We start from the raw sequence: 50,736 nt of genomic DNA, 5'->3' as shown, positions 1-50,736 counted from the left end.
TCTCATTTTTGCCCGGGTAGTGGGTTTGTCCCGCCAGGTTGGGTGGGGGGTCGGTTGACACATCTTTACGCACCACACCACCTTTCCCGTCAGAGGCCGAAATCGAATTCGCCGGCCCGCACACCTGACATGAAAGCTCGCCACTCAGATTTCGTGAACCACAGTGTCGGACTGTGCCGATCCTTGGAATCACGCAATGCGATCCGGCCTTCGTGGTACGCGACCTCGACGCAATCGCCGCCACCGTAACTGAAACTGCTCTTGGCGAACCTCGGGCCGCGATGCTCCCCGCGAATCATATTGCGGTTCATGGCATTCATTCCTTCCCCCGGAGGGCCACTCCCCATGGCCCTTCGTCCGAATCACTTACGACAAACACAGTGCTATCCGAACCACCGGCCGCGCAACCGAATTCGTCCCGGCCTGCGCGCCGACACATCGAAATGCTCATGAACGCAACTCTACGGCGACCCACCGACAAACCACCGTGGCGCACGGATCGCAGGTACGAGATGCATCTGCTGCAGGCAGTCCACTACGGGGCTACCAGCCGCCAGTTCAGGCTGATATCAGCGGAAAGACGCAGTTCACAACCGTGTAGGTTCGAACCCACCAAGACCCAGCGCAGAACCGGCACCCGGCCACCCACACCCAGATACTGCATCGACAAGACCCCCACCCCGGTAACAGAGCAGACCGACGCGGGCAAACAGCAGGCACGATCGGCCCCGTGCACCAAACGCCGTTCCGACACCCTCAGCGAGTCGATCTCGCGCGGACACAGGCCCGCCGGTCGGTCAGCGGGGCAAGCGGCCCTTCCGTCCGCTGCCGACAACCCAGCACCCATCCGAGTTGCCCTCGGAGCATTGACCTTCCGACCGAACCACGTGGCCGATTCCACTGCGCGGCATGCGGCAAAATGGTGAGCTTCGTCGAATGAGGAACAGTTCCGGGAATACCGCGAGCGGGGACGGCCCGGACGCTGCGGAGGCGGCGTCCGGACCGTGGATGCCCTGGCACTGCATACGCTGCCCAGCGCTACCGCTGGGCACCGGAGGTCCTACGGAGAGTCACCGGGGTGACGGGCGTCTGAAGTCCGCCACCGGTGACGCGAGGGGTGTGTATTTCCTGCGCGGTGCCGCGCGCGGTGCGCCGCACAGTGCCCGGGTGTTCCCGGCAGCACCGAAGTACGGCCGGTGCCAACGAGTTTCACGTATCCGTTCCGGCCGTGCATTTCGGGAACCCTGGTAGGCACGGGAGGTCGCCGGTCTGGCACAACCGGTCGGCCTGTAATGCTGCAGCGCGCATCGCCCGCAATCGGAGGGTCTAGACGACCTTCGCGGCGATGAGCAGATTCCAGATTTCTGCTTGGTCGACGACCGCGACACCGAGTTTCTCCGCCTTGGCCAACTTGGCCTCACCGACTCCCCCACCGGTGATGAGCATGTCGGTGTTGGCCGAGACCGACGACGCGGCTGTCGCGCCGGCTTTCTCGCACAGGCGTTGGAATGTCGGGCGCGCGACTTTCTCACCGGAGCGCGGGTCGCTGATGGCGCCGGTGATCACGACCGTTTTGCCTTCGAGGGGCGCGCCGGCCGCGACGACCGGGGGAAGGTCTTCCTCCCGAACATCCAGGCTGACACCGGCTGCTCGGAGCCGCGCCAGTTCCGGGCGTAGGCGGGTGAGGTGCGCGGCCAGGGAGGCAGCGACTTTCGGGCCGATGTCCTCGACCGCCACGAGGCGTTCCTCGCCTGCGTCGGCGACCTCTTCCAGGGAGCCGAACCCGGCTCGGGCCAGGCGCGCGGCGGTGCCGTCGGAGGCCATGGGGATGGCCAGTCCGATCAGTGCGCGGCGCAGGCCGACCTGGCGGCTGGCGTCGATCGAGTCGATCATGCGCTGCGCCGAGATCTCGCCGACGCGGTCGAATTCGAGCAGGCGTTCCTTGGTCAGCGTGTAGAAGTCCGACGGTCGCTCCAGGATGCCGGCCTCGGCGAGGCGTTCGATCCACACCTGCCCGATGGCGTCGATGTCGGCGGCGGCGCGCGACGCCCAGTGGATGAGCCTGCGCACCGTCTGCGCGGGACAGGAAACGTTGGTGCAGAACAGTTCTCGGCTGTTGCCCTGCTCGGTCACCGGCTGCCCGCAGGACGGACACACGGTGGGCGGCACGATCTCGCGCTCGGTGCCCGTGCGCTGGGAGGCGTCGAGCACGCCCGCCACGAACGGGATCACGTCGCCCGCGCGGCGCACCAGCACCGTGTCACCGATCTTGATGTCGCGGGCGCGGATCACCTCCTGGTTGGCCAGCGTGGCCTTGGTGACCGTGGTGCCGCCCACGAACACCGGCTCGAGCCAGGCGACCGGGACGATCTTGCCCGTCTTGCCGACATCCCAGACCACGTCGTCGAGCACCGTGGTCTTCTCCTCGGCGGCGAACTTGAACGCCAGCGCACCACGCGGGGAGTTCGACCGAGTCCCAGCCGCCGCGTAGGCGCCGCGGTCGGCCAGCCGCAGCACCGCGCCGTCGAGGTCGTAGTCCAGCTCGTTGCGGCTCTGCTCGATCGCGGTGATCGCGGTCTGCGCCTGTTCGGCGTCGGCGCAGTGCCGCATCTGTGCGCCCGCGATTCCCAACGCCCGCAACCCCTCCTCCAGGTCGACCGCAGCACTGTCGGGCGAGGTGTCCAAGTCGAAGCCGAAGAACTGCAGGCGCCGCTCGGCGACCGTGGCCGGGTCCTTCGCCCGCAGCGTGCCCGCAGCGGCGTTACGCGGATTGATCAGCGGCTTGTCCGGATGCGCGGCGTTGTAGGCGGCGAAGGTCGACCGCAGCATCACCGCCTCGCCCCGCACCTCCACCCGCCCCGGGACATCGATGCGCTCGGGAACACCATCGACCAACGCGCGGACCAGCACGGTCACATCGTCACCGGTGGTGCCGTCACCCCGCGTCACCGCACGCACCAGCCGCCCGTCCTCGAAGACCAGGGCCAGCGACAACCCGTCGAGCTTCGGCATCACCACCACCGGCTGCCCTGGAAAACGGGCGAAGAACGCCGCGACCTGCTCGGGCTTGGTCGCCTTCTCCAGTGACAGCATCGGACGCGAGTGCCGGGTCGGGGCGTGCAGCACCGCGGGCGCGCCGACCTGCTCCAGCGGATTCGGATCGGGCGTGAGGTCAGGATGCGCCTCGATCAGGCCACGCAGCTCGTCCTCGACCGCGTCGTACTCGGCGTCCGCGACCAGCGGCGAGCCCTGGTAGTAGGCGTCACGCAGCGCCGCGATCCGGTCCGCGAGTTCTTGGATACGTTCCCCAGTTTCCACGGCCCCCGACGCTACCGACACTCACCGACACCAGGGACCCGCAGTAGGTCACCACCATGCGGACAGCCGTCGTGGCTGAGCACGATGTCTGCCTCAGAGGTTGGTTTCATGATGGCGATCTCGAAGACGAGCAGTACGGCGAAGGGCTCCCGGCTGAGCTTGTCCAGCTCGCTGGAGTCCGAGGGCTCTCCGGTGGTGACCCGGTACGGCGGCAGGGGGTTGTCTGCGGCGCGTGAACTGGCGCACCGTTGACAGGGGTCGCACCTGAGTACCGAGGAGGCTGAAATGTGGTACCTGACGTTGCACCGATGGCTTGGCGATCGAGACACGGCGACCGACAGCAGCCTCGACGATCACCTGGCCTGGATGCGCGAGCAACAACTGGCCGGCAAGGTGTTGTTTTCCGGCCCGAGCCTCGACGGCGAACTCGGAATCATCGTCTTCGGGCATATGTCCAGGGCCGAACTCGATGACCTGTGCCGCCGAGAACCGTTCGTCGCCCGCGGATATCGCGGTTTCGAAGTAATTCCATGGGAAGTCCACCAGATCCTTGGGATCGGCGGTTTCGACGTCAAGACGCTGACGGCGATGACCCGTTCCGAGCGAGCGTAGGGATAGACACCGAACCGTCCTGCTCTCGAGCCGAATCATTCGTCCGAACGATTTCGTTGAGGAGTGAACCATGAGCGATTCTCCACGTCTGGCCGGCAAGCGCGCACTGGTTACCGGTGGCGGGCGCGGCATCGGGGCCGCGATCGCGCGTCGGCTGGCCGCCGATGGTGCCGCGGTCGCGGTCAATTACGTCTCGAACCAGTCGTCCGCAGACACGCTCGTCGCCGAGCTGACCGACAAGGGCTACCAGGCAGTGGCATTGCGCGCCGACGTCAGCGACCCCGACCAGACCCGAGTGCTGGTCGATCAGGTGGTCGCGGCGTTCGGCGGGCTGGACATCTTGGCCAGCAACGCGGGCATCGAGCATTTCGGAGCGCTGGAGTCGATCACTCCCGCGGACTTCGAACGAGTGTTTCGCACCAATGTGGCCGGCCAGCTGTTTGCCACTCAGGCGGCAGCCGCGGTGATGACCGGCGGTGGGCGCATCCTGCTCACCTCGTCGATCAGCGCGCGCATCGGTGTCTACCAGCACACCTTGTATGCGGCCAGCAAGGCGGCGGTCTCGGCGATGGTACTCAACCTGGCGCCCGAACTCGCCGAGCGCGGCATCTCGATCAACGCGATCGCCCCGGGTGGCACCGCCACCGACATGGCTGCCGAAGTGGCGAGCCGCTACATCCCGCGGGCGCTGCGCGACGCGCCCGCCGAGGCGGTCATCAAATCGATGAGCGCGCTCGGGCGCCTAGCCGAACCCCATGAAATCGCCGCGGTCGCTGCGTTCTTACTCTCCCCCGACGCCTCCTACCTCACCGGCACCACGGTCGAGGCCGCCGGCGGCCAGAGATAATCGCGCTCGCCGGGAAGCGGCATTCGCAGCACCGCCGATCGGTAGCTCGCCTCCGGAGCAACGGAAGCCGTTGCGCCGGAAGCACATTCACCCGATCCGTTGAACCGAGACCACTCAGCCCGTTCGACGCCTTCTCGCTCGAATCGCCAAGGCGTGTCGGCCTTCTCGTCGTTTCATGCAGGTCCACCGCGGCCCCGGCAGAGGCAGCCGACCTGCCCATCAATTCGAGGAGAACCGATGATCCGGCCCATCACCGGATCTTGTGATGCGTCGAAGTCGATGAATCCGCCCCAGTGGCTGGTGTTCCGCCATTCGTCACCAGCCACCTAGCGCTCTTGTGGAGTGGTCACACCGTCGGCGCGCCTTACGCCCCGGCTTTGCAGCATTAATTACCTTTTCTGCATGGACTGGCTGAAACTGCTTGTTCCACCGGTTGCCGGTGCGTGTATAGCTGGCGTTGTTGGCCTTCTCGCTGCGTTAGTCGGCCCCGGAACTTACCGAGGCTGGCGGATCAAGAAACTACTGGACCTGGTGAAGGACCTTGATAGAGACCGATTTCCCGGACAGCGTGCGGTGCTTCTCGACCAGGTTGAGCGTCTGGCGACGCAGATGGCAGCGATCTATAAGGTCCCTCACGAGCGGGGCCTATTAATGGCCAGTTACCTGCTTTATGGCGCATTGACGGGCAGCGTTTTTGCCTTTATCTCCCGGGCGGCGTCGGCGTCAGGGATGTTTCTATTACTGGACTCTACTGTCGTCCTAGTTCTCATTTTCGTCACTGCCGTGGCAATGAAGCCGGCCCAAGAAGCCTTTGATTACGTAAAATTTCACCGTGCGGAATTTGTTCGGCGGGGGTCACCGGAATCGTACGAGCTTCCACCGCGACCAAGACCTTGGTGGTTCCGGAAATGGGGCGGAGGCGGAATCGCCGCGGACTAAGACTGACGATTTCCCCGCTGCGCCGGAGGAGTTCTCAACCTGCGCGCGGACAGCCACCGCCACACCGTGCGTTCGGTGACGCCCAGCGTCCCGGCGGCCAGCCGGACATGATCGCTGAACAAGCTGCCCTGCTCGGACAACTGGGCGAGCCGGTGCATAGCCGCCTGCCGCAGCGCACTTGCTCGCGTCGACCATCAGCACGGCCTTCCGAATCCCATGGGCTGCAACACGGCACCGCAGGCAACGGGCCGCATTCAATCACGCTCCGTAGGTCGCGTGCTGATCGGTGACATGGGGTTAGGAGCTCAGGCCCTCGTTCGCGAATACCCCACCTCCCGCGCACCTGGTTCCGGCCGCCGACGCCCCGCGCTGGCCGGTTCGGTCAGCGCGACATGTTCAGAACTTGCCGGTGTGGTGTTCGATTCGGTGCCCGAGTTGGCCGGCGAATTCGGTGATGAAATCCGCGGTGAGGGGCGGCCAACCCCAGAAGTCGAAGGCGAGGCTGCCTAGAGCGAAGTTGTCGGCCCATTGCCAGGTGGTGATGGGGCTCGGCGTGGTGCAGGAGGGGCAGATTGCTGCGCCGGTGCCTGTTTGTTTCCAAGCGTTGATGGCGTCCGAGAACGGCTGCCACACAGCGGGATCGGCTTCCCATTGCTGCGGGTAGTCGATGATCACGGTGGTGTCCTGGCAGCGTGGGCATACCGAGGAGGCCGGTTCGATGCCGCCCTGTCCGGCATAGTGGTCGTGGCGTCCGACGATGACGGCAACGGGGCCGGGGATCCAGTCGGCGCCCCATTCCTGGGTGATCTGCAGCCAGTCGGGGCCTGGCACATAGCCTTCGTCGACCTGGAGGCTGTACATCGCGTCGCGTGAAGTCTCCCGAAGCAGCCATCGCCTCGATACCATCCAGTCCACCATGCGCTCGGCCAACGTGCTCGCGTCCGCCGAGGTCACATCGAGGTCGACGATTCGTTCGAAATAGTCACCCACACCCGCATCCTGCCACCAGGGACCGACGCCCGTACCCGAGCCGGCCGCCGGTGGAGGCGCACTGTCGGTCCATGAGTGCCTACGACGTCATCAACGCCGCCATCGACGAGAAGGCCCGCGGCGCCGGGTGGCCCGAGCGCGGCCCTCTACCGGATACGGGGTGTAGACCAGGTTGGCTGGCAATATGGCCGAACTGGTTGATGTTTCAGGCCACCTGCGGTGCCGTGAGATGGACACGGATGTGGTCGAGCAATTCACCGCTTCTGAGCGGTTTGGGCAGGTAGTCACACGCACCGGCCGCGTAGGCGTCACCGATGGCATCGGGATCGCCATCGAGGGAGACCGCGATGATCGGAATCGGTGAACGCTTCCACAGCTGCCGGCACAGATGCGCGCCCGGCAAGTCCGGCAGGTCCAGCTCGAGCAGCACCAGGTCCGGATTCCATCGCCGAGCCAGGTTCAAAGCGCACTGCGCGTTGGGGGCAGAGATCACCTCATGACCGGCGTTGGCCAGCACGAGTACCTCGATCTCTGCCATCGCCGGGTTGCTCTCGACGACAAGGACCTTGCTGGGCCCAGCCGCAGCGGTCGGCGGCAGCGTTGATTCTGTTGCAGAGCGCGGGAATTGGCTAATGTTGGATCCTTCGCAGACGGGTCCCCGACCGTCGAATCCGCAGCGTCATGGAGCTGAATAGAGGCGATCCTGCGCTCGCAATGTCGGTACCGCGATCGACTGACTATGACACTATGTCAATCCGCAACCTCTCAGCAATGCATCTGTGAACTGTTTTCATAGCGTTCACATGACCAGGTCCATTCCCTGGCATTCCATTACCGCCGGCGCGCTCCGCCAATGTGCAACATTCGGCTAGCGGACTGTTAGAACACGAAACCCAACGCTCGTGTAGTGGACCGTATCGCTGCAGAACGCGCACTCGTAGGACTGCATCAATTGATCATCCCGTGCGCCTCAGCGCGGACACCGACCGCGGGGTGCCCGGCCTGAAGGCTCGAGTAGCGGCATTCAAGTGCGTTCGGCGGTTGGGGCCATGGAGGGCGTGACATATGATCTGATCATTGCGCAGGAGGGAGCCCGATGGACAGCCCGATCGAGGTAGTGCGCAGGTTCTGCGCGGCATGGTCCGACGATGCCGGGGTCAGTGACCTCGCCGCATTCTTCACAGACGACGCGGTCTACCACAACATCCCGATGGCACCGGTCACTGGCAGGGAAGCGATCGCCGACAACATCGCCTCGTTCATCCGCCCTGGCGCGCCAGGCATCATGGGCATCGACTTCCGCATCGTCAACATCGCAGCCAGTGGTCCGGTCGTGATGACCGAGCGGGTGGACGTCTTCACGCTCCCCGACAGGTCTTTCGAGCTCCCGGTCATGGGGACCTTCGAGGTCAGGGACGGCAGGATCAGCGCCTGGCGAGACTATTTCGACCTGAACCAGTTCACCAGCCGGATGGGATGACTCCGGTCGGCTGCCCGAACTTGGTCGGATTTTCGGCGATTACTACCGAATTCGTATTCGGCAATAGCGTGCACTGCTGGCGGCTGTATGGCGTTCTGCCAGTTGATCTTCCGACGCCCCGTGCTGGCTGGTTCGGTCAGCACGGTCAGCGGCAGAATAGTGCGTTCTGCCATGGGCGGTAATCAGATGGATACGCGATATCGCAGCCCACGGAATTCGGCCGAAGGGGCTGAACGTCACGCCCCGATCGTCGACTGCCACCTCGGGTGAGGGACGGACGATGCGGTCCAGTCCGACGAGAAGAGAAAGGATTCCCACGACGATCGGCGCCACCACGGGGAACGTCAGCCGCGAGCCGGGGGTCGTGGTCGTCACGAGTAGCAACCAGCCGCCCGCGATCCCTAACAGACCCAACGACAACATCTCTACCCAACGGACCCACGAAGATCGAAAGATCGCCGGTGGTGCTGATACTTCCCGAGGCTGGTCCACGACCGTGGACTGTAGCGGTCATCGTTCGGGCAGGCCGACGTGGAGTCGAAGCATACCGATGCAAATGCGGTATCCAGCAATGTAATTCGCGCAGCTCAACGAGGAAAACGATTGTCTCCCACCTAGGTCCACCTCGATCTTGCAGTGCGAACTCGAGCGAATGAAAACTTCGAATGTCGCATCGTAGAGCTCACCACCCGGTGAGCTGACCTCCACCATGATCGGAAGGAAGCCCGCGACGGCGAGCCGTTGATGGATACCGGCCGGTGAGACCGTCGTGGGTCACTCCGGCGGGGCGGCGAGCCGGGAGACGAAGACCCGTTCCAGTAGGGCGTACAGGCGGTCCTGGTCCTCGGCGCTGAGGCTGTTCAGGCCCTCTCGAGTGGTGTGCATCTTCGCTCGGATGGTGTCGGTGACCTGCTCGCCCTCGACCGTGATGACGAGGTTCGTGACGCGCCGGTCGGAGGCGCTGGCCTCGCGCCGCACGAGGGCGCGCTTCTCCAGCCGGTCGATGATCCCTGTCACGTTCGAGGCATCGCAGGCCATGATCTGGGCCAAGGCGCGCATCGCAATCGGGCCTCGGCGCAGCACGATCAGTGCCTTGCCCTGACTCGCGGTGAGGTTCTCGCTCGCCGCCGCGAGCGTGAAGTCTCCGTAGTAGGCGCCGAGCGACACCGAGAGCAGCTCCATGAGCTGAGCGGTGTCGACGCGGGGAGCTGCTGCCATATGAACCAGCCTATCCACAGAAACTTGACTACCTCAAATATTCACCACTAGCGTTTGCCATATTGCTTGAAGTTCTCAACCATCTAGGTTGGCAAGTAACCACGAGGAGTGTCCAGTGACCGTCACCGCGTCCGACGCCGCCCGCACGGCTCAGGTTCTGTCACGGCCCGTCACGCTGAACGGACTGACTGTTCCGAACCGCATTGTGATGGCGCCGATGACGCGCATGTTCTCCCCCGGCGGCGTTCCCGGAGAGGACGTCCGCGCCTACTACGCCCGCCGCGCTGCCGCCGGCGTAGGGCTGATCGTCACCGAGGGGACCTACGTCGGCCACGATTCGGCCGGGCAGAGTGATCGGGTGCCGCGATTCCACGGGGAAGAGCAGTTGGCGGGGTGGGCGAAGGTGGCTGCGGACGTGCACGCCGCAGGCGGCACGATCGTGCCGCAGCTGTGGCACATCGGCATGGTCCGCAAGCATGGCGAGGAGCCCTACGCCGATGCCCCCGCCGTCGGCCCCTCCGGCATTCGCGTCGACGGCACCGAGGGCACCGGCAAGGCGATGACCCAGCGTGACCTGGACGACGTCATCGGCGCCTTCGCGGATGCCGCCGCGGCCGCCGAGCGCATCGGCTTCGACGGCGTCGAAGTGCACGGCGCCCACGGCTATCTCCTCGACCAGTTCCTGTGGGAACGGACGAACCGCCGAACCGATGCCTACGGTGGCGATTCCGTGGCCCGGACGAAGTTCGCGGCCGAGATCGTGGCGGCGATCCGGGCGGTCGTTTCACCCGGGTTCCCGGTGATCTTCCGCTACTCGCAGTGGAAGCAGGAGGCCTACGACGCGCGGCTCGTCGAGACCCCGCAGCAGCTGGAAGCGATCCTGGCCCCGCTCGCCGCGGCCGGCGTAGATGCCTTCCATGCCTCCACCCGCCGCTATTGGCTCCCGGAATTCGAGGGCTCGGACCTGAACCTGGCCGGCTGGACCAAGAAGCTCACCGGCAAGCCCACCATCACCGTCGGTTCGGTCGGCCTCGACGGCGACTTCCTGCGTGCGTTCACCGGCGAGGGCGCCGAACTCGGCAGCCTCGACAACCTCCTCGATCGGCTGGAGCGTGACGAATTCGATTTGGTCGCCGTCGGCCGAGCCCTGCTCCAGGACCCGGAGTGGGCATCCAAGGTCCTGGCGGGGCGGATCGACGAGCTGAAGCCGTACGACGCGGCGGCACTGAAAACACTGCGCTAGCCGTCGGCGGTAGCGACGCGTCACGAGCTGGTGGGCGACTCCGTGTCGTCGGTTGGTGCATCCGCCACGGATGCGTCACGTCGGCGGTGCTCCACGTCGCCCTCTCCGCCCAGTCCTGAATCCTGGGCCTACTCGACGGCTGGAGCTGTGCCAGCCGAAGTTGTTGTCGGGCAGCAACTTACGGGCGTTACGAAGCGCGTGAACGCACTCAACTCGGCATGATCGTGCGTTCGGCCGGCTCGGAGGGCTACCGCCGGTTGATCTTCCGCCGCACTGCGTTGGCCGGTTCGGTGGGCGCGGTATGCGGCAGAAGCGGACGTTCTGCCGGTGGTCGCGGCGCTGATCGGCCGATATCGTCAGCTCTTCGTCAGTGCGACAACCGGGATAGCGCGGTCGACCTTGCGCCATTCCTCGGCAAGGGCAGGGTAAGTGCGCTCCAGCATCGCCCAGACTTGGTCGCGCTCATCGCCTTCGAGCGGCCGCGCCGTCGCGTCGTACGACCCGTCGGCCACCTCGACAGTCACCTTCGGCTCAGCAACCAAGTTCAGATACCAGTGTGGGTTCGTCGGGGCTCCGAGATTCCCGCCGATGCTGAGCAGCCGGTCGCCATCTCGATGGAACATCACCGGAACGGTATGCGGTCGACCGGACCTACGGCCGATGGTGGTGAGCAGCAAGATGGTGTTGCGATCCATGCCCGCGAGCGGGGCGCCTGCACGGAACTGCTTGATCAAGGCGCGATTCATTTCCTGGATGTCCATCGTGCTCCCCTAACGATCTTGTTGTTGTCGCCCGTGTCACTGTATTGGAAGCAAAGGGCCTGGCGTTGGACGTGACCACCAGCGCTGTATGTCGCACAAGCAATAGCGTCCCCAACTCGGCAGCAGCGGACGTTCCGCCGGCCTCGGATCGGCACGGCCAGTTGATCTTCCGATGCCCCGCGCTGGCCGGTTCGGTCAGCGCGCGGTATGCGGCATGTGCGGATATCCACGGAGGAGAAGCAATGCGTCCCTGTCGCACTGGTATGGCACTATCCGCGATGGATCGACAACCTGTGAAACACGGATAGGCCGAACTGGATGACGCTTACACGCAATGAGGCATTGGCGCTACTGAGCGACTCGATCTCGGCGCGACGGCGACGCGGCGCGAAACGGCTACGCGCGCTCGCGGACCCGACAACAGCGGCTCAGGTCCGCACCGCGCTCGAACGCGAACTGCTGGACAAACGCACCTGGGAAACGCAGTACCAATTGATCATGGCGCTGGGAATGACCGGCAGCCGCGGAGATGTCGAACTGTTGAAAGAACTGGCGCTGCAACCCCGCTCGGCAACGATGGTCAACACTGCCCTCGGCGACGCCATCGTCCGGCTGGGGTGCGACGTCGACAACGACCCGGCTCCCACCCTGTGGTGCCTGCGACAAGACGTCGAGCTCCTCGCTGACGGCGCGCTGCGCGCAGTCGCGATGCTGCGACTGAAATTCCCCGACACCGCCGTAGACGCCGTCCTCGACTACGCCGAGGCCAATTTCCACGATCTCAACCACAAGTCCCTGGCGTACTGGCCCGCGGTCGCAGCAGCCGGTTGGACCGGGCCTCGCGTACGGGCGTTTCTGACCCGATGCTCGCAAGACAGCCGCCAGTACATCGCCGAAGCCGCAACAGACGCCCTGAACGGTCGCTATCCAAAAGGCGTGAGCGTGCTGTAGCTGACATGGAGCCGAATGCACCGCAATGCCGGGCGGCGAGGACGGTAATCGGCAGTTGCGGACGTTCCGCCGGCGTCGGATCGGTACGGCCAGTTGATCTTCCGATGCCCCGCGCCGGCGCCTCACGGTGGCCGGTTCGGTCAGCGCGGCATGCGGCAGAAGAGCACGCTGCCATGCGCTCATGAACCGGACAACCCAGCCGTTCTAAACGCGCACTACAGCTGAGGAATTGGCGCGAAACTGCTGTTCTACAACGGATTGTGCGGGATTGCACCGGTTGTCCGAAACTCGGCAATATGGTGTGTTCGGCGAGGCTCAGATCGGTAGTCCCAGCTGATCTTCCAGGCCCCGGCCCGAACACTTCGGGGTTGCTGTTCGCCGGATGGCTCCTCGGTGCGGTCCGTACGCTCACCCCTCAGCACTGGACGCGCATATCTGCACCTTCGCGGACAAGGTCGAAACACTGCTCGGCAGAGTCCAATTCGCCGCTGAAGTGAGGATTCGGCCGGATGGCTACAATGCAAACCTGTGGACGGACTTCGTCCTGATCTCCGGCACCTATGTCGCTCGGTTGTCCTTGTCGGTGACCGACTGACAACCCACAGCCCGCATTGTCGAACCTTGCGCAGAGCCCACCGAACGCGACTCAACGCGGCATGAGCGGACACCGCGACGGGCCCGAGATGCCCTGGGGCCGTTGATCTTCAGCTAGGCCGCGCCGGGCGCCCGCGGTCAGCGCCCTCTGTTACGTCCGCAGCCCCGAGGACGTCATCGTTGGCCTGGCCGAGGAAATCGCCTGGCGGCCCGATCAGCGAATCCAGCTCCACACCCAGGTGTGCGCAGTGGCGGCAGCGCCATCTTCGCGGTTGAGCTGTTGTGGCTGTCGGCTTTTGGCGGCGGATACAGCCCGCCACGTCAATGCCACAAGTGCGGCCGCAATCACTACGAGCACAACGCCGGTGATCATTTCGTCTCCCCCCAGGGCAACCGGTTCGGCTGCCACATTCGCGGAACCGCGTCCACGATCCCCTTGCAATGATCACTCTCGATCGGCTCCGCCGCAACCATCTCCAGCACCGGGAGTGCTTACACCGCAGTGATTCTCACAACCGTAGCCTCGCCGCCGACTCGGCGTTCGAACGCAGCAATGCATGCTCGTCGCTGGATCGCCCTGCTGACTCCGCGCCAGCCGGTCAGCTCAACGCGGGTGCGGCATGACCGGACATCAGGCCTGCATCGAGTGGATGTACTCATCGGCAGTTCAGTGCGGTCACCGGCGGTGGCCGTGGCCGCATCGAACCGCGCGGCGTGGCATGAGCGCGCACTGCCGGCGGTCGTACCACGCTCTGCCCGTTGATCTTCCGATGCCTCGCGCTGGCCGGTTCGGTCAGCGCGGTATGCGGCAGAAGCGGATATTCGCTCGACTCTGGATCGCAGCGAGCAGCCTTGGCTGCAGCCAGGCAGTTGATGGAAGCAGTTCGGTTCGCGCCGTGGCCAATCGACCCGGCGATGTGGAAGGCAGCCGCCTGCTCGAACTTCAGCAGCGCGAACGCTAACAGGCCGACCCGGTACCGATCGGTTGAGTGCCACGTCTGTCGTCTCCGTTCCGCGAATCAGGAACGGGGACCGAAAAGTTCATAGGCACAAAGCTTTTCATAAGACAGTCGCAAGGAAGCTACGGTTCCATTCGTCAGGTGCCGAACATCTTCTACTCCAATGGAATTCAACTCCTGAAGAGTGCAGCCGAGGGGACCTCCATGAGAATCTCATTCACCGCCCGCGCCGGACTCGCTGGCGCCGCGATCGTTGGTCTCCTGCTCGCGGCCGCACCAGCCCACGCTACTGGCCCGGTTCAGAACGCATGCCTGGTGATCGAGAACGAGACGTCGGACGGTGTGACGGTCGTCGTGCAAAATCTTCTGTTCCAAGGAGCAAGCTGGAAGATCGGCCCGAACGTCACCACCATCCTGACACTCGACGACGGCAAGGCCATCGCAACCGCCGACGGCGATTGGAGCATCCAAGCTCCGTCTGGTACCTGGCGCTACGAATCCGATTGGGACCGGGACCGGGGATGTAACGGTTCCTGGGTCTACACAGTGTCGTGACGCCACGAGATCTGAACCCGGTACCTCCGTCGCACACCGAACTGCGCACCATCACCGGTTGCCGAGCTTACTGCGGTCGTCTCGAAGACGCGCACTGGAATCAGCAGCAGCGGACGTTCTGCACCGCACCAGGTTCCGACCGCCGGCGCCCTGCGCTGGCCGGTTCGGTTAATGACCCGAGACCAGCTTGACCCTTGTCCATCAAGCGCGCTGTGCATCGTGTAATCGGCAGTAGCGGACGTTCTACACCGCACTGAGCTCCGGCCGCCCGCGCCTCGCGCTGGCCGGTTCAGTCAGCCCGGTATGCGGCAATGTAGTGCGTTCTCGACCCCCTGCGGTTGGCGCGGGCACGCAGGGGGCGGACGTTGCGGTGGATCTGTTACTGCGAAGGTGGCGGTGCCGGCGTTAGGACACCACTCAGCGTGATCTCTACGAGTTAGCTGATGCGCGATATTCCCGGTACGTCGGAAAGCGGCGAACATGACGCCCACGAGACGGGCGGTGGTGGGCGTTCTGGTTTGCGAGGCCGGTTTCGGCGACAGACCTCGGGGACCGCAGGAGGTCAGTCCGGTGAGCCGGCGCGGGGGCGGGTCGCACGGGTGACCAGCTGGCTGCTGCTGGTGGTCGCTGTAGTACTCGGGATCGTGGTGCCGGTTGGGCAATTGCTCGTGCTCGTACCGATTTCCTGGACACATCCGCTGTTGAAGGTTTGGCGGTGCAGGGGATCGTCATCGTCGTCGGCAATTTGCGTGACCTGCTGCGCGTCAGTCCGGCAGCCAGTGCAGCTCGTGTGCCAGGGTTTTGGCGACGGTACGGATGCGGCGGTGTAGTGGTGACTGCACGCGCGGGAGGACCAGGTGGATGGTCAAGGTGGGTGCGCCCCGCAGCGGTCGCCACGTGAGACCGGCCGGTTGTGTCGTGACCGCGACTTCACCGGCCGGAGCGAGGGTGAGCCCGTCGCGTAGGTCGCGCTGAGACATGTCGAAAGAGACTGCGGGCGTGTGGAATCGGGGGGTCGGCCGGGTGTCGCGGAACAGCGCGAACAGCTGATCGTGGATCACGGGGTTGGCCGCACGGTCGGGGAGTCGCAGCGGATACGCGGCCGCATCGGCGATCTCGATCTCCGGGTGTTCGGCCAGCGGATGGTGCTGTGCCAATTGGACCCCGACGCGCTCGCGCCGCAGCAGGAACCGGCGCACGCCACGACCCGGCTGTTCACCGCGGGTGATCCCCGCATCGATGCGGCCGTCGGCGACCGCGGGGGAGATCTCCGGTGTCGCCATCGGGACCGCGCCGACCTCGAGTCCCGGGCTGCTGCGAATGAGCCTGTCCACCAGGGCCGGTGCCGTCTCGGCCCCCGTGCTGAGGCTGTATCCGATGCGCAGCGTGCCCAGTTCACCGGCCCCCGCATTCCGGGCGGTGTCCCATGCCCGGTCCAGCGCCGCCAGCGCGGACGGCGCGGACTCCGCCAAAGCCGCACCGGCCGTGGTCAATACGACGCTACGCGTGTTGCGAACCAGCAGGCTCGTACCGAGTTCCGCCTCCAATCGGCGCATCCGGGCACTGAGTGCGGGCTGCGCGATACCGATCCGTGCGGCCGCGCGGGTGAAGTTCAACTCCTGCGCCAGCACCAGAAAGTACCGCAGGCTCACCGTATCCGGCGCCACATGCCCTCCCCCTCGATTGATAACGATCCGTTCTGAGCCTATCGCGTCCCGGTCTTTCCCTCGACCACACATCAAGCCATAACCTGCACATATGACGATTCAACCGACCGCGGTAGATGCACGAGGCAGTCATGCATAAATTGTTGGTCCTATATCCCAAGCCCGCCGACCCTGACCACTTCCGCGACTACTACGTGACCAACCACCTTCCACTGGTCATGAAAATGCCCGGCCTGCTTGCGTGGCGCTACAGCTTCGACGTGGCCGCCAGTCGACCGGGTCGCCCGGCGGCGACCAGGGGAGAAGCGCCGTATTTCGCGGTCTTCGAAGCCGACTTCGCTGACGCCGCCGCCATGGCCGCGGCGCGGACGTCGTCGCACGGCCAGCGGGTGGCCGCCGATGTCGTCAACTACGCCACCGGCGGTGTGGTCGTCATCGACTATCCGGTGCAGGACGGCACCAGCTGAGGCAGGACGGCACGCTCCGGGACGCGTTCGGAGCGTGCCGTTGCGGCCAGGTCCCGGCTATCGGCGGAACGCCGTTCCCGGTTGCCGGTTCGTTGAGCGTCAACGGTGTCCCGGCCGGATGTCAGGGTGGTTGATGCGTACGTGCGGCGCGACGGCCGGGACGGCAGCCCGCTAACCTCGAGCAGGCCCGGCATCGCCTTTAAGAACGGTCCAAGCGCTCCGAATCCAATAAGGAACGATGACTGTCATCGGCAGTTGCGGACGTTCCGCTGGCCTCGGATCTGCACAGCCAGTTGATCTTCCGACACCACGCGCTGACCGCTGCGGTCAGCGCGGGAAGCGGCAGAATAGTGCGTTCGTCCCGTCAAATGCCGGCAACCGCAGTGAACTTGCGCGGAGTGATTGCGACAACCACTCTCCATCGAGCCGCTGCACGTTCAACCGCGCCCGGAGCGACAGTGCGGTCGATGTACTTGGCCCGGATACGCCGAGTCCAGGTCTCGTCCGGATCGACCGAGACGGTCGCATCCCCGACCAGCCGGACCTGCTTGTTCGGCCTCCTGCGACAGAATCTGCCGGGCGTCTGCCCGCTGCTCCCGTGCCGCCTCCTCCGGATGCTCGGCCTCCCAGCGGCTGCGTTCCCGCGCCTCGTCGGACAGCAACCGGATCCAGCACGCCTTCGCGATCTACTCGGGCACAGGAGTGTCGCCCGCGGCGCGCCGCACGTGGGCGCGCAGGTGATCGTCCAGGGACACAGGGATGGTGGTGGTCATGCCAGCACGATAGGAGTACCGGCTGCGGGCAGGCAGCAAATCGGTCTCGTGGCCGGGATTCGCTCGTTTCTTGCCGCCGAGCTGACGGCGGGCAGACCGGTCGGGGTGTGGTGCGACGGTGTTTGGACTTGCGGGACCTGAAAGTTCCAAGATAGTATGTGCGCATACTAAATCGGTTTGATCGAGGGAGACTGCAAGTCATGTGGAAGTTCGCGCACACCGAGTCCACCACCGCGACCCCGGCGCAGCTGTGGAAGCACTACGCCGACCCGACCGAGTGGTCGAAGTGGGATCACGAAGTGGAATGGGTGACGGTCGACGGCCCGTTCACCGAGGGCACGACGGGCTCGCTCAAGCCGGCCGGTGCGCCCAAGACAAGGTTCGCGATGACTGAGGTCACCCCGAATGTGTCGTTCACCGATGTGAGCCGGCTTCCCTTGGCGACAATGACTTTCGAGCACCGTATCGAGGCCGCCGCCGAGGGCACGCGGTTCACCCATGAAATCTCGATTGCGGGGCCGCTGTCGCCTCTGTTCGCTCGTGTCATCGGTCGCCGCGCGGCGGCCGAGCTGCCCAAGGCGATGCGCAAGCTGGCCGAGCTTGCCGAGGCGGCCTGACTGCGGGTCCCGGGTTGCGTTATCACCGGTTGCCGTTGTTGTCGACCAGCTTGCGGACGGTGGTTTGGGTGAGTGCGACCTTGGCCAAGATCTCGTCGGCGGTAGCGGTCCAGGTGAACGGGGCGACGTCGACGTTCCAGCGGGCGACGTAGTCGCGGATCTGTTTGACGAGCATTTTCACCGAGGTAAAGGTGCCTCGACGGATGGACTGGCGGGTGATGATCGAGAACCAGGACTCGACCATGTTGATCCACGACGAGCCGACCGGGGTGAAATGGAATGTCACGTTCGGGTGCGCGGCCAGCCATGTCGTCACCTCTCGCGTGTTGTGAGTGGACAGGTTGTCCAGCACGGCGTGGATCTCATTGTCCACGTGAGGTTTACCCATCCGCACACCAACGACGACATTCGAGAAAACCCAGCTGGCACCGAACTCGGCCAGAACAGTCCGCTCGGTCGGTGGATTCCACGCATTCCACCGAGTCCACACCCCCATCAACACCTGATGGAACGCCGCCGCCACCATCGGCCCCACCTCGTCCACCTCGTCCACCATGTCGGCAACCGTGACAACGACAGAGTCCACCCGACCGTCCGTACCGAAAACACGAGCCCGCGGCTGGTTCACAAGCACACCCGTCACCGATTCGAGCCACACAGCCTCCGCGGCCGAGTCCCCCGGTTCACCCCACCCAACGTCCGCGACGAACCGCTCCACATTTGCCCGCGTCCACGTCCAATCGAATCTCTTTGCGGCCTCGGCAATCTCGGCAGCCCCCGCACGATCCACCCTCATACCTGCTCCCATGATGTGAGGGTAGCGGCCCCACTTACAGCCCCAAGCGCCCAACCAAGCCTGCCCTCGCCGCGAGAACCGCCGCAAGGAGTTCACCGCAACCCCGATGGGGGCGCGCTTCTCGGCAGTTGCGTGCACTGCCGACGGTTGGTCAGCCGCCCGGGATGCCTACGGCCCGTTGATGTTCCGAGGCCGCTCTGGCCGGGTCGGTCAGCGCTGTCAACGGCTCGAGCGTGCGGACGTGTCTGGCAATGCGACACGGGGAGTCGGCCCGGCCGTGCCCGATCCCATACTTTCGTCCGAACTGCACGCCTGCGCGGAGGAACTGGCTCCGCTGCTGTCGTGGGGAGAGGTTATGAGGGTCGAAGAGTTCAGCGACGGCATGGTCGACGTCAGCGGTACCGCGGAGCAGTTCGAAGGTTTGGCCGCCGTGGTGGCTCGGGGCGAGGGGAGGTTCGAGATCGAGGATCTCGCGGCTGTCGAGGTCCGCTCGGATGCTGGTCCTCGGCTGCTCATCCAGGTCGTCGAGCAGCGCCGGGTCCTGCTGCTGGCGGGGGATCGGGCGAGCCGAGCACTCCTCGCGGAGGACCTGCGCAGTGTGGGGTCCGTGACGGAGGGCGGGCATCAGCACATCGAGTACTCCCCGGAGTTCGGCTACCTGCGGGAGGGTTCGGCTCCTCTGGTGCTCAACAGTCCGCACGGGGGGATGCCGCAGTCGTAGAGCCGATCCTGAGACGTTCTGCGCCTTGGGTGTCTGGACGTGGGAACGTCCTCCTGATGCCCGGCACGCCGGTCATGCCGACATCCTCGACGAACAGGTTCAGGCGAACGAGCAATCAGAGCGCGAGCAAACGAATAGCGGACAGGCCACCTCCCGGCTCCTCGACGACGCCCACTGATCACGGGATCCAAGCGGCCCCTGCACTGGATTCGGTCGACTACGCTGCACGCTTCGTGCCGCCGACCGGTCGGGGTGGCGAAGGCCGAGGCGCGAGTGGTGAGTTTCCCTTTGCTGACCCGCCACCCGCGCGGCAGACGACGGTTATGCCGATGGGCTGGCGATCAAGCACCACAGGGCGAGAAGGGGGTCGGCGTTGCACAGGCCGCCGGCGACGGGTTCGGTTGTTGCCGGAGAGGGCGATTCGAGCGGGAGGGGGTTGGCTGTGGCGGTGCCGGCGGCGGACAGGGTTGCGGCGCCGATCAGGAGGGCGGCGGAGATTCCGCGGCGTGCGAGCATTTGAAACTCCTCTGAGCGTGGGGTGGGGCGAGAAGAGGTCGGATTAGATTGCTACGCAAGCGGATCCGAGGTTGATGCCGGTGCCGACGTCGACGGGCTGCCTGATTTGAGCTGTCGCGTTCGGCTGGATGGCGTAGATGTAGGTGATTTTCGTCGAGGACGGGGTCCAGGTCGCCTTTGCTACGCCGTTGGAAGGCTTCGCCTCGGCGAATCCGCTGGGGCCCTGGCCCTCCTCGAAGAAGTAGACGGTCTGACTGTTGTCGTCGAGCGCGACGGTGACGGTGTACGAGCAGGTCGTTCCGTACGTGTGGGTGCCGAGGGTGAAGGCGGGCGCGATCGCGATGCTGGTGACGGTCGCCGAGGCCGACGGCGCGGTCAGTGCGGTCACGCTTGCGACGACGCCGAGTGCGGCAGCACCCGCGACGATCCGTTTCGCCTTGGGCGAGTTCGGAATTCGCGACATGGTGTATCGATCTCCTGTCAGGGTCGAAATCGGTTCGGCCGGGCGGTCTGCCGCCGACCGAGAGTGAGAGCCGCAGTGCCCTTGCCGACGATCACGCCGTCCGTGGCATTGATGACGTAATAGCGGCGGGTCTCCCGGCCCCGACCAGCGTCGCGATCGCAACTGCCGCCAGGACACCGATCCGCGCCGAGAACTGTTGAACCTTGCGCTTTTTCGGACTCACAGTCCATTCGTCGGATGATCCCCGGATACCGTTAGCAACACTGGCGGCCCCCAAAACTGGGGGCAGCGTTCGAGCAGCTCTATTGGAGCCGGCCGAGTTCGTGGGCGAGGTCTTTGGCGGCGGCCCGGATGCGGCGGTGTAGCGGTGAATGCTCGCGTGGCAGCACCAGATAGATCGTCAGGGCGGGTGCGCCGCGTAGGGGTCGCCAGGTGAGGCCGGCTACCTGGGTTGACAGGGCTGCCTCACCGGAGAGAGACAACGTGACTCGGTCACGAAGGTCTCGCTGGGCGACGTCGAAGGAGAGTGCGGGCGTGTGGAATCGAGGTTCTCGGCTGCCGGTGCGCAGCAGTCTTCAGTTGGTCGTGGACGGCCGGATTGGCGGCGCGATCGTGGATTCGGACGGGATATGCTGCGGCCGCGTCGATCTCGATCTCTATCTCGTCGGCGAGCGGATTGTCTGAGGCCAGTTGGACCCCGATCCGCCCACGCCGCAAGGGAAACCGGCGCACGCCATGCCCCGGCTGTTCACCGCGAGTGATCCCGGCGTCGATCCGGCCGGCGGCGACGGCCGCCGGGATTTCGGGGGTCGCCATCGGCATCGCACCGATATCCAGACCCGGGCGGCCGCTGAGCGCCGGCTGGGCGATGCCGATCCGCTCGGCCGCTCGCGTGAAACTCAATTCCTGCGCGAGTACCAGAAAATACCGCAGGCTCACTGTGTCCAGAGCCGTGCGTCCCCCCTGCCGATTGATAACGATCTGTTCTGACTCTATCCCGAATCGATCTTTCCCTCGACCGTGCGCGTGACCCTAACCTGCGCATATGACAATCCAGCTGACCGCGGTGCTGGACATCGCCCACGCGCACACCGCCGCTTTCGAGTCCGCGATCACCACCCTCGCCAAGGCCGCGACCGCCGAACCCGGTGTGCTCGACTACGGCTTCTGGCGCGATCCGGTCCAGCCTGGCCGTTATCTCATCCGGGAGCGCTACGCCGACCAGGCGGCAGTCGATACCCATATGGCGCTCGTGGACGTCGTGGCCTTCACCGTCCTGCTCCCGGAGTGGCTGACCGAGGACTCGCACGTGATCCTCGAAACCACGACCGACCTGACCCGAATCCCGTTGTCCCGCAGCCAGGAAGGTGCACTGTGAACGACCGAGATTCGAAAGTCGCCGCCATCGCCGCCTTCTTCTACGCTTACGCCCGCTATGACCTGGACGGCATGCGCGCTGTTCTCACCGAGGACATCGCCTGGACCATTCCGGGCCGTCACGCACTATCCGGCACCAAACACGGCATCGACGAGGTCGTCGCGTTCTTCGATCAGCTGTCCAAGGCGGGTATGAAGGCGGAGACCTTCTTCCTGGAGGCCAACGACGAGTATGCCGTGGACATCCACCGCGGCTACTCCACCGCCGGCGCAGGCAAGGTGGATACCATCTGGGCGCTGGTGTGGCACTTCAACATCGACGGCAAGGTCGACCGGGTGGTGAACCTCTCCGGTGACCAGCATCAAATGGACAGCTACGTCTGGCAGAACTACACGCTCGCACCACTACCCGAACGGCTCGCACTGACCGCAAGGCAGTCTGTTCGGGTGCAGAGTTGAGCGGCTGCTGGACGCCGCCGCTACCTCTCGATCACTTGGGACGTGGCCGTGGTGTAGTGGATTCCGCGGGCCTCGGCCACCCCTGGTCCGCCTCCGGTGCCGCCGTGTTCGCCGTTGTCGCTGCAGCCGTTCCCGGTCTGGCTGGGGTCGGTGCAGGTGTTCTCGCCCCCACCGCTCTCCCCGCAGTTTTCGTTGTCGCAGCCATGGGGCGGGACAGGCGGCGGAGCCGGCTCGGCGGCATTACCAACCCACCCCCAAGTCCGATCGACCTGCACCACGCCGGGCGCTGCACTCGGCGCGGCCAGGGCCGGAACCGCCGCCGTCGCGGGAACTGCCATCACCACCCCCGCCAGCACGAACGCGGTGAACAGCTGACGTGTGGTACTTCGGTAAGTCTCGTTGGTCATCATCATTGCCTTTCCCGGACTCGGTGAACCGACTGCTGCGCCTGATCGATTTCGTCACCTCGCACGTCTCGTTCGAGTAGCGACTACGTCGTCGTGACCATCCGGGGTTGCGGCGCGGTCGATGCTGTCTCTGTGAAAGCCGCTTCGGCGAGAAAATCTGAGCAAGCCCGGTCTGTGCATGTCCGAGGACGCCGTCCATGAGATATTTCATGCATGATCGCTATAAATCGAATCCTACTCAGATGATCAACAGCGGAAAATAGTCATCTCTGACAGCGAGACAAGGACTCGATGCGTGCTCTCCGGCGGTCCGTCAGCGGGTCCGGATGCCGTGAGCGGGTTCAGGGTTGGTCATCCATGAGGTCGAGGTCTTGCCACATTTGCTGGATCCGACCCGAGGCGCGGATCGCGTCGTCGTCGGCGAGTTCGCTGAGAATGGCTTGGATTGCGGCGACTACGCCAGTGAGGGATGGTCCGGCATGGGTGGCCTCGATGGGGGTGAGTATGAGGTGGTCGGCATCCCCGGCGAGGGGGGAGGTGCGAAGGTCGGTGAGAACGCAGACGGTGGCGCCACGGTCGCGAGCGAGTCGGGTCAGGCCGCGCAGGGTTCGGGTCAGACGCCAGATGTTGATGGTGATGAGGCAGTCACCCTTTTCGAGGCGAGCGACGTCGACGGCCTGCGTGGTGGAGGAGCCGAGGGAAAGCCGGATGTCGTGCCCGCCGATGGTGCCGAGATAGCTGAGGATGTGGGCGGGACCGGCTCCACTGCCGGAGCTGATGATGAGCGTGTGGCGGGCCGCCTTGATGGCCCGGGCGGTGGCGCGGATGGCGGCGAGGTTGTCGGAGGTGGCCAGTGCGACAACATTATTGGCGTCCTGCCGCACCATCTGGGCTGCAGGGTCGGCAGCCGCCGCGGGGCCGAGGGAGATGTCACCGGAGGAGACGGAGGCGAGGTAGAGGGCGCGGAGTTCCTCGCGGAGCTGGGGCCAGCCCTCGAAACCGAGTTGCTGCGCGGTGCGGACCACGGTGGAGACATTGACGCCGGCGCGTTCGGCGATCTCCCGGGCTGAGGAGTAGCTGGCGAACTGCGGCGCCCGGACGAGCACCTGCGCGACGCGTTCGGCTTGGGGACCGAGCGTGTCGCGTGTGGCGTGTTCGGCCAGCCATGCCTCGATGCTCACGTGTCGTCTCCTCGTGGGGTGGGCGCCGTTGTCACTGCGCCGTGTGGTGAGCGACGTGGAAGCCGCGGGTACCGATGGCGTCGGCGGAGTCGAAGAAGGGCGTCATGGCCAGGGCGAATTCCTGGCGCTGGGGTGAATTCTGCCAGGCCGCACAGGCATCGGCGTCGGCCCACAGGGCTGTGACGACGATCGTGTCCGGCTCGTCCGCGGGAATCAGAACCTGCGCCGCGAGGGCGCCCGAGGCTTCGAGGATGCCCAGCGAGCGATACAGCTCGACCAGCTCGTCACGACGGCCGGGTGAGGTGCGTAGCGACAGCGATGTGAACTCCATGGAACAATTATTGCACACAAGCATTCAATGCATATATTGTTGCATTCAACTTGGCTATTACTGAGAGGAAACCGAGCATGAGTTCCCTGTTGATCACGAACGCTCATCTGCTGCATCCCGAAGACGGTGAGCTGAGCGATGTTTCATGGCTGGAGGTCGCCGACGGTCGCATCGCGGGCCATGGCACCGGGCGACCGCCGACCGTGTCCGAGGACGTGCCGGTGCTCGACGTCGCCGGGGCGACAGTGCTGCCGGGTCTGATCGACGCACACGTCCATCTGCTGTTGACCACCTTCGACCCGAAGGAAGCGGCCGGCTGGACCCCCGGGTACGCCACTGTCCGGGCCTTGAAGGAGGCCGAGCGCATGCTCCGACGCGGATTCACCACCGTCCGCGACGTCGGCGGTGCCGACTACGGGATGGCCCGGGCCATCGAGGAAGGGCTCGCTGTGGGTCCGCGTTTGGTCTACGGCGGGAAGGCGCTGTCACAGACGGGTGGGCACGGGAACATCCGCCCACTGGGTGACGACGCAATGCCCTGTTGCCAGAGTCGTCCCGCCTTCGCCCGCATCGCTGACGGTGCCGACGAGGTGCGCGCCGCCGCGCGTGACGAATTCCGCAAGGGCGCTTCGCATCTGAAGATACTGATCAGCGGCGGCGTCGCCTCACCGCACGACGAGGTATCGGCGGTCCAGTACACCGATGAGGAGATCCGTGCGGCGGTCACCGAGGCCGAGCAACACAATCGCTATGTCACCGCGCACGCTTACCACCCGCGCAGCGTCAACCGGGCGCTGCGGGCGGGCGTCCGCAGCGTGGAACACGGAAACCTCATCGACGACGAAACCATCGGCCTGCTGCTCGAACACGACGCCTTCCTGGTCCCCACGCTGGTGACCTACGACCAGATGGCCCAGTTCGGCAAGGCCGCCGGAATGCCCGAACAGTCGCACAAGAAGATCGCCGATGTCCACGCAGCGGCCATGTCCGCACTCGAACGGGCCCACACCGCAGGGGTCAATCTGGTCTTCGGCACCGATCTGCTCGGCCCGCTGCACAGCGCACAGCTGCAAGAATTCGCCCTGCGCGCCGAAATTCAGCCGGCGGCCGACATTCTCCGCGCCGCCACCACCACCGCTGCCCGGCTGCTGCGCATGGAAGGCGACATCGGCACCCTCGACGTCGGAGCCCACGCCGACCTGCTCGTCGTCGACGGCGATCCGCTCGACGATATCCGCGTGCTCACCCGGCCTGAGCAAACCCTGCGTCATGTCATCAAGGCCGGGACTGTGATTTGAGTTGTCGCGCAAGTCGGTAGGACCGTGAAAGTACGGAAGAGAGAGTGGCTGCGCGCAGATTCGAGAGCAGCGCGGTCGTCGCCGCGGGCGGCGGTGCGCGTGCGGAGGGGACGGATGTGGCAACACCGTGCCGCAGTCCCTTCCCCTCCACGGGTACTCGACCTGGCGCTGCGCATCGGGACCGCGCTGTTGGGCGGCGGGGCGAGTTGCCGGGAGGTCGAGGCCGCGATGCGCGCGGTCACCAGCGCATACCGCTTGAACGGCAGCGTCCCGAACGTCACCTTCTCCATGATCAGCCTGTCGTACCAGCCATCGGTGGACGTGGCGCCGCTGGCGGCGGATCGATCGGTGCTGGATCGCGGCTCGCACTACACCCGTGTGGATGCCGTCGAGCGTCTCACCGCGCGCATTGTCGACGGTCTGCCGCCGAGCGCGGCGGCGGAGCAGCTGGCCGCGATCGAATGCGGGCCCGGCCCATACCGGCGGTGGGTGCTGTCGGTAGCGACCGCGCTGGTCTCGGCTTTCGCGGCGGTCATGGTGGGCGGCGGCTGGTGGGTGCTCCTCGGCGCACTCGCCGGCGGCCTGGTCGGCGAGCGCGCCGCGGCGGCGGTAGCCAGGACCGGGGCTGCGCCGTTCTACCAGCTCGGCGCCGCGGCCGTAGCGGCAGCCGGAATCGGTGTCGCCGCAAGCACGGTGACCGACCGGTCTCAGGCGGGCGCCATGATCACCGGTGCGCTCTTCGCGCAATTCCCCGGCCGCCCGCTCGTGCTGGCGATCAACGACGGCTTGGCCGGCTACTTCCTGACCGCCGGCGCACGCCTGCTCGAGGCATTCTTCCTGCTGACCGCCATCGTCTGCGGGGTGACCGCGACCCTGTACATCGGCCGCCTGGCCGGGGCCGGACCGACCGTGCAGGACACCATCCTCAGCCAAACTCCCACTGCCGGCTGGGCACTCGTGCTGACAGCCGGGGCGCTGACCGCAGCCTTCGCTGTCGTTCACGAGGTTCCTCCGCGAGCGATAGCAGCGGCCACGGCCACCGGCCTGGCGTGTTTCACGACCTACCATCTCCTCGTCGTCGCGCACCTGGCCCCTGTGGCCGCGACGGCCGTGGCGGCCATACTGATCGGCATCTTCGGCGGACTCGGAGCCCGCGTGCTGGGCAGCAGCACCCTGCCGCTGCTGGTGCCCGCCCTCGCTCCCCTGCTCCCCGGCCGCTCGCTCTATCTCGGGCTGCTGGCCCTCAGTGAGGGGCGTTTCGCAAGCGGCGGACCGCAATTGGCCCTGGCAATCACCCTCAGCCTCACACTGGCAGTGGGCACCGACGTGGGCCTCCAGATCGTCGGCCGCCCCGCCCGTGCCACCGGCCATCTCCGGCCGGCCGAACCGGTCCGAACGCGCACTACGACTGCGGAATTGGCGGGAAACTGCCGTTCAGCTCTGGATCGTGCGTGATTGCACCGACCGACCGGAACTCGGCATCTCGGTGCGTTCGTGACGCTGAAATGATTTGGGCGCGTTGGCCTCCGATCCGCGCCCGGACGAAAGCCGCCGACTGGATCGAGAACCTGGTCAGGGGCTTTCGTCGTGCGGTCAATTCGTCAGCGCTGCCAGATACCGCTGTCGATGAAGTTGGCCCACACGTCGGCAGGGAACGCCAGGATCGGGCCCCGACCGTTGTCCTTCGTGTCGCGCACCAGCGTGGCAGCCGGGTCGTGCCGAACCTCGACACACTCCTTGCCAGCATCGGAGAAGCTCGACTTGTACCACTCGCTCATTACCGGCTTCTTCATGCCGTGTGCTCCTTTGCGATTCGCACCAGCAAGTCCCTGGTGTCCTGCGCTGTCAACGCTACAGCCCGAAGACCGGCGATTGCTTCACGATATTCGTCGACCTCTTCGTCGTGCTCGTGGAGAACGCTGCCGATGGCGCCTTCGGCGTATACCACTGGCGGCAAAGTCATCCCACTCGTGCCTTTGGGCAGATGGAGCAGGATGAACTGCTGAATGACAAGCCCCGGGTGTGGGCCGATAGCGAACGGGAGCGCCCGGATCTCGATATTGTCCCGGTCTCCAACCTCGGCGAGCCACCGCAGTTGCGCTGACATGACCTCCGGCTGCCCAGGCCTGTTCCACAAGACCGCTTCGGATATGAACGCCTCCAACCGAAAACCGGCATCGTCCAGCCGTATTTGCCGCTTTTGGGTGAGCTCGACCCGCCGTTCTACGTCCACTGCGGACAGACGTGGCAGGGTGACGCGGACGATTTCCCGCCGGTAGTCAGCAGTCTGCAACAAGCCGGGCACGATTACCGGTTGGTACGTGATGATCTGCTCTGCCACTCCTTCGAGCCGGAGGAGCTTCTCGAAGTTCGGCGCGACTTGGTCGCTGTACGGCTGCCAGAACCCTTTCGAGTTCCCCTGCGCCTTGGCCGCATTGTCCTGTGCTCGAACCTCTTCCAGAAGCTTGAGCGCCTTGGCCTGATCCTCCGGGGAAGCGTGGTAGTACTCGAGCAGGTCCTTGATCTGCGGCCTGGTGAGCTTGGTCGGCGAGCCTTCCTCCATTCGCATCAGGACAAATCGCGTGACCTCGAGGTGCGCCGCCGCGGTCGACAGGGCCGTACGAGGTGCTTTTGATCGCACAGATTTCATAAAGTTTCCGAAATCCATGCGAGAGACCGTCAAACCGGCCATTTCGTTAGCCTCGCTATCTGGGAAACGTTCTCTACGCACATGTGCGTTCTGCACCTCAATCTTATTTCACGCGACTGTATGCCATGCACGTATTGCCGCAGCACTTTTCGGCGCATGCTTAGTGCATGGCACCTGACGGCGACAGCGTTGGCCCGCCGCAGTGGAATGAATCCGAAAGCAACAGGAGTCGAAATGACTTGGGATGCTTGGGCTTTGATGCTCTTGACGATCGTTGAGGCAGGTGTCTTCATCGCCTGCCTGGGCGGGGATATAAGAAATTCCGGTCGGTACGGAAATAGCGAGCGTGGCCGTCACCGACGCGGACGCAAGGAAATTGGCGAGCGCAGGGAGGTGAATGGGTCGTGGACATCTACGAACGGCTGGAAAATTGCGATGTCGGGGAGCGGGAACCGGCCATGACGTCGGCGGAGGCGATGGAATCGCTTGTGTTGCATCAGGATTGCCTGACCGCGATGTGTGAGCGAAAGATGGCGGCGCGGCAGATCATCAAGACCGACGCGGAAAAGATCGAGTCCGCGAAGGTCATTCGGTTTCCGGCGAGTCGAATGGAGCCGGGTTGTGGCACGTGTGATCCGTAATCGGCATCGGGCACCCTATCGGCGGCCCGCCACGCTCGCCGAGGCGAAGAGCGGACTCGATCGGCATCGGGCGTGCCTGGACGACTGTGCGGCGAAAAAGGCCTATGAGCGCGCCGTCCAGGAGATGGTTCGCGGGCCTGGTCTCGGGTGGAACATCTGGCGAGCGGACACCGGTGGGGTTCGGTGAAAAAAAGTGGCGCATCACCCGACGGTGATGCGCCACTTACAGTTTCGCGACAGCGATGTCAGCCGCGGATCTTGGCCGCGACCGAGGCCACGGCGGTCTCGGCCGGGAGTTCCTCGGCTGTGCCGGCGAAGCGGTCGCGGAGTTCGATCTTGCCCTCGGCCCAGCCGCGGCCGACGACCACGATGTAGGGCATGCCGAGGAGCTCGGCGTCCTTGAACTTCACGCCCGGGGAGGCGGTGCGGTCGTCGAGGAGGACCTCGAAGCCGAGGGAATCGAGTTCGGCGGCAACCTGTTCGGCGCCCGCGCGGGCGCCCTCGTCCTTGTTGGCGATGACGACGTGGACGTCGAACGGGGCGACCTCGCGGGGCCAGCGCAGGCCCTTGTCGTCGTGCATCTGCTCGGCGAGCACGGCGACCATGCGGGACACGCCGACGCCGTAGGAGCCCATGGTGAGACGGACCGGCTTGCCGTTCTCGCCCAGCACGTCGACCTCGAAAGCGTCGGTGTACTTCTGGCCGAGCTGAAAGATGTGGCCGATCTCGATGCCGCGGGCGGCTTCCAGGACGCCGCGGCCGTCGGGCGAGGGATCGCCGTCGCGAACCTCGGCGGCCTCGATGGTGCCGTCGGGGGTGAAGTCGCGTCCGGAGACCAGGCCGACGTAGTGCTTGCCCTGCTCGTCGGCGCCGGTGATCCAGGCGGTGCCGGAGACCACGCGCGGGTCGACGAGGTAGCGGACGCCGTTGGCCTGCAGGGCCTTCGGGCCGATGTAGCCCTTCACCAGGAACGGGTTGGCCTTGAAGTCGGTCTCGTCCAGCAGTTCCACCTCGGCCGGCTCGACGGACGCCCCGAGGCGCTTGTCGTCGACCTCACGATCGCCGGGGATGCCGACGCCGAGGATCTCGGTCTTGCCGTCGGGGTAGCGCAGCTTGACCATGACGTTCTTGAGCGTGTCGGCGGCGGTCACCTCGCGACCCAGCACGTTGGCGGTATTGGCCCAGTCGACCAGCGTCGCGATGGTCGGCGTGTTGGGGGTGTCGTGGACGACGGCGTCGGCCTGTCCCTCCAGCGGGATCGCCGGGGGCGCGGCGGTGATCACGGCCTCCACGTTTGCGGCGTAACCGGATTCGCGGCAGATGACGTAGGTGTCCTCGCCGACGGGGCTGTCGGCCAGGAACTCCTCCGACGCCGAGCCGCCCATGGCGCCGGAGGTGGCGGCCACGATGACGTACTTGACGCCCAGGCGGTCGAAGATCTTCTGGTAGGCCTCGCGGTGGGCGTTGTAGCTGTTCTTCAGCCCGTCCTCGTCGAGGTCGAAGGAGTACGAGTCCTTCATGATGAACTCGCGCCCGCGCAGGATGCCCGCGCGCGGGCGGCCTTCGTCGCGGTACTTGGTCTGGATCTGGTACAGCGTGACCGGCAGATCCTTGTAGGAGCTGTACTCGCCCTTCACCGTGAGGGCGAACAGCTCCTCGTGGGTGGGGCCGAGCAGGTAGTCCTGGCCCTTGCGGTCCTTGAGCCGGAACAGGCCGTCGCCGTACTCGGTCCAGCGGTTGGTGGTTTCGTACGGTTCGCGCGGCAGCAGCGCCGGCAGCGAGATCTCCTGGGCCCCGATGGCGTTCATCTCCGACCGGACGACATCCTCGACCTTGCGCAGCGTGCGCAGGCCGAGCGGCAGCCACGAGTAGACGCCGGGCGCGATGCGACGCACGTAACCGGCACGCACCAGCAGCTTGTGGCTGGGCACCTCGGCGTCGGCGGGGTCGTCGCGCAGGGTGCGCAGGAACAGGTGGGAGAGGCGGGTGATCACGGCTCAACACAGTAGCCGCTGCTCGCGCACAGTTCACAAGGCATTACCGTGTTGGCTCGTGCTGGTGCTGCTGCCTCCCTCAGAAACCAAGTCCGACGGTGGTTCGGGCGGTCCCCTGGACCTGGATTCCCTCGCGATGCCGCAGCTCACAGCGGTGCGCGACAAACTCGTCACCGAGTTGATCGCGCTGGCCGCCGATCCCGACGCCGCGCGTGCCGCGCTGACACTGGGCAAGGGGGCTGACGCGGAGATCGCGCGCAATGCCGCCCTGCGCACCTCCGCCACCCGCCCGGCCCTGGACCGCTACACGGGTGTGCTGTACGACGCACTCGACGCGGCCCGGTTCACCAAGGCCCAGCGCGCCAAGGCCGAGGCGCGCCTGGGCATCGGCTCGGCGCTGTTCGGGGTGATCCGCGCGGGCGATCCGATTCCGGCCTACCGGCTTTCGGGCGGGTCGAAGCTGCCGGGTCTGCCGACGCTGCAGTCGCTGTGGAAGGCGGTGCTGCCCGCGGCGCTGCGCGCGGAGGCGGCCGGGCACCTGGTGGTGGATCTGCGGTCGGGCACCTATCAGAATCTGGGCCGGGTCCCGGGCGCGGTCACCGCGACGGTGCTGACCGAGCGTCCGGACGGGAAGCGAACCGTGGTGAGCCACTTCAACAAACACCACAAGGGACTGCTGGCGCGGGCACTGGTGCTGTCGCGGTCGGAGCCGTCGGATATCGACGGGCTGGCCCGAGTGGCCGAGAAGTCCGGACTGCGCACCGAGATCGCCTCGCCGACCGAGCTGCTCATCATCACCTCCTGAGCACACCGATTTCCTATAGGGAACTTCGCTCGGCCGCGGCGGTCCCGGCTGGCTAGAGTGGCCTGGTGGAACCCAAAGACCTGGATCCGGAAGTGCTCGAGCTGGCGAGCAAGATCTTCGATCTGGCCCGCAACGGCGATGCCGCCACCCTGGGCGCCTACCTCGACGCCGGGGTGCCGGTGAACCTGACCAACGACAATGGCGACACGCTGCTCATGCTGGCCGCCTACTACTCGCACCCGGAGGCGGTGAACGCCCTGCTGGAACGCAAGGCGGACCCCAACTTCGGCAACGACAAGGGCCAGACCCCGCTGTCCGGCGCGGTGTTCAAGGGCTCGGACGAGATCGTCCACGCCCTGCTCGCGGCCGGGGCCGATCCGAACGCGGGCAGCCCGTCCGCGCGGGACGCGGCCGAGATGTTCGGGCAGACCAAGTATCTGGCGCTGTTCGACAAGTAGGGTGAACCAACCAACTCTCGTAGCTCTCAGGGGCTTCGCCCCCGAACCCCAGAGGCACGACTCTCGTAGCTTCCAGAGGCTTCGCCCCGAACCTCCTGAGAGGCACGACTTCCGGCCTGCGGGCGAGATCGCCACGCAGGCCGGACTTTTCGCGTGTTCGCCCGGTTACTGCGTCCGCTGGTAAGTGCGGAAGGCCGACAGCGCCCAGAGGAAGGCGAGCGCTGCCAGGGCGGTCAGGTAGCCGAGGTGGGCGGCGACGAAGCCCGCGTCGGCGGTGCCCGCGAGGCCGGTGCGGCCGATGTCGACCGCCCAGGTCACCGGGTTGAACTTGGAGATGGCCTGGACCCAGCCCGGCATGAGGGAGGTGGCCATCATGCCCGAGGACAGGAAGGTCAGGGGCAGGATGATGAGCTGGGACATGCCGATCAGGGCGATCTGGCTGCGGGAGATCAGGGCCAGGGCCACCGAGCCCGCGCAGAAGACGGCCGCCAGCAGGGTGGCCGCGATCAGCGCCAGCGCGATGCCGGTCACGCCGCCGGGATAGCGTGCGCCGCCGGCGAATCCGATGAGCAGGACCAGCGCGGACTGGACCAGGCCGATGGTGAGCTGCACGCCGAGCTGGCCCGCCACCACCGCGCTGCGCGAAATCGGTGCGGTGAGTAGCTGATTCATCACGCCGTTGTCGATGTCCTCGATGTATCCGGTACCCGCCCAGACGCCCGAGTAGAGCACGGTCATCATGAGCACGCCGGGCGCCAGGAAGGTGATGTAGTTCGCTGCCCCGAATCCCGGGATGTCGCCGACGGATTTGAAGACCTGCCCGAACAGCAGGATCCACACGATGGGCTGCAGCAGCGCCGCGAACACGCCCCAGGATTCGCGCAGGGTGTTCACCATCCAGCGCCGGAAGATCTGCCCGGCCGCCACCGGCCAAGCGGCCGTGGGGTTTTCGCGGGTGACGGGCAGGTCGGAGGTGAGCACGGTCATGCCGCCACCTCCGTCCGGTCGCGGTTGTTGTCGGCCCGGTACGAGCGGCCCGCGTAGTGCAGGTACACATCGTCGAGGGAGGGCCGGGAGATGGAGACCGCGCCGAAACCGATGGCGGCGGCGTCGAATTCGGAAATGACCCGGCCGACGATGCCGGAGGGGTCGTCGGTGCGGGCGATGAGCCTGCCGTTGGGCCCGTCCTGCTCGACGACGATATCCCGCAGTGCCGGAATGGATTCCCCGACCGCGCGCACGGCGGCCACATCCGGTGCGATGAGTTCGACCGTGAGGGTGTCGCCGTCGAGTGTCGACTTCAGTTGTGCCGGTGTGCCTTCGATAACCGCGCGCCCGTGATCGATGATGACCAGGCGATCGGCCAGCTCGTCGGCCTCCTCCAGATAGTGGGTGGTCAGCACCACGGTGAGGGCCGCCTCGGTGGACAATCGCCGGATCTCCGACCACATCTCGGCCCGGGCCTGCGGGTCCAGGCCGGTGGTCGGCTCGTCCAGGAACAGCACCGACGGCGTGTGCACCAGTCCGACGGCGACGTCGAGTTTGCGCCGCATGCCGCCGGAGAGCTTGGACACCTTGCGGTTTCGCGCCTCGGTGAGCTGGAACTGATCGAGCAGCCCGTCGGCCCGGGTCACCGCGTCGTGGCGGGTCAGGCCGTGCAGGCGCGCGGCCATGACCAGATTCTCGAAGGGCGTCTGCCGCGGGTCGGCGCCCGAGCCCTGTGAGACGTAGCCGATGCGATGCCGGATGGCGGCCGCGTCGGTGGTGACATCGAATCCGGCCACCCGCGCGGTCCCGGAATCGGCCCGCGACAGGGTGGTGCAGATCTTGGTGGTGGTGGACTTGCCCGCGCCGTTGGGGCCGAGCATGCCGTAGACGGTGCCGGCGGCAATGCCGAAGCTCAGGCCGTCGAGGGCCCGCACATCGGGCTTGCGGCGGCCGCCGGGATAGGTTTTGACCAGGTCGTGCACCTCGACCGCGGCCGAGGGCATGGGTGTGACGGACATGGTTGTTCGTTCCTCGTCAGGTGTGGGAACGACCACGGGACCGGTGGATATGCTGGGAATGCGGTTCGAGCATCCGGCGGTTCGCCGTCGGTCGTTCGGATTCGGCGACGGCTCGGGTGTTGGCGCACCCGGGCCGTCGTTGTTGCCGGGCCGATTGCCCGGCTCACGTCGGCGGCGTCGGCAACCCCCATTCCTCGAGCAGCTTGTCGCCGATGTCCGGGGGCACCCGGCCGGCGGGGTATCGGGCGACCAGGTCGGCCATGGTGCGCCAGCCCTCGATGCCGCCCAGGTCATCGGATTCGATGCGGGCGGCCAGGGCGGCGGTGAAGTCGCGGTCGGCGGTGAGCATGTGCATCTCGTAGTTGCCCTCGATGAGCAGCACTTCGGGCAGCCAGGAGACGACGGCGTCGGTGGCGGCGCGGATCTCGGCAATCTGCTTGTCCAGCACCGTGACTCGCCGCCGCAGCAGGGCCGCGGCCTCGTCGGGTCCGAGCGCGGGCAGGAACGACAGCGCGGCCATGAACCGCGGGTATTCCTTCTCCGGTTCGGATATCCAGGCGCGCAACCAGTCCCGCATCTCGACGACACCGTCGGGGGTGATGCGGTACACGGTCCGCGCGGGCCGGTTGCCGTCCTGTTCAGCGCCGACGACCTCGATGAAACCCTGGTTCAGCAGTGATTCGACCACCGGGTACAGCGCGCCGTAATTGATCCGCACGCTACCGTCCTTGCCGCGCTGCTTGAGGGTCTGCGAGATCTGATACGGGTGCATCGGCCGCTCCCAGAGCTGCACGAGTACGGCCAGCGCCAGGGGATTGACCCGGCGGAACGCCCGCTTCCCAGCCATGCTCACCCCGGTTACTCTGATCAGAGTATTTTCTTACTCTGGCCAGAGTACTCCCCCGCCAACGACCCAGCAAGGAGGGGAATGCGGGGTGAGCATGCCGGACATGCCGTGCTAAATTGGTCGCACGTCCAATAGTTGACGCGTTCATCTATTTCTCATTCAATTTCGCCACACTGGTTACTCGCCGGTAATCCCCCGCGCGATGCATAACCCGTGACGGATTTTCTTCGAAGTACCACCACCAGCCGGCGAACAGTCCTCGCCGGAGCGGGAGCCCTAGCGGTCGGCGCGGCCCTCGGGGCGACGGCCCCACGTGCCTCCGCCGCCCCGCTGCCAGCGCCCGCGGATTCCGGTATCGACCACATCATCGTGGTGATGATGGAGAACCGCTCGTTCGACCACTACCTGGGCTGGCTGCCCGGAGCGAACGGCAAGCAGGCCGGGTTGACCTTCACCGACCGTAACGGGGCGGCACACAACACCTTTCACCTGGCGACCACGCAGGGCTGCCAGTACAACGATCCCGACCACTCCTTCGAGGGCGGCCGCGTGGAGTACAACGACGGCAAGTGCGACGGCTGGCTGCGCGCCGGAACCAACGACGAATTCTCGATCGGCTATTACGAGCGGGGCGATCTCGGCTTCTACGGAAATGCCGCGCCGGCGTGGACGGTGTGCGACAACTACTTCTCGGCGATCATGGCCGAAACCTATCCGAATCGCTTCTATCAGCATGCCGCGCAAACGGACCGCATTCACAATTCGACGACCATCTCGACCCTGCCGACCATCTGGGATCGCCTGGCGGCGGCCGGTATTCAAGGCCGCTACTACTTCTACGACACACCGTTCCTGGCGCTGTGGGGCAGCAGGTACCTGTCCATCTCGCGCCCGTTCGCGACCTTCCTGTCCGATTGCGCGGCCGGGACGCTGCCCGCGGTCTCCTTCGTCGATCCCAAGTTCCTCGACGAGGACACCGGCACCTCGGCCGACGATCATCCGCACGCCGATATCCGTGCCGGACAGGCGTTCCTGAACCAGGTCTATCAGGCCGTCACCAACAGCCCGGCCTGGTCGCGCACCCTGCTGATCATCAACTACGACGAGTGGGGCGGCTTCTTCGACCACGTGCCGCCGCAGGTCGCGCCGGATGCCAACCCGGGCTGGGGGCTGCGCGGATTCCGGGTGCCGTGCCTGGTGATCTCCCCGCTGGCGCGGCGCGGGCACGTGGCCCACGAGGTCTACGACCACACCTCGGTGCTCAAGGCGATCGAATGGCGATGGGGGCTGCCGTCCCTCACCCCGCGCGACGCCGCCGCCCGCAATATCGCCGAGGTGCTCGACTTCGGCAGCGCACCGAATCCCACTGCGCCGCAATGGAATGTGCCGCCCGCGCCACCGGGGGTGTGCGCCCCGGCCGTGGTGGCCGACTTCGAACAGTGGAATACCCTGCGCGCCGTTGCCGCATCGACGGGATGGAGTCTGTGATGCGCCGGCTCGGCCAACTCATCGTGGTGCTGGTGTTCACGATCGCCGCGCTGGCCGTCGGCTATGGCCCGCATGCGACCGCGGATCCCGGCGCGCCGCACATCTTCGTGATCCAGCTGGAGAACAAGGGGTACGACGAGACCTGGGGACCGGCGTCGGCCGCACCGTATCTGAGCAAGACCCTGCGGTCGGAGGGGGTGCTGCTGAGCCAGTACTACGGCATCGGGCACAACAGTCTGGACAACTACATCGCCCAGCTGTCCGGTCAGGGACCGAATGCCGAGACGCAGGCCGACTGCCAGATCTACAGCGACTTCGCGGGCGCCGGAACGGTTCCGCCCGGCCAGGCGGTCGGTCAGGGCTGCGTGTACCCCGCGTCGGTACCGACGCTCGCCGGGCAGCTGACGGGGGCGGGCCGCAGCTGGAAGGGCTACATGGAGGATATGGGCACGCCCTGCCGCCATCCGGCCCTGAACAGCCAGGACACCACCCAGAAGGCGACCGCCGCAAGCCAGTACGCGGCCCGGCACAACCCGTTCGTGTACTTCCACGAGATCATCGACTCGCCCGCCTGCCAGCAGCAGGTGGTCGATCTCGGTGCGCTGAAGAGTGATCTGGCACAGCCGGATACGACGCCGAACTTCGCCTATATCACCCCGGACCTGTGCGACGACGGGCACGACTCCCCCTGTGTCACGGGCGCTCCGGGCGGGCTGGCGTCGGCGGATCTCTGGCTGCGAGAGTGGGTTCCGGTGATCACCTCGGCCCCGGCCTTCCAGCAGAACGGGATCCTGATCATCACCTTCGACGAATCCGATGGGCCGCAACAGGATTCCTCGGCGTGCTGTGGCGAGGGTCCCGGCCCGGACAGTGCCCTGCCGGGTATCACCGGCCTCGGCGGCGGCCGGGTGGGCGCCCTGGTCATCTCACCCAGGTCGGTGACGCCGGGCACCTTCAGCGACACACCGTACAACCACTATTCGCTGCTGGCGAGCATCGAGGATCGATTCGGCCTGCCGTATCTGGGCTATGCCGCCGCACCGGGTCTGCCGCGCTTCGGAACCGAGGTGTTCAACCGGAGGAACTGACGCGGCCGCCGGCCGGGGTGCTGCCGAGCAGGGGCGGGCAGCACCCCGGCCGTTGCGCTACTGCTGCGCGGTATGTCCCGGCAGCACGCAGACGGCGTCGAGGCCGAGCACGTGGTTGAGGCGGCCGAAGGCCAGCCAGGAGCCGAGGCACATGGACAGTTCGACGATCTCGGCGTCGGAGTAGAGCGTCTTCATCCGCTCGAAGAACTCGTCGTCGAGGTTGTGGTGGTCGAGGGCGTAGCGCTCGGCGTACTCGGCGGCCATCCGGGTGCGGTCGTCGAAGGATTCGGTGGTGCGCCACTCGGTCACGTCGTCGGCGAAGGACTCCTCGACCTTCTCGCCATTGCGATCGGTGCGCCAGTCCAGGCAGAACAGGCAGCCGTTGATCTGGGCGATGCGCAACCGCGCGGCCTCGAATTCGCGCAGTCCCAGGGTGCTGTGCGAGTAGACGGCGAGGGAGAAGTTGGAGGCCGCGACGCCGATGCCGGGCACCATTTCGCCCCACACGTAGCCGATGGGGTCCTTGCCCTCGGGAATGTCGATGATCATGCCGATGGGTTCCTTCCGAGAGTGCCGAACGGCAGCGGGACGTCGAGGGCGTCGTAGAGGCCGGGCTCGGCGTCGGCCAGCCACGGGATGGCGTTCACCAATCTGCCCACGGCGGTGGCGTTTCCGCCCGCGGAGTGATTGCCGTCCTCGTCGGTGGCCTGCACGGTGATCTCGATGCGCGGGCGGCCCTCGATGAGCACGCGGTGTGCGCCGGCGCCGCTGGGAGGGTGCGGCCAGTCGGGGGCGCAGCTGGCGTGGATGCGGGTGATGTGCTCGATGACGATGCGCGGGCTACCGTCGACGATGCCCTGCACCTCGAAGCGCACCGCGCCCTGGGTGCCCGCCTCGAATTTGCCCATGCGCTCGGTTTCGACGGTTTCGTCCAGCGCGCGCCGCTCCACCACCTCGCGAATGTCGGTGAGCGCCACGCCCAATCCGCGCGCGATCATCCGAATCTGCCCGCCCCACACCATGGTCGGGATGGTGGGCGCGAGCATGGGCGGCTGATAGTCCAGGGGCTGGCCCATGCCGACCAGGTAGCGCACCGAGTCGGGCTGGTCGTAGGTGGAGTAGTCGAAGATCTCCTGGCAGCGCAGCACATCCACGCTGCTGCCGAGGCCGCTCATGAGCAGCGGCAGGACGTCGTTGCCCCAGCCGGGGTCGATGCCGGAGACGAACAGGGCGCCGCCGCCCTCCGCGATGGCCGCCGACACCCGGTCCTGCAGTTCGATCGGGGCGCTGCGGTGGTCGTAGAGTGCATAGAGCGCGGGCGTGACCACCACGGCCCCGGTGCGCAGGGCGCGTTCGATGTCGGCGAGGGCGTCGTCGGGGCGGATGTCGCCGGACGCGGCGTAGACGATGGCGCGGGGTCCGGCCGCGAGCGCGGCGTCGACATCGGCGGTCGCCGCGATCCCCACCGCGCTGTCCAGCCCGGCCAGGTCACCGGCGTCGCGGCCGACCTTGGCCGGGTTGTGGACCAGGACGCCGGTCAGCTCCAGGCCGGGGTGCGCCGCGACGGCCCGGATGGCGGCACGGCCGACATTGCCCGTGCCCCAGACCAGGGTGGAAATCATGTCCGAAACGTAGCAAATGCTTGCTAGGTAGATGTCCGATTCGGCTACATTGCGGTATGGATTTTGCAGCTCTCGAATCGATTCGCGCACTCAAGTATCGCTACCTGCGCACGCTGGATCTGAAGCAGTGGGACGAGTTCGGGGACACGCTCTGCGCGGACATCGTCGGGTCCTACGGATCGCCGTCGGGCGGACTACCGGCCCAGTTCACCAGCCGCGACCAGATCGTGGATTTCATGCGCGGCGCGCTCAGCGGGAACATCATCACCGTGCACGTCGCCAACCACCCGGAAATCACCGTCGACGGCGATACCGCTTCCGGCAGTTGGTGTCTGGAGGACACCGTGATCGCCGCCGACTACGGCCTGCTGATCCGCGGAGCGGCCTACTACCACGACACCTACCGCCGCGAGGACGGCGTCTGGCGCATCGCGAGCACCGGCTACCAGCGCATCTACGAATCCAAGATGTCCACCGACGCGCTGCCCGGCTACGCCCTCACCGCCAACCGCTGGGCCCCGGCTGCCGAGCCCCGGCAGGGCTGACGTAGTCCGCGCCGGGCGAGGGCGCGGCATCGGCTGCCGGAGACGATCAGTGTCCGGCCGACAGGCTGGAGGAGCCGCTCGGCAGGGCGATCTTCGGCAGCCGGAGATTCGCGTCCGGAACGCCGGTGCCGTTCGGGTCGAGCAGGCCGCCCTGCTCGGCGTAAGAGCTCTCACCCGGCGCCGCCTGCAGGGTGCCGAGGTACCTCCACAGGCCGCCCGCGAGCGTGCCGCCACCTACCAGCAGGGTCCCGGCCAGACCGCCCGCACCCGCGAAGGCCGCGAGCGCGGCGGGCGCGGTGGCCAGGCAGACGGGGCCGACCACCAGGCAGGAACCGAGGCCGATCACCGCCCCGACCAGCAGGCCGATAACAGTGCCGCCAACGGTTCCGGCCAGCGTGGCCGTCGTCATCTTCCCGGCCAGCTCGCCGAGCGCGAGTTGGTTCTCCAACGGGGAGGCCACCGGCTGGGCCGCGGCCCGGACCGCCGGATCGGGGGTGAGTGTCAGCCGGTGTCCGTCCGCCGAGATCTGTTGGCCGAGGGCGTATTCGCGACCATCGAGCTCGAATGTCAGTGGCAGATCGGCCAACTGCCGACCGGTGCCGTCCTGGACCGTCACCGACCGCTGATCCGACGACAGTACGAAGCCGCCGACCTCGATGGTCGAGATCACGGATTCGGGGGTGACGCTCCCCCGCCACTGCGGATCTGCGCCGGTTCCCGCGGCTGCCGGACCCGCCGCCACACTCACGGTGGCCACCGCGAGCGACGCGACGGCGGTGGCGAATGCTGTTGTGCTGATTCGCATCTGGTTCTTCACCCTCAGTGATTCGCGCCGGTCGCGTACTGGCCGTACTGGCTGGTGCCCGGTGCCGCGTTGAGAGTGGTGACGTAGTTGTAGGCGGCGACGGCGGCACTGGGCCCGCCCGCGAGCACCAATCCGGTCAGTCCCCCGGCCGCACCGGCCAATGTGACGATGGGCAGCACCGCCACGACACAGCCGAGGCTGAGCACCAGGCACGACGCACCCGCGACCGCGAGCCCGATTCCGACGCCGGCCACCGCCCCGACGGCGGTGCCGATCAGGCTGCCGACCGAGGTACTGATGCTGACCGCGTTGATGAGATCGTTCATCGCCAACTGGTTCTCGACCGGCGAGGCCACCGGCCGCACCGATGCCCGGACCAGCCCGGTGACATCCGGGACCAGGGTCAGGGTGCGCGCGTCGGCCGAGATCTCCGGCCGGATCGGTAGCTGTCGGCCGTCGACCTCGGCGGCCAACGGCAGGGTGTCGAGCGTGTGTCCGAGCCCATCACGCACAGTCACCGACCGTTGGTCGGCAGCGAGCCCGAAAGTGCCGTCCTGCAGCGTCACGACCACCGAATCTCCCACCGCGGCAGCGTGATAGGAGATGGCCGGAGCGGTCGGGTCCGGCGCTGCCGCTGCGGTCGCGGCGCTGACAGCGACGCTCGCGACAGCGGAAAACGCTGTCAGGGCCAGGGTGTGAAATTTCATGGCGAGTTCCTCATCGCAAAGCAAGTTGTCACGTGTGCTCGGCTTCCGGGCGCCCACCGGGTTCGGTGAGCCGGAAGTCCGGGGGATCAGAAGGGGCGGGACGGCAGCGGCCTGATGAGCGGAGCGAGCAGTTCCCCCGAACGCTCGACGGTGAGGACCTCCGCGGGATCCAGCGTGATGATCTCGCGCTGGGATTCGTCGATCTCCCACACGTCCTCGCCGACCAGCCGGCCCTGGTCGTCGTAGGGCCAGATCATGTGCTCGACGTTCTTGACGAGATAGGTCGCGTCCGGGTCGACGTCGGCTCCGCCCGCAGCGAGGATCGCACCGGGTGTCTGCTGGTAGATCGCCGCGGTCGAGCAGATCATGTTGTCGCCGACCGCAAGCTTCTCGTCCTCGGCATAGAAGATGCACTGGCCGGTGCCGCTCCACTCGCTGTAGACGGCCTGCACTGCCTCGGCGCCATCGAGGACGGTGTTGGTTCCGAAAACGTTGAAGTGGTAGATGGGATGCTCGATAGTCATGTCCGGGGCGAAGATCTCCTTCCATCGTCCGGCCATCTCCAGATTGCGATGCCGGTCGTATGCCTGCAGCAGGTATCGGTGCCGTGGGTTGTCCGTGGTCTCGATCAAGCGCCGCACGGCGATGTTGGTCATGGTGATGTCGAATCGGTGCACGATGGTTCCTTCTCTTTCTGTTGCAGCCGGCGCTACGGGTCAGTGCGTGGTCGTGATTCCGGGTGGGTTCCAGGTACCGTCGACGGTCTTCGTGTCGGGCCAGTACAAGCGCAGTACCAGGTTGAAGTCGCCCGACACCGGAGCCGGAAGCCAGTTGGATTCCCGTGCCGCGCCGGGATTTTCGTGCTGGATGTAGAGGTCCAGCGAGCCGTCAGGGTTCTTGTGCAGCTGCTCGCCACGTACCGCATACCGATTGATGGGGTTTGCGATGAAGAAACCCTTGTCGTTGTACATGGTCAGCGACCAGAACGCGTGCACCGGCGGAATCTGATCGGGGGCGAAATGCAGAACGTAGTTCCGGTCGGAGTTCAGCTGCGCGGCGGTCGCATCGGTGCGGGTGTTCGGGTAGATCGCATCCTCGGGCAGGTTCGCGCCGAGCCCGCCGTGCGCGATATTGGAGCGCCGCTCGTAATCGGTCCCGTAGGTGCCCATCCCCGTGCGTGCGACGTTCCAGCCGTTGACCGGTTTACCGACAAGATCGATCTCGATCTTCGACAGCGCCTTGGGCCACGCGTCCTGCCACGCTCCGCGGTCGGACCCCGGCAGTTGGCTCAGGTCCAGCTTCTTGTCCGGTGTCCACCCGGCTTCGGCCAACCGGTCGAGCAGGCCCTTGTCCTCCGGTCGCGGCTGATTGTGCGACAGGCTCGAGTAGTACAGGTCCCAGTACTGCTGCGGGGTGAGGTGGTGAATGTAGGCGGCGACCTCCTGACCGGTGGGCCAGTCCGGGTGCAGGTCGGTGTTGTCCGGTGGTGTGTAGGCGGTGCCGTAGGCACTCAGCGGCACGGCCGTCAGCTGCCGTTGGATCGCGGTGACCGCAGGAAGGTCGTCGGGTCCATTGACCTGAATCCGGCCGATGACCCAGCCGCCGTCGGTCGGCATCTTGTACTCGTGCACCCCTGCCGGGAGGGTGCCGTGCCAGCTCGGGCCGGTGATCGCGAACTGATATCCATGGCCCGCGCCGAGAGTGCGGGTGCCCGGCGACGCCTGCACATTGGTCCACATGTCCAGGATCGGGAACAGGTGGTAGCGATCACCCATGTCCGGAACGCTGACCACCAGCGGCTCCTTGGATACGTCGTAGAACATCGACGAATACAGGGTGTCGACATTCGGGCGCACCACGGCGGTGAACGATGCATCGGGCAGAAACGCCATATTGGCGAACTGGTTCATCGGTGCCGCGGTGCGCCCGTTCGGGCGTGGCAGGTTTGTCAGCTGCCGACGCGTGACCTCCATCGTCACCAGCGGATAGGTGTAGACGTAGGCGTTGGCCGCCGCGTCCTCCTTCGCGGCTTCGCTCGGCGATGAACTCTTCGAACACGCCGTCAGCGCGACCGCGAGCATCAGCGCTGCGGCAAGTGCCGCCGCGACCTTGCCTCGACGAGATCTGGAACTCAAGGATCCTTCTGGATAGACACGAACGAGAGCGGACGGCTCTTGTACGGATCACACAACATGCCTCCGCCGCTCGACGCATCCGCAATTCACCGGGAATATGAGCCTGAGCTGGCCTTATTCCGCTTCGCTGAAGAAACTACCAACCATGATGTGACGGCAACCACTGTCAAATGGTCAATGTAGATTCGAATAATTGACCATTTGGATAGTTCTTGGCACCATCTGGCCATGCATACAGTCCCGGGCGGCGACGAGATCCAGGCAACGGTCCAAGCCGTCGCCGGCGAAATGCTCCCCCGGTGCCCCGCACTCGCCGAAGACGCCGCACAACTCATTGCGGACCGTGTCGGTGAAATTCGCCGGGCGGGCGTCGAGGACATCGTGCTCGCGACATGCCGGGCGAACACGCTGGTCGCGTTCGACTATCTGGCCCGGGGCGTACCGCTGGAGATGTTCATGCCCTCGGCGGAGGTCATCGAACGCACTCGCATGCTGGTGCAGCGTGGGCTGCCGTTGACCGCGGTGATCCGCGGCTACCGCATCGGTGCGAACCTGTTGACCGAACAGTGGTTGGACGCGGTCTATGCCTACGGGCCCAATGATCGCCGATCAGTGGAGGTCGCCAAAGCGGGCACCTCGTACATCCTGTCGTGCCTCGATCTGATGACCGAACGGATATCGGAGGAGTACCGAAACGAAGACGAGCGGCTCGCGCGTGAACGCTCGCTCTCCCATCTCGAAGATGTGCGCCGCGTGCTCTCCGGCTCGGACACCGACGTGGACAATGCGACATACCGACTGGGATACCGGCTCTCGGGACGGCACACGGCAATCGTGTTGCGCGCCTTGACCAACGATGCGGACGCGGGCGTGTCGCTCGACATGGCAGTCCGGGAACTGGGCCGGGCGACCCGGGCACCGGGGTTGACCGTTCGTGTCGACATCCGCACCATGTGGTGCTGGCTGCCGAGCCCTGCGGATGATCACCTGCGCATCCCGTCACCCTCGGTGCCGGTCCTGGTCGCCATCGGCAATCCGGCCGGCGGCCTCGACGGGTTCCGCCACAGCCACAGAGAAGCCCTCGACGCACTGCGCGTCTCGGAGATGACCGCCCCTTCCACCGCCACGGTCACCCACTACCGCGACGTCGATATCGCAGCCATGTGCTCGATCGTCCCGGAGCGATGCCACGAGTTCGTCAGCTCCGAACTCGGCACATTGGCGAGCAACGACCGCACGACACGGCGCATCCGCGAAACCCTGATGGCGTTCTATTCCGCCAACAGCAACTTTCGTGCGACTGCCGCGAATCTCGGCATCCACCACAACACCGTCCGATACCGCCTCGAACAAGCGGAACTCGCCATTGGCAGACCGGTTGGCGAGCGCCGCTTGGCACTCGAGCTCGCACTCCACCTCGCACATGCCATCGGGATCGTCGACGACGAAATCCCCCGGACGAGCATCCGATGACATATCAGTCGGACCCTCTCCAGAGCAACCTATCCCGCGTAGCCCCCCAACCCTTGCCGCGTCTCGGGCTTTCGTCTCCGGAATCTGTTGGGACGAAGTACATTTCGATCATAGATACGACAAATGGCAGGCTTACCGTCACGCCTACCATGGCGGGTGCCCGTTGCCTCCGGTTGCCGCCGTCTAGCTGATCCGATTGGTATCGGACTGCGCGAAGCGGGCGATGGCGCGGGCGACCGCCTCGCCCATGGCGGGGCTGCCGGTGTGGCCGGAGTCGTCGATGATGCGCAGGCGGGCGTCCGGCCAGACTTTGGCGAGTTCCCACGCGGTTTCGAGCGGGGCGCTCAGATCGAGGCGGCCGTGGATCAATTCGCCGGGGATCCCGGCGAGCCGACCGGCTTCGCGCAGCAGTACGCCTTCGTCGAGCCACGCCGCGTGTGCGAAGTAGTGCGTGCAGATCCGGACGAAGGCGAGCATGGCGGCGTCCGGCTTGCTGCTGTACTGCCCTGGGCTGCCCAGGGATTCGTGCGCGATGACCGCGTCCTCCCAGCGACACCACTCGATCGCGGCACTGCGGCGTACCACCGGGTCCGGGTGTTCCATCAACTGCCGGTAGCCCTCGACCGGGTCACCGTCGCCGGGCAGCGCGGCCCGGAACCGCGCCCATTCGGCGGGCAGCAGCCGCGCGACACCCCGGTACAGCCAGTCGATCTCGCGGCGGCGGGTGCTGGTGACACCGACCAGCACGATCCCGGTGACCCGCTCCGGGTATCGCTCGGCGTAGGCGAGGATGAGCGTCGAGCCCCAGGACCCGCCGTAAAGCAACCAGCGGTCGATGCCGAGGTGGGTGCGCAGCCGCTCCATATCGGCGATCAGGTGCTCGGTGGTGTTCACCGCCATGTCGGTGTCCGGATCGGCGGCGCTCGGAATGCTGCGTCCGCAACCGCGCTGATCGAACTGCACGATCCGGAAGACGTTCGGATCGAACGACTTCCGCGCTCGCGGGCTGCTCCCGCTGCCCGGCCCGCCATGCACCACCAGCGCGGGCCGGCCCGCTGGGTTGCCGCTGGTGCACCAGTACACCTGGTTTCGGTCACCGACCTCGAGCAGACCGCCGGCGTATGGATCGATCGAGGGAAAGGACGTCGGCACGTTTGCCAAGGTTAGCGGAGGCACGCAGCATCGACGGCGGCGCGGGCGTTGACCTGGCCGTGGCACCAACGTACGGAACGTATTACGGGAAGAGACCTGGTCCAGTGATATCCGCACATCGCCGGTTCAGTACGTTCGCTGTCGGCTGCGCCGGCACGCCCGGACCGCGCCGTAAGCGGCCAAGCAGTGCTTTCGCGGACCGCGACTTGGCCGATTTGGTGGTACTCGATGGCGACACGCGACCAGTGGTTGTTGTGAGTGGATAGTGTTGTGTCCCATGGAGTTCGAACGAGCAGAACGCATAGCCGGGCGCTCTGGTCATCGGATGCGCGAGGGACGAACAAGCCAGCTTTCTCTTCGATCTGCTGTCGCCGACTCTCCCAGAGGCCCTCGGCCGCTCAACCGAGCCGAGTTCCCCCAACCCTGACCTAATCGTTTGGGCCAACGAAGATTTCAGACTGATCCTCGTTCGGACATCGATCGACATTCAGCTGCTCGCCATACCGAAATATTGATCTGACCAAGTCGCGTGCTACAGCCGGGTTGTCGATGTGAGTGGCGCCCCTATCGCCGATGATCGGTTCAGGTTCGGTCCCGGCTGTTGGTTCATTTCGCGTCCGATCTGGGTGGCGGGCCGACTCTGCCCTACTGGCCAGCGGGCGGGCCGCGGCCTGAGACGACCTCAGTTCGTTGATCTTTCCGGAGGCCCGCGCTGACCGGTTCCGACAGTGCGGGAAGCAGACTGTAGCGGACGTTCTCCGCCGCAGTCGATCTTGGCCCGCTGCCTCCTAGGGTGACCGGTTCGGTCAGCGCGGATGCAGCATGCGAGTTGACACCAGCGAACGGCGGGCGTGGGTGATGGGACTCACTCCGGTCGATCCGGATTCGCGCGTGCACCCAGTGTGGAATCTGCACTGGGGCAGGACAATTCGCCTGCCCTGCGGTACACAAGCATTCCGATGCTCCCAAGGAGAAGCTTGAACGTGCCGATGAGAATCTCGATGAAGTTGGTTGTCGCCCTGTCGATTGCGGTTGGGTGGTACAGCATCGCAGATGCTGCACAGGCGATGCCGTTCCCGAACCCCCGTGAACGGTAGTACCTACCAAGTCGGGGAGGGTCGGTGGGATGTCAGACCAGGGTCGTACGAATTGAATGCCGGCCGGGTGCGGACAGATATTCATCGACAAGGCCTCCGGTAAGCTCGCCTCCCGCCACGAGTTGAGCAAGGCACTGCTGGTGACCAACCACCCGTGAGTGCGTCGTGCTGGGCTTCGGGGTGTTGGTCGCGGGTGGGCACTCGCCCGTATCGGGGTCCCGGCAGTTTTCGCGGAATAAGCAACATATCCGTTGCCGCCCAACGGATTACGGCAATCCGCCCGATCTTAGGCGAAGGCTCCTGGGACCCCCCTCAGCCCTCGAGGGCCTACTCTGGCGTGAAAGTCGCTCGGATGAGTGATCGAGTCGCTGGGAATCCGAACGGGCCAGACCAGGCGTACGGTCCCATCAGTATGCGTGCGCGCCGCGCCTCAAACGTCCACGAGGGCATGACCGAGATGCTCGGCCGCACCCCAGACTGCGATGGCCCGACCGGCCGGCAGGAGCGCCGTGCGCACAGAGACCTCAGCGTCGACGGCCACTGTCGCAGCCGGATACCACGTGCCGCCGAGGAGAACCTGCCCTCCGGTGCTTGTCCGGGGAACTTCTGGCTCGCCGGGATTTCGCAGCAGAGCGGCCACGGCGATCGCGATGGAGGCCCGAGAGGTTGGGTCGGTTGTGACGTACGACGGCCACGGGAGGGTGACCACGCCGTAGGCCCGGTCATTGTTGTCGTGATAGCGCAGCCAGATGTGCGCGGGCTTCGCGGTCGCGGTGACAGGACTGCCGATCGAGACCGGCTCGCGATCGAGCAGCCGCGCCACCTGATAGCCGGACGCGGCGACAGAATCCTCGTAGGATGCCCAATAGGTCCAGTCGACGGAATTCGGCATCGTAATCCGCGGTGGCAGTCCGATCGTCATGTGATCAACTCTGCCACAGCATATTCCACGAGATGCAGCGGTCACACGATCACCGGGTGTTCGGGATACGCCGAGGGCGAGGTGGTCGTGCGGGTCCCGTTCGAGCCAGAGCGCTCGCCACGTCCCGCGCACCCGAACCAGCGCGAAACCTCCTTCGTCGTACATCTGCCGGGCCAGTTGCACCTGGCGAGGTCCGAGTTTGGGTCTCTGACCGCCGGACCGTCCGCGGGCGGCGGCCAGGCCGTCGCGGGTGCGCGGTGCATTCACCCAGGTCGGCATCTGAGTTATCGCAGATAAGGGCACTATCTGCGGAACTCCTTGGAGTGACTTTTCGCGAAACTGGGCACGTCTGTCACGAAAGACATGCCATTGCAACGCATTTGGCGTGTACCGGGCTGCTTGGAGTGACTCTTCGGCCGGTTGGACCCCACGGGCCGTGATCGCCGACCAGACCTCCCGAGGCATCTAGATCGCGATTGGACGATCCCGCCAGACCTCCGTGTCACGCGATGCCACGAATTGGCTTCAGCTGAAGCGTGCGTTCAGGTTGCGCGCTTCTCGGCTGTTGCGGATGTTCCGCCGGCCTCGGATCGGCACGGCCAGTTGATCTTCCGATGCCCCGCGCTGGCCGGTTCGGTCAGCGCGGCATGGGGCAGAAGCGGATGGTTCGGCGCCATGCACATCGGCCTGGCGAGCCTTGTCCAGGCTCGTAGGCAGCTAGAGAGCAGCGTGTCGGTGATCGCCATTAGCGTGTTGCCATCACGCGCACGCCGCTGGCAGGTGAGGCAATGACGGAATACGGTCGCGACACGTTCGTCGAGATCGCACGGTATCTGGCTTCCGATCGACCGGTGATCGCCGATGCGGTGCGACAACATGACGATGACAGCGACGCTCTCGAAGAACTGCTGATAGGACTCGAAGAGGCGGAAGTCATCGTCTGGCGCGTCGCCAAAGAAGATCCGGCCACAGTAGTGCGGCTCCTGCAATCCCTACCTGCGGCTCCACAACAACTCCCGGTGGGATGGTTCGAATTCATCTGCGCCCGGACCGACGAACTCGACAGAGGTTCGGCTATGGAGTTGTTGCTCGAGTTGATCGGTGAACTCAGTCTTCAAGGTGGTACGTCCTTGATCGAAATCGATACGCAGGCAGACGATTACGCCCTCACCTTCCTACCGGTCGAGTCCGCGCGCAGGTTCGTTGACATTGCCCCGGCCTACCTCGCGCCGATGCGTCTGAGCCGCGATGCGACGGTTCGATTCGCGGCAGCAACGGACCCTGCTCTCCGAACCGAGGTGCATTTTGCATACAAGGTCACCGGGCTCGACAACTCGGATCACGCTTTCGAGGTACTGCAAGCAATGGATTCCCTCTACGAACGGATGCTCACTGGATGGTGGGTATCCGGCACCATCGACCAGGTAGATGACGGTCCTTGGGCGGCTCTCGGCGACACAGAAGGCACCCCATTGCACGTGATCGACTTCGAACGGTGGCAACCGGTGTTCACCGACGAGCTTCGACAAGTTGTGTCATCACTCGCCCCGCGAGCGCAGACGTCGATCGGCTGGGATCAAACCGGGGCATAGCCGCTGATCCTTGAAGGCTACGAGACCCTGTCGAGAACACGCTCATCGGCAGAAGCGGACGTTCTGCGCCGCAGCGGGTTCCGACCGCCGGCGCCCCGCGCTGGCCGGTTCGGTCAGCGCGGGTTGCGGCATGACAGTGCATCGAGGGCGCGCCTACCGCATCGGCAAAGCAGGCCGCGGTACTGTCCATCCCTGGGCAACCGTTCAAAGTGATGGTGAGTCGTTCCCTGCAGACTCAACCATCGTGTGCGTAAAGTGATTTGGACGCTCGTTGGTGTCAAGCCGACCTTGTGTGGAGGCCATGCGATGTCAGAGAACGAAGCTCAGCAGAACGCGCCGAACCAGTTAGCCACATTGTCGCTGGGGTACATCCAAGATCAGCCCGATATTGGATTCGCTGATGGATCCGCGATACCTAACGCTATTCCGGTTGTGGACAGTGACCGTCGAGTGGTGGCCGTCTACCGAGCCGAGGCGGTTCCCCCGCCGCAGGCACAGTCCCGGTCGTACACCACCGCAGACCACGCCCTTATCTATGAACCGGACCACGGGCTGTTCGACGTCAGCTACGCAGTAGCGCGGACGCTCGGCCGGTAGTCATCATCTAAGAAGCGGCGGTCACCGGTTTCGACCGGTCCCGCCGTGTCCGCGTGCAGTCCTCGGGTGTCCGTCAGCGTCGTTTCGAGGATGACTGGAGCCCTCTGAGCAGGTCCAGCGGTTGTGAGGGTTCTGATGCACCAGAATGGGTGCAGGAGGATGAGATCACGACATGGCGCGACGACGACACACTCCCGAGCAGATCATCCGCAAGCTTCGCGAGGGCGAGAAGCTACTCGGTGAGAAGTTCTCGATCGAGGAGGTGTGCAAACACCTCGAGATTTCCGAGGCCTCCTGGCATCGCTGGCAGTCCCAGTACGGCGGCATGAAATCCGACGACGCCAAACGGCTCAAAGAGCTCGAACGCGAGAATGCGCGGTTGAAGAAGATGGTCGCCGAGCAGGCCCTCGACATCGACATGCTCAAGGAACTGAACCGGGGAAACTACTGAACCCGGACCGGCGCCGCAGAGCCGTCGTGGTTCTGCAGCAACGATTCCGGGTATCGCAACGGCGTGCCTGCGCGGTGGCCGGGCAGTCGCGGTCGGTGCAACGGCGACCGCCGGCGGTCGC

Annotated in this window: 50 protein-coding genes and 1 pseudogene; 24 read left to right on the top strand and 27 right to left on the bottom strand. The window is 65.7% G+C overall.

All coding sequences use genetic code 11. From position 1 onward, the window contains the following. Positions 1 to 89 precede the first annotated feature (89 nt). Both ACFXHE_RS15705 and ligA read right to left on the bottom strand, forming a co-directional pair. Positions 90 to 299, bottom strand: coding sequence for a DUF397 domain-containing protein (locus ACFXHE_RS15705; RefSeq protein ID WP_379384162.1), 210 nt, complete (start codon positions 297 to 299; stop codon positions 90 to 92). 1,027 nt (positions 300 to 1,326) lie between these two features. Then, positions 1,327 to 3,318, bottom strand: a complete 1,992-nt coding sequence (ligA, locus tag ACFXHE_RS15700) for an NAD-dependent DNA ligase LigA (protein WP_379383550.1) — start codon at positions 3,316 to 3,318, stop codon at positions 1,327 to 1,329. A gap of 108 nt (positions 3,319 to 3,426) precedes the next feature. On the opposite strand from ligA, the gene ACFXHE_RS15695 reads away from it, so the two are divergent. The 4 genes from ACFXHE_RS15695 to ACFXHE_RS15680 all read left to right on the top strand — a co-directional run bounded on the left by ACFXHE_RS15695 (position 3,427) and on the right by ACFXHE_RS15680 (position 5,716). Continuing rightward, positions 3,427 to 3,570 (top strand): hypothetical protein, encoded by a 144-nt coding sequence (locus tag ACFXHE_RS15695; protein WP_379383548.1) that lies wholly within the window; start codon positions 3,427 to 3,429, stop codon positions 3,568 to 3,570. 33 nt (positions 3,571 to 3,603) lie between these two features. Next, positions 3,604 to 3,930, top strand: coding sequence for a YciI family protein (locus tag ACFXHE_RS15690; protein ID WP_379383546.1), 327 nt, complete (start codon positions 3,604 to 3,606; stop codon positions 3,928 to 3,930). A 70-nt stretch (positions 3,931 to 4,000) separates the two neighbouring features. Continuing rightward, a complete protein-coding gene (locus ACFXHE_RS15685; RefSeq protein WP_379383544.1) occupies positions 4,001 to 4,777 on the top strand; it encodes an SDR family oxidoreductase in 777 nt (258 codons plus the stop codon). A gap of 402 nt (positions 4,778 to 5,179) precedes the next feature. Beyond that, positions 5,180 to 5,716: a hypothetical protein gene (locus ACFXHE_RS15680; protein WP_379383542.1), complete on the top strand. Its 537-nt coding sequence runs from the start codon at positions 5,180 to 5,182 to the stop codon at positions 5,714 to 5,716. A 396-nt stretch (positions 5,717 to 6,112) separates the two neighbouring features. Here the strand turns inward: ACFXHE_RS15680 and ACFXHE_RS15675 are convergent, their stop codons facing one another. Both ACFXHE_RS15675 and ACFXHE_RS15670 read right to left on the bottom strand, forming a co-directional pair. Beyond that, on the bottom strand, positions 6,113 to 6,670 hold the full coding sequence (locus ACFXHE_RS15675) for a hypothetical protein (RefSeq protein ID WP_379383540.1): 558 nt from the start codon (positions 6,668 to 6,670) through the stop codon (positions 6,113 to 6,115). Positions 6,671 to 6,911: 241 nt separating this feature from the next. Continuing rightward, the gene (locus ACFXHE_RS15670) at positions 6,912 to 7,304 is read right to left on the bottom strand and encodes a response regulator transcription factor (RefSeq protein WP_379384160.1); all 393 of its coding nucleotides are present in this window, start codon (positions 7,302 to 7,304) and stop codon (positions 6,912 to 6,914) included. A 498-nt stretch (positions 7,305 to 7,802) separates the two neighbouring features. Between ACFXHE_RS15670 and ACFXHE_RS15665 the strand changes: the two genes are divergently transcribed. Continuing rightward, on the top strand, positions 7,803 to 8,186 hold the full coding sequence (locus ACFXHE_RS15665) for a limonene-1,2-epoxide hydrolase family protein (protein WP_379383538.1): 384 nt from the start codon (positions 7,803 to 7,805) through the stop codon (positions 8,184 to 8,186). Between the two features lie 774 nt (positions 8,187 to 8,960). Here ACFXHE_RS15665 and ACFXHE_RS15660 read toward each other — a convergent pair. Beyond that, positions 8,961 to 9,404: a MarR family winged helix-turn-helix transcriptional regulator gene (locus tag ACFXHE_RS15660; protein ID WP_379383536.1), complete on the bottom strand. Its 444-nt coding sequence runs from the start codon at positions 9,402 to 9,404 to the stop codon at positions 8,961 to 8,963. Positions 9,405 to 9,519: 115 nt separating this feature from the next. Here ACFXHE_RS15660 and ACFXHE_RS15655 point away from each other — a divergent pair, with 115 nt between their 5' ends. Next, a complete protein-coding gene (locus ACFXHE_RS15655; protein WP_379383534.1) occupies positions 9,520 to 10,647 on the top strand; it encodes an NADH:flavin oxidoreductase in 1,128 nt (375 codons plus the stop codon). 356 nt (positions 10,648 to 11,003) lie between these two features. Here ACFXHE_RS15655 and ACFXHE_RS15650 read toward each other — a convergent pair whose 3' ends face one another. After that, a complete protein-coding gene (locus ACFXHE_RS15650; RefSeq protein WP_379383532.1) occupies positions 11,004 to 11,408 on the bottom strand; it encodes a nitroreductase/quinone reductase family protein in 405 nt (134 codons plus the stop codon). Positions 11,409 to 11,726: 318 nt separating this feature from the next. Here ACFXHE_RS15650 and ACFXHE_RS15645 point away from each other — a divergent pair, with 318 nt between their 5' ends. Beyond that, entirely contained in the window at positions 11,727 to 12,359 is a 633-nt protein-coding gene (locus ACFXHE_RS15645) for a hypothetical protein (RefSeq protein ID WP_379383530.1), read from the top strand. A gap of 1,694 nt (positions 12,360 to 14,053) precedes the next feature. Then, positions 14,054 to 14,467 carry a hypothetical protein gene (locus tag ACFXHE_RS15640; RefSeq protein WP_379383528.1) on the top strand — a complete coding sequence of 138 codons (414 nt, stop codon included), beginning with the start codon at positions 14,054 to 14,056 and terminating at the stop codon, positions 14,465 to 14,467. Between the two features lie 764 nt (positions 14,468 to 15,231). Here the strand turns inward: ACFXHE_RS15640 and ACFXHE_RS15635 are convergent. Further along, positions 15,232 to 16,134: a LysR substrate-binding domain-containing protein gene (locus tag ACFXHE_RS15635; RefSeq protein WP_379383526.1), complete on the bottom strand. Its 903-nt coding sequence runs from the start codon at positions 16,132 to 16,134 to the stop codon at positions 15,232 to 15,234. Between the two features lie 131 nt (positions 16,135 to 16,265). Between ACFXHE_RS15635 and ACFXHE_RS15630 the strand changes: the two genes are divergently transcribed. Both ACFXHE_RS15630 and ACFXHE_RS15625 read left to right on the top strand, forming a co-directional pair. Further along, complete coding sequence (locus ACFXHE_RS15630; protein WP_379383524.1) at positions 16,266 to 16,601, top strand: EthD family reductase; 336 nt, start codon at positions 16,266 to 16,268, stop codon at positions 16,599 to 16,601. 973 nt (positions 16,602 to 17,574) lie between these two features. Beyond that, on the top strand, positions 17,575 to 17,991 hold the full coding sequence (locus ACFXHE_RS15625) for an SRPBCC family protein (protein ID WP_379383522.1): 417 nt from the start codon (positions 17,575 to 17,577) through the stop codon (positions 17,989 to 17,991). 22 nt (positions 17,992 to 18,013) lie between these two features. Here the strand turns inward: ACFXHE_RS15625 and ACFXHE_RS15620 are convergent, their stop codons facing one another. Further along, entirely contained in the window at positions 18,014 to 18,781 is a 768-nt protein-coding gene (locus ACFXHE_RS15620) for a DUF6301 family protein (protein WP_379383520.1), read from the bottom strand. Between the two features lie 361 nt (positions 18,782 to 19,142). On the opposite strand from ACFXHE_RS15620, the gene ACFXHE_RS15615 reads away from it, so the two are divergent. Beyond that, positions 19,143 to 19,508, top strand: a complete 366-nt coding sequence (locus ACFXHE_RS15615; RefSeq protein WP_379383518.1) for a hypothetical protein — start codon at positions 19,143 to 19,145, stop codon at positions 19,506 to 19,508. A 559-nt stretch (positions 19,509 to 20,067) separates the two neighbouring features. Here the strand turns inward: ACFXHE_RS15615 and ACFXHE_RS15610 are convergent. Further along, positions 20,068 to 20,487: a hypothetical protein gene (locus tag ACFXHE_RS15610; protein ID WP_379383516.1), complete on the bottom strand. Its 420-nt coding sequence runs from the start codon at positions 20,485 to 20,487 to the stop codon at positions 20,068 to 20,070. A gap of 492 nt (positions 20,488 to 20,979) precedes the next feature. Continuing rightward, positions 20,980 to 21,426, bottom strand: coding sequence for a LysR family transcriptional regulator (locus ACFXHE_RS15605; RefSeq protein WP_379383514.1), 447 nt, complete (start codon positions 21,424 to 21,426; stop codon positions 20,980 to 20,982). A 106-nt stretch (positions 21,427 to 21,532) separates the two neighbouring features. Here ACFXHE_RS15605 and ACFXHE_RS15600 point away from each other — a divergent pair, with 106 nt between their 5' ends. Both ACFXHE_RS15600 and ACFXHE_RS15595 read left to right on the top strand, forming a co-directional pair. Beyond that, on the top strand, positions 21,533 to 21,865 hold the full coding sequence (locus ACFXHE_RS15600) for a putative quinol monooxygenase (RefSeq protein WP_379383512.1): 333 nt from the start codon (positions 21,533 to 21,535) through the stop codon (positions 21,863 to 21,865). Next, a complete protein-coding gene (locus ACFXHE_RS15595) occupies positions 21,862 to 22,323 on the top strand; it encodes a nuclear transport factor 2 family protein (protein ID WP_379383510.1) in 462 nt (153 codons plus the stop codon). The genes ACFXHE_RS15600 and ACFXHE_RS15595 overlap by 4 nt, the downstream gene beginning before the upstream one ends. A 20-nt stretch (positions 22,324 to 22,343) precedes the next feature. On the opposite strand, the gene ACFXHE_RS15590 is transcribed toward ACFXHE_RS15595, so the two are convergent. From ACFXHE_RS15590 to ACFXHE_RS15580, 3 genes are all read right to left on the bottom strand, one after another. Then, positions 22,344 to 22,730, bottom strand: a complete 387-nt coding sequence (locus ACFXHE_RS15590; RefSeq protein WP_379383509.1) for a hypothetical protein — start codon at positions 22,728 to 22,730, stop codon at positions 22,344 to 22,346. Between the two features lie 341 nt (positions 22,731 to 23,071). Beyond that, entirely contained in the window at positions 23,072 to 23,911 is an 840-nt protein-coding gene (locus ACFXHE_RS15585; RefSeq protein WP_379383507.1) for a MurR/RpiR family transcriptional regulator, read from the bottom strand. A gap of 31 nt (positions 23,912 to 23,942) precedes the next feature. Next, on the bottom strand, positions 23,943 to 24,242 hold the full coding sequence (locus ACFXHE_RS15580) for an antibiotic biosynthesis monooxygenase (protein ID WP_379383505.1): 300 nt from the start codon (positions 24,240 to 24,242) through the stop codon (positions 23,943 to 23,945). 77 nt (positions 24,243 to 24,319) lie between these two features. Here ACFXHE_RS15580 and ACFXHE_RS15575 point away from each other — a divergent pair, with 77 nt between their 5' ends. Next, positions 24,320 to 25,540 (top strand): amidohydrolase family protein, encoded by a 1,221-nt coding sequence (locus ACFXHE_RS15575; RefSeq protein WP_379383503.1) that lies wholly within the window; start codon positions 24,320 to 24,322, stop codon positions 25,538 to 25,540. A 114-nt stretch (positions 25,541 to 25,654) separates the two neighbouring features. Further along, positions 25,655 to 26,995 (top strand): threonine/serine exporter ThrE family protein, encoded by a 1,341-nt coding sequence (locus ACFXHE_RS15570; RefSeq protein WP_379383502.1) that lies wholly within the window; start codon positions 25,655 to 25,657, stop codon positions 26,993 to 26,995. 146 nt (positions 26,996 to 27,141) lie between these two features. Here ACFXHE_RS15570 and ACFXHE_RS15565 read toward each other — a convergent pair whose 3' ends face one another. Next, positions 27,142 to 27,333 (bottom strand): DUF397 domain-containing protein, encoded by a 192-nt coding sequence (locus ACFXHE_RS15565; RefSeq protein WP_379383500.1) that lies wholly within the window; start codon positions 27,331 to 27,333, stop codon positions 27,142 to 27,144. Beyond that, on the bottom strand, positions 27,330 to 28,208 hold the full coding sequence (locus ACFXHE_RS15560) for a DUF5753 domain-containing protein (protein WP_379383498.1): 879 nt from the start codon (positions 28,206 to 28,208) through the stop codon (positions 27,330 to 27,332). The genes ACFXHE_RS15565 and ACFXHE_RS15560 overlap by 4 nt, the downstream gene beginning before the upstream one ends. A 386-nt stretch (positions 28,209 to 28,594) precedes the next feature. On the opposite strand from ACFXHE_RS15560, the gene ACFXHE_RS15555 reads away from it, so the two are divergent. Continuing rightward, the gene (locus ACFXHE_RS15555; RefSeq protein ID WP_379383496.1) at positions 28,595 to 28,831 is read left to right on the top strand and encodes a hypothetical protein; all 237 of its coding nucleotides are present in this window, start codon (positions 28,595 to 28,597) and stop codon (positions 28,829 to 28,831) included. Positions 28,832 to 29,076: 245 nt separating this feature from the next. Here the strand turns inward: ACFXHE_RS15555 and ACFXHE_RS15550 are convergent, their stop codons facing one another. Next, entirely contained in the window at positions 29,077 to 30,825 is a 1,749-nt protein-coding gene (locus ACFXHE_RS15550) for a proline--tRNA ligase (protein WP_379383495.1), read from the bottom strand. 58 nt (positions 30,826 to 30,883) lie between these two features. On the opposite strand from ACFXHE_RS15550, the gene yaaA reads away from it, so the two are divergent. Both yaaA and ACFXHE_RS15540 read left to right on the top strand, forming a co-directional pair. Then, a complete protein-coding gene (gene yaaA / locus ACFXHE_RS15545; RefSeq protein ID WP_379383493.1) occupies positions 30,884 to 31,630 on the top strand; it encodes a peroxide stress protein YaaA in 747 nt (248 codons plus the stop codon). A gap of 65 nt (positions 31,631 to 31,695) precedes the next feature. Next, on the top strand, positions 31,696 to 32,088 hold the full coding sequence (locus ACFXHE_RS15540) for an ankyrin repeat domain-containing protein (protein WP_364625878.1): 393 nt from the start codon (positions 31,696 to 31,698) through the stop codon (positions 32,086 to 32,088). A gap of 165 nt (positions 32,089 to 32,253) precedes the next feature. On the opposite strand, the gene ACFXHE_RS15535 is transcribed toward ACFXHE_RS15540, so the two are convergent. From ACFXHE_RS15535 to ACFXHE_RS15525, 3 genes are all read right to left on the bottom strand, one after another. Next, complete coding sequence (locus ACFXHE_RS15535) at positions 32,254 to 33,075, bottom strand: ABC transporter permease (protein ID WP_379383491.1); 822 nt, start codon at positions 33,073 to 33,075, stop codon at positions 32,254 to 32,256. Then, on the bottom strand, positions 33,072 to 34,094 hold the full coding sequence (locus tag ACFXHE_RS15530; RefSeq protein ID WP_379383489.1) for an ABC transporter ATP-binding protein: 1,023 nt from the start codon (positions 34,092 to 34,094) through the stop codon (positions 33,072 to 33,074). The genes ACFXHE_RS15535 and ACFXHE_RS15530 overlap by 4 nt, the downstream gene beginning before the upstream one ends. 163 nt (positions 34,095 to 34,257) lie before the next feature. Continuing rightward, positions 34,258 to 34,941 carry a PadR family transcriptional regulator gene (locus tag ACFXHE_RS15525; protein ID WP_379384158.1) on the bottom strand — a complete coding sequence of 228 codons (684 nt, stop codon included), beginning with the start codon at positions 34,939 to 34,941 and terminating at the stop codon, positions 34,258 to 34,260. Positions 34,942 to 35,154: 213 nt separating this feature from the next. Between ACFXHE_RS15525 and ACFXHE_RS15520 the strand changes: the two genes are divergently transcribed. Both ACFXHE_RS15520 and ACFXHE_RS15515 read left to right on the top strand, forming a co-directional pair. After that, positions 35,155 to 36,429, top strand: coding sequence for an alkaline phosphatase family protein (locus ACFXHE_RS15520; RefSeq protein WP_379383488.1), 1,275 nt, complete (start codon positions 35,155 to 35,157; stop codon positions 36,427 to 36,429). Further along, the gene (locus tag ACFXHE_RS15515) at positions 36,429 to 37,517 is read left to right on the top strand and encodes an alkaline phosphatase family protein (RefSeq protein WP_379383486.1); all 1,089 of its coding nucleotides are present in this window, start codon (positions 36,429 to 36,431) and stop codon (positions 37,515 to 37,517) included. The genes ACFXHE_RS15520 and ACFXHE_RS15515 overlap by 1 nt, the downstream gene beginning before the upstream one ends. 57 nt (positions 37,518 to 37,574) lie before the next feature. Here ACFXHE_RS15515 and ACFXHE_RS15510 read toward each other — a convergent pair whose 3' ends face one another. Next, the gene (locus ACFXHE_RS15510; RefSeq protein ID WP_364625892.1) at positions 37,575 to 38,066 is read right to left on the bottom strand and encodes a carboxymuconolactone decarboxylase family protein; all 492 of its coding nucleotides are present in this window, start codon (positions 38,064 to 38,066) and stop codon (positions 37,575 to 37,577) included. Continuing rightward, positions 38,063 to 39,139, bottom strand: a complete 1,077-nt coding sequence (locus ACFXHE_RS15505) for a dihydrodipicolinate reductase (protein ID WP_379383484.1) — start codon at positions 39,137 to 39,139, stop codon at positions 38,063 to 38,065. Before ACFXHE_RS15505 ends, ACFXHE_RS15510 begins: the two co-directional genes overlap by 4 nt. Before the next feature lie 56 nt (positions 39,140 to 39,195). Here ACFXHE_RS15505 and ACFXHE_RS15500 point away from each other — a divergent pair, with 56 nt between their 5' ends. Continuing rightward, the gene (locus ACFXHE_RS15500) at positions 39,196 to 39,684 is read left to right on the top strand and encodes a nuclear transport factor 2 family protein (RefSeq protein ID WP_379383482.1); all 489 of its coding nucleotides are present in this window, start codon (positions 39,196 to 39,198) and stop codon (positions 39,682 to 39,684) included. A gap of 46 nt (positions 39,685 to 39,730) precedes the next feature. Here ACFXHE_RS15500 and ACFXHE_RS15495 read toward each other — a convergent pair whose 3' ends face one another. The 4 genes from ACFXHE_RS15495 to ACFXHE_RS15480 all read right to left on the bottom strand — a co-directional run bounded on the left by ACFXHE_RS15495 (position 39,731) and on the right by ACFXHE_RS15480 (position 43,331). Next, complete coding sequence (locus ACFXHE_RS15495) at positions 39,731 to 40,489, bottom strand: hypothetical protein (protein ID WP_379383481.1); 759 nt, start codon at positions 40,487 to 40,489, stop codon at positions 39,731 to 39,733. Between the two features lie 14 nt (positions 40,490 to 40,503). Then, complete coding sequence (locus ACFXHE_RS15490; RefSeq protein ID WP_379383479.1) at positions 40,504 to 41,196, bottom strand: hypothetical protein; 693 nt, start codon at positions 41,194 to 41,196, stop codon at positions 40,504 to 40,506. 86 nt (positions 41,197 to 41,282) lie between these two features. Next, complete coding sequence (locus tag ACFXHE_RS15485; RefSeq protein ID WP_379383478.1) at positions 41,283 to 41,873, bottom strand: hypothetical protein; 591 nt, start codon at positions 41,871 to 41,873, stop codon at positions 41,283 to 41,285. A gap of 39 nt (positions 41,874 to 41,912) precedes the next feature. After that, positions 41,913 to 43,331: a DUF1254 domain-containing protein gene (locus ACFXHE_RS15480; protein ID WP_379383476.1), complete on the bottom strand. Its 1,419-nt coding sequence runs from the start codon at positions 43,329 to 43,331 to the stop codon at positions 41,913 to 41,915. Positions 43,332 to 43,559: 228 nt separating this feature from the next. On the opposite strand from ACFXHE_RS15480, the gene ACFXHE_RS15475 reads away from it, so the two are divergent. Then, positions 43,560 to 44,804, top strand: coding sequence for a PucR family transcriptional regulator (locus tag ACFXHE_RS15475; protein WP_379383474.1), 1,245 nt, complete (start codon positions 43,560 to 43,562; stop codon positions 44,802 to 44,804). Between the two features lie 183 nt (positions 44,805 to 44,987). On the opposite strand, the gene pip is transcribed toward ACFXHE_RS15475, so the two are convergent. Beyond that, positions 44,988 to 45,956 (bottom strand): prolyl aminopeptidase, encoded by a 969-nt coding sequence (pip, locus tag ACFXHE_RS15470; protein WP_379383472.1) that lies wholly within the window; start codon positions 45,954 to 45,956, stop codon positions 44,988 to 44,990. Positions 45,957 to 47,483: 1,527 nt separating this feature from the next. Further along, positions 47,484 to 47,975: a hypothetical protein gene (locus ACFXHE_RS15465; protein ID WP_379383470.1), complete on the bottom strand. Its 492-nt coding sequence runs from the start codon at positions 47,973 to 47,975 to the stop codon at positions 47,484 to 47,486. Between the two features lie 788 nt (positions 47,976 to 48,763). Between ACFXHE_RS15465 and ACFXHE_RS15460 the strand changes: the two genes are divergently transcribed. Then, positions 48,764 to 49,567: a hypothetical protein gene (locus tag ACFXHE_RS15460; RefSeq protein WP_379383468.1), complete on the top strand. Its 804-nt coding sequence runs from the start codon at positions 48,764 to 48,766 to the stop codon at positions 49,565 to 49,567. Between the two features lie 769 nt (positions 49,568 to 50,336). Beyond that, positions 50,337 to 50,736, top strand: a pseudogene (locus tag ACFXHE_RS15455) (transposase); the annotation flags it as partial.

Origin of the sequence: Nocardia sp. NPDC059229 (assembly GCF_042754165.1) — a bacterium.
Taxonomy (GTDB): Bacteria; Actinomycetota; Actinomycetes; order Mycobacteriales; family Mycobacteriaceae; genus Nocardia.
This window is presented reverse-complemented; position numbering and strand designations above follow the sequence as displayed.

Coding starts and splice junctions, on each gene's coding strand:
- ACFXHE_RS15705 (WP_379384162.1), bottom strand. CDS start 299: ATGATTCGCGGGGAGCATCGCGGCCCGAGGTTCGCCAAGAGCAGTTTC.
- ACFXHE_RS15695 (WP_379383548.1), top strand. CDS start 3,427: ATGATGGCGATCTCGAAGACGAGCAGTACGGCGAAGGGCTCCCGGCTG.
- ACFXHE_RS15690 (WP_379383546.1), top strand. CDS start 3,604: ATGTGGTACCTGACGTTGCACCGATGGCTTGGCGATCGAGACACGGCG.
- ACFXHE_RS15685 (WP_379383544.1), top strand. CDS start 4,001: ATGAGCGATTCTCCACGTCTGGCCGGCAAGCGCGCACTGGTTACCGGT.
- ACFXHE_RS15680 (WP_379383542.1), top strand. CDS start 5,180: ATGGACTGGCTGAAACTGCTTGTTCCACCGGTTGCCGGTGCGTGTATA.
- ACFXHE_RS15665 (WP_379383538.1), top strand. CDS start 7,803: ATGGACAGCCCGATCGAGGTAGTGCGCAGGTTCTGCGCGGCATGGTCC.
- ACFXHE_RS15660 (WP_379383536.1), bottom strand. CDS start 9,404: ATGGCAGCAGCTCCCCGCGTCGACACCGCTCAGCTCATGGAGCTGCTC.
- ACFXHE_RS15650 (WP_379383532.1), bottom strand. CDS start 11,408: ATGGACATCCAGGAAATGAATCGCGCCTTGATCAAGCAGTTCCGTGCA.
- ACFXHE_RS15645 (WP_379383530.1), top strand. CDS start 11,727: ATGACGCTTACACGCAATGAGGCATTGGCGCTACTGAGCGACTCGATC.
- ACFXHE_RS15630 (WP_379383524.1), top strand. CDS start 16,266: ATGCATAAATTGTTGGTCCTATATCCCAAGCCCGCCGACCCTGACCAC.
- ACFXHE_RS15625 (WP_379383522.1), top strand. CDS start 17,575: ATGTGGAAGTTCGCGCACACCGAGTCCACCACCGCGACCCCGGCGCAG.
- ACFXHE_RS15615 (WP_379383518.1), top strand. CDS start 19,143: ATGAGGGTCGAAGAGTTCAGCGACGGCATGGTCGACGTCAGCGGTACC.
- ACFXHE_RS15610 (WP_379383516.1), bottom strand. CDS start 20,487: ATGTCGCGAATTCCGAACTCGCCCAAGGCGAAACGGATCGTCGCGGGT.
- ACFXHE_RS15600 (WP_379383512.1), top strand. CDS start 21,533: ATGACAATCCAGCTGACCGCGGTGCTGGACATCGCCCACGCGCACACC.
- ACFXHE_RS15590 (WP_379383509.1), bottom strand. CDS start 22,730: ATGACCAACGAGACTTACCGAAGTACCACACGTCAGCTGTTCACCGCG.
- ACFXHE_RS15580 (WP_379383505.1), bottom strand. CDS start 24,242: ATGGAGTTCACATCGCTGTCGCTACGCACCTCACCCGGCCGTCGTGAC.
- ACFXHE_RS15575 (WP_379383503.1), top strand. CDS start 24,320: ATGAGTTCCCTGTTGATCACGAACGCTCATCTGCTGCATCCCGAAGAC.
- ACFXHE_RS15570 (WP_379383502.1), top strand. CDS start 25,655: ATGTGGCAACACCGTGCCGCAGTCCCTTCCCCTCCACGGGTACTCGAC.
- ACFXHE_RS15565 (WP_379383500.1), bottom strand. CDS start 27,333: ATGAAGAAGCCGGTAATGAGCGAGTGGTACAAGTCGAGCTTCTCCGAT.
- ACFXHE_RS15560 (WP_379383498.1), bottom strand. CDS start 28,208: ATGGATTTCGGAAACTTTATGAAATCTGTGCGATCAAAAGCACCTCGT.
- ACFXHE_RS15535 (WP_379383491.1), bottom strand. CDS start 33,075: ATGACCGTGCTCACCTCCGACCTGCCCGTCACCCGCGAAAACCCCACG.
- ACFXHE_RS15530 (WP_379383489.1), bottom strand. CDS start 34,094: ATGTCCGTCACACCCATGCCCTCGGCCGCGGTCGAGGTGCACGACCTG.
- ACFXHE_RS15525 (WP_379384158.1), bottom strand. CDS start 34,941: ATGGCTGGGAAGCGGGCGTTCCGCCGGGTCAATCCCCTGGCGCTGGCC.
- ACFXHE_RS15515 (WP_379383486.1), top strand. CDS start 36,429: ATGCGCCGGCTCGGCCAACTCATCGTGGTGCTGGTGTTCACGATCGCC.
- ACFXHE_RS15510 (WP_364625892.1), bottom strand. CDS start 38,066: ATGATCATCGACATTCCCGAGGGCAAGGACCCCATCGGCTACGTGTGG.
- ACFXHE_RS15505 (WP_379383484.1), bottom strand. CDS start 39,139: ATGATTTCCACCCTGGTCTGGGGCACGGGCAATGTCGGCCGTGCCGCC.
- ACFXHE_RS15500 (WP_379383482.1), top strand. CDS start 39,196: ATGGATTTTGCAGCTCTCGAATCGATTCGCGCACTCAAGTATCGCTAC.
- ACFXHE_RS15495 (WP_379383481.1), bottom strand. CDS start 40,489: ATGCGAATCAGCACAACAGCATTCGCCACCGCCGTCGCGTCGCTCGCG.
- ACFXHE_RS15490 (WP_379383479.1), bottom strand. CDS start 41,196: ATGAAATTTCACACCCTGGCCCTGACAGCGTTTTCCGCTGTCGCGAGC.
- ACFXHE_RS15475 (WP_379383474.1), top strand. CDS start 43,560: ATGCATACAGTCCCGGGCGGCGACGAGATCCAGGCAACGGTCCAAGCC.
- ACFXHE_RS15465 (WP_379383470.1), bottom strand. CDS start 47,975: ATGACGATCGGACTGCCACCGCGGATTACGATGCCGAATTCCGTCGAC.
- ACFXHE_RS15460 (WP_379383468.1), top strand. CDS start 48,764: ATGACGGAATACGGTCGCGACACGTTCGTCGAGATCGCACGGTATCTG.